The organism is Mycobacterium sp. SMC-11 (assembly GCF_046250095.1).
Classification (GTDB): Bacteria; Actinomycetota; Actinomycetes; order Mycobacteriales; family Mycobacteriaceae; genus Mycobacterium; species Mycobacterium heraklionense_A.
The window spans coordinates 3,033,676-3,090,131 of sequence record NZ_CP176430.1 but is presented as its reverse complement, the minus strand read 5'-3'; the positions used below and the strand labels follow the sequence as shown (position 1 = coordinate 3,090,131).

Sequence of the window (56,456 nt, the reverse complement as noted above, 5' to 3'; positions counted from 1 at the left end):
GATCGGCGAATCACCGGAGGTGCGGTAAAGCGTCTGCTTGATCGCCAGCACGCCCGGGTCGGCGGCCGCCTGTTCGATGAAACGTTGCACGCTGGTGGCGAAGGAGTCGTAGGGGTGATGTACCAGCACATCGCCTTCCCGCAGGGTGGCGAAAATGCTTTTGGGGGTTTCCCGTTCGGCGAACGCCGGGTGGGTGGCCGGGACGAAGGTGCGGTCCTTGAGGTCGGGCCGGTCCTGGCCGTAGACCTGCCACAGCGATGACAGGTCCAGTAGGCCGGGCACCTCGATGACGTCACCGGGGTCCACGTCGAGCTCCCGCAACAGCAGCTCCAGCATGTGCTCGGTCATGTCGTCGGCGACCTCGAGGCGCACCGGCGACCCGAAGCGGCGCCGCGCCAGCTCCCGCTCCAAGGCCTGCAACAGGTCTTCGTCGCGGTCCTCTTCGACCTCGAAATCGGCGTTACGCGTGATGCGGAACGCGTGATGCTCGACGATCTCCATGCCGGGAAACAGCACCGGCAAGAACGCCGCGATCAGTTCCTCCATCGGCAGGAACCGGACCTCGCCGCGGCCGTCGCCGCCGCTGGCACCGGCGTCGAGTTCGACGAAACGGTCGACGTTGTCGGGGACCTTGACCCGCGCGAAATGACTGCCGCCGTCCTCGGGACGCTTGACCGTCACGGCCAGGTTCAAGCTGAGCCCGCTGACAAAGGGGAACGGGTGTGCGGGGTCGACCGCCAGCGGTGTCAGTACCGGGAACACCTGCTCGTGGAAATACACCGACAGCTGGTCGCGCTCGGCTGGCAGGAGATCGGCCCACGTGACGACGTGGATGCCTTCGGCGGCAAGCGCCGGGCGGACGGAGTCGAGGAACACCCGCGCATGGCTGGTGGCGATCTGCTGGGTCCGTTCGCCGATGCGGCGCAGTTGTTCACGTGGGGTCAGGCCGTCGGCCGAGCGCACCGACAGGCCCATCTCATCGCGACGTTTGAGGCCGGCGACGCGGACCATATAGAACTCGTCGAGATTGGAGGCGAAGATCGCCAGGAACTTGGCCCGCTCCAACAGCGGCAGGGAGGTGTCGGCGGCCAGCGCCAGCACCCGCGCGTTGAAGTCCAGCCAGCTCAGTTCGCGGTTGAGGTAGCGGTCCGCGGGCAGTTCGTCGTCATCGCCGGCCGGAAGAGTCTCGGTGGCAGCGGGCGGGGCGGTCGGAGCGGCGTCGTGTGGACGCCAGTCAGTCGTGTCGGTTCGCGTCTCAGTGAGTTCGCTGCCCTCAATTTCGTCCACTCCGAAATCATTGCTCATCCCGCGTGCTGCTGCCACCGGACTTGGCATGTGCAAGCGCACGGGCCGTGGCGGTGCCGACGCCGAGCCGTCGCGCCACCGCCAGATCTTCCGGTGTGTCGATGTCACAGCGCAGACCGGGCCAGGCGCCGGTCAGTTCCAGTGCTCCGGATTGCCGGTGCCGCTTCGAGGAATCCCGGCCGAATCTGGGTTCCAGGGCGGTGCCGAACGCGAAGAGCGCCGCGGTCCCCATCCCGTGCCGGTCAGCGACGAAGCTGCGCTGGTGGGTCCGTGCCGCCGCGATCGCCTCGTCGAGTTCGTAGGATTGCAAAGCGGGCAAATCGCCTTGCAGCACAACGATGTTCGGCATGGATTCGGTAACCGAGGCTTCGGCTGCGGCGAGCGCGTTGTTCAGCGGGTCGGCGTGACCGTCCGGTGTCGGGTCCTCCAGCACCTCGGCCCCCAACTCGGCGGCGGCCGCAGCGGCAGCCTCATCGGGGGTGACCACCGTGATGTGTTCCAGTCCGCGGGCGGCCGACGCCGCGCTGATGGTGTCCACCAGCATGGCCAGCACCACGGCTTCGCGCAGCGGTGCGGGAAACGCCGGCGCCAGCCTGGTCTTGGCCACGCTGAGCCGCTTGACGGCAATGATCAGGCCGATGCCGGATACCTCAGCCGGTGTGGAGTTCACACATCACATCCTGCCAGCGCCGGGCCGGGCGTTCCGCGGGCTGGGTTCTAGCGGTGACCCGCTTCGCCCGGCTCCGCCGCGCTCGCGATCACCGCTGGGTTGGTGGCGGTGACCCGCTTCGCCCGGCTCCGCCGCGCTCGCGATCACCGCTAAGGTGAGGCGCCTATAGGGAGGTGGTGTGCGATGGGCGGCACCGAGGGAACGGTCGCGGTGATGGGCGCGGGCGCGTGGGGCACGGCTCTGGCCAAGGTGCTCGCCGACGCCGGCAGTGACGTCAGGCTCTGGGCGCGTCGGCCCGACATCGCCGCGCAGATCAACGAGACCCGGCGCAACCCCGACTATCTGCCGGGCTTCGAGATTCCCGACGCGGTGCGCGCCACCAGTGATCCGGCCGAGGCTCTGGACGGCTTGACCACCGTGGTGCTGGCCGTGCCGGCGCAGACGATGCGGGCCAATCTCCAAGCGTGGACGCCGCACCTGACCGACAGCGCCACGCTGGTCAGCGTCGCCAAGGGCATCGAGCTGGGCACGCTGATGCGGATGAGCCAGGTGGTCGCGGCGGTGACCGGGTTCGATCCCGGTCAGGTCGCGGTGGTGTCCGGTCCCAACCTGGCGGCGGAGATCGCCGCCGAACAGCCCGCGGCCACCGTGGTCGCCTGTACGGATTCCGGTCGTGCGGTGGCGCTGCAGCGCATGCTCAACACGGGCTACTTCCGGCCCTACACCAACTCCGACGTCGTCGGCACCGAGATCGGCGGCGCCTGCAAGAACGTCATCGCGCTGGCCTGCGGGATGGCGGCCGGAGTGGGGCTGGGCGAGAACACAGCGGCCGCGATCATCACCCGGGGCCTGGCCGAGATCATTCGACTGGGTGTCGCGCTGGGTGCCAAGGGCGCCACCCTGGCCGGCCTGGCCGGAGTGGGCGACCTGGTGGCCACCTGCACATCCCCGCATTCGCGAAACCGCACGTTCGGCGAACGGCTCGGCCGGGGCGAGGCGATGCCGCCGGTGCCCGGTTCGGCGGGGTTGTTGAGCACCTCCGACGGCCACGTCGTCGAAGGCGTGACGTCGTGTCAGTCGGTGCTGGCGCTGGCGTTGAGCTACGACGTGGAGATGCCGCTGACCGATGCCGTGCACCGGGTCTGCCACAAGGGCTCCTCGGTCAATGAGGCGGTGGCGTTGCTGCTGGGACGTCGCACCAAACCGGAGTAGGCCGCCCCCGGTTTATGGGGCGGTCCAGCTTCGCCTCTCCTCCGTCGAGGCTCGCTAACCGCCCGGTAGCCTCTGGCGTGTGAATTCCCACGAACGCACCCGCGTGGCCGTCGTCTTCGGTGGCCGCAGCAGCGAGCACGCCATCTCCTGCGTCTCGGCGGGCAGCATCCTGCGCAACCTGGATCCGCAACGCTTCGAGGTCGTCGCAGTAGGCATCACCCCGGAGGGGGCGTGGGTGCTCACCGACGGTAACCCCGACACGTTGGCGATCACCGACCGCCAACTACCCGCGGTCAGCACGGACTCCGGCGCCGAACTGGCGCTGGCGGCCGACCCGCAGCGAGCCGGACAGCTGGTCGCGTTCTCCGCCGCCGGGCCCGCGGAGGTGCTGGAGTCGGTCGACGTGGTGTTTCCGGTGCTGCACGGACCCTACGGCGAGGACGGCACCGTGCAGGGCCTGCTGGAGTTGGCCGGTGTGCCCTATGTCGGTGCCGGCGTACTGGCCAGTGCGGCGGGCATGGACAAGGAGTTCACCAAAAAGCTGCTGGCCGCCGACGGCCTGCCGATCGGCCCTTACGCGGTACTGCGGCCCGCCCAGGAGACGCTGTCGATCGACGATCGGGAGCGGCTGGGGCTGCCGCTGTTCGTCAAACCGGCGCGCGGCGGGTCCTCAATCGGGGTCAGCCGGGTGACGTCGTACGAGGAGCTTCCTGCGGCGATTGCCGAGGCGCGCCGGCACGACCCGAAGGTCATCGTCGAGGCCGCGATCGTCGGCCGGGAAATCGAATGCGGGGTGCTCGAATTCCCCGACGGCTCGCTGGGAGCCAGCACGGTGGGGGAGATCCGGGTGGCCGGCGTGGCCGACCGCGACGACTCGTTCTACGACTTCGCCACCAAATACCTCGACGACGCAGCCGAACTCGACGTGCCCGCCAAGATCGACGACGACGTCGCCGAAGCCGTGCAGCAGCTGGCGATTCGCGCGTTCGCCGCGCTGGACTGTCAGGGATTGGCCCGGGTGGACTTCTTCCTGACCGACGCCGGCCCGGTGATCAACGAGATCAACACCATGCCCGGGTTCACCACGATCTCGATGTACCCGCGGATGTGGTCGGCCAGCGGCGTGGACTACCCGACGCTGCTGGCGACGATGGTCGACACCGCCCTGGCTCGCGGCGTGGGCTTGCGCTGAGCTGCCTCGGGTAGCGCGCCGAGCGTGCACTCAGCGCGAAAAATCTGCCCGAATTTCGCGGTGGTTACACGCTCGGCGTGAGGATCAACGCGGCGGGCCCGGCCGGATCGGGACGGCAGCGACGGTGTCGGCGATCAGATCCGACACCTCCTGGATCGGCGTGGGGCCCGATCCCGGCGGCAGCGTCAACGCCAGGTAGACCTTCCGGTCCACCACGTACCAGGTGGCGCGGTCGCCTTCGCGGACTTCGAACCACTGCACGTGATTGACCACCTGGATGGGGGAGCCCACCACGAAGTCGGCCGGCCGGTCCAGCCCACAGCGCAGCACCACGGCCTCGCCGTCGTCGGCGGTCCAGGCCGCCGCGCCCTGCGGTGCGGGTGCGGCGAGCTCGGCACGCCGATAGGCGCCCAGCTGCGCCGGTAGCGCCTCAAGCAGGGCACGGCAGTCTTCGCTGTCGGCGTGCGGAGCAGGCACCGTCGCGACCGGGACCGGTCCGGCCGGCCGCTTGCCCGGGTGATGGAGCGCGGCGACCGTCAGCGCGGCGCCTACCGCGGCGACGGCGACCACCAGCGCGATGATCAGCGCGAGCCGCGGCGGTCCGTCCGCGTCGTTGTCCGTGGTCAAGGCCCGCCTACCGTTCTGATCACACCTACACTCCAGGCTGTGCGCGGTAACGAGCCCACGCTGGGTCAGCTTGGAGAGTTTCCCATGATCGACCGGCTGGTCGCCGGGCGACATCAGCCCGAGACCACCCAGCTGGGTCCCGGGGACGATGCGGCGGTGGTGCGCTGCGCCGACGGCCGAGTTGCGATATCCACCGACATGCTGGTCGAAGGCCGTCATTTCCGGCTGGATTGGTCAACCCCGCAGCAGGTCGGGCGCAAGGCGATCGCGCAGAACGCCGCCGACATCGAGGCGATGGGTGCGCGGCCGACCGCGTTCGTCGTCGGCTTCGGCGCCCCGGCGCACACCTTCGCCGCCGATGCCGCCGCCCTGGCCGACGGGATGTGGGCCGAGGCGGAGCGCCTGGGTGCCGGTGTGGTCGGCGGCGATCTGGTCCAGGCCGACCGCTGGGTGGTGTCGGTGACGGTGCTGGGGGATCTGGCCGGCCGGCCCGCGGTGCTGCGGTCGGGGGCCCGGCCCGGGGCGACCCTGGCGGTGGCCGGCGAGCTGGGCCGCTCGGCGGCCGGGCTGCGACTGTGGGGCGACGGCGTGGACTCAGCGGAATTCGCGGAGCTGCGGCGTCGTCACCTGGTCCCGGAGCCGCCGTACGGGCAGGGCGCGGCGGCCGCCGACGCCGGGGCGCAGGCGATGACCGATGTCTCCGACGGCCTGATCGCCGATCTGGGGCACCTGGCCGCCGCGTCGCAGGTGATATTGGAGGTGTCCACAGCGGCGCTGGCGGCCGATCATCAAGCCCTGGCGCCCGCGGCCGCCGCGGTCGGCGCCGACGCGTGGTCGTGGATTCTGGGCGGGGGAGAAGACCACGCCCTGGTCGCGGCGTTTCCCGGAGAGGTGCCGCCCGGTTGGCGGGCGATCGGGCAGGTGCTGGCGGGGCCGGCGCGCGTGCTGGTCGACGGAGCGGTGTGGGACGGGGAGGCGGGCTGGCAGTCGTTTGATTCCGACGCCCCATTACGTTGAGACACCATGACTGCTCGTCCACTTCCTGAACTTGTCGAAAGCGGTTGGGCCACTGCGCTGGCACCGGTGACCGATCACGTTGCCGCACTGGGGCAGTTCTTGCGCGAGGAGACGACTGCCGGTCACGGCTATCTGCCCGAAGGGCAGAACATCTTGCGTGCCTTCACGTTTCCGTTCGACAACGTCAGGGTCTTGATCGTCGGGCAGGACCCGTACCCAACACCCGGCCACGCGGTAGGCCTGAGCTTCTCCGTCGCGCCGGAGGTTCGGCCGCTGCCACGCAGTCTGGAGAACATCTTCACTGAGTACACCGCGGACCTGGGCTATCCCAAGCCTTCCAACGGCGATCTGTCCGCGTGGGCGCAGCGGGGTGTGCTGCTGCTCAACAGGGTGCTCACCGTGCGACCGGGCACCCCGGCGTCACACCGCGGCAAGGGCTGGGAGGCCGTCACCGAATGTGCGATCCGCGCGTTGGTGGCCCGCAGTCAGCCGATGGTGGCGATCCTGTGGGGGCGCGACGCGGGGACGCTCAAGCCGATGCTGTCCGATCGCTGCGTAGCGATCGAATCACCGCACCCGTCGCCACTGTCGGCGTCGCGCGGGTTCTTCGGATCGCGGCCGTTCAGCCGCGCCAACGAGTTGCTGGCGCAGATGGGAGCCGAGCCGATCGACTGGCGACTGGAGTAGCGCGGTTCAGCGGGTCGCGCACATCGCCGAGCAGGGGACGGACGTCCCTGTGCTCGGCGAGACGAGAGCGGAGTTAGCCGCGGGCGACCTTGCCGGCCTTGATGCACGAGGTGCAGGCGTTCAGGCGCTGCTTGTTGCCGCCGGGACGCGCGGCGTGCACAACCTGAATGTTCGGGTCCCACCGACGGCTGGTCCGACGGTGCGAGTGGGATACCGACTTACCGAAGCCGGGGCCCTTTCCGCAGATATCGCACACGGCAGCCATATGTGACACTCCTCAAAACGTCTGCTTGAGGGCCAACGACCTCAGCGGGTGGCCCGACAACCTGATCAGGATACCCGCCCGGCGGGGCAACCACCAAAACGCCCCATCGCGGCTGGACGGACGTGACCTGTGCTGTCGCCCGGAGTGATTAGGCTTGCGGCCACCGGAGGTGGCGGCAGGAAGGTGGGTGCAGGTGGGCAACCCCGATCGTCGGCTGGATGCGGCGACCTTGCGGGACTGGGCGCACACCGCCGTCGGTGACCTGATCACTCACACCGACGAGATCAACCAGCTCAACGTTTTCCCGGTCGCCGATTCCGATACCGGAACAAACATGCTGTTCACCATGCGTTCGGCCCTGGCCGAGGCCAACACCGAGGCCGCCTCGGGCGAGGTGGGCCGGGTCGCGGCGGCCCTGTCATCCGGGGCGCTGCATGGTGCGCGCGGCAACTCCGGGGTGATCCTGTCGCAGATCCTGCGCGGCCTGGCCGATGTGACCGCGGCCGACACCGGCGTCCGCGTCATCGACTCCGCCTTGCTCGGCGCCGGTCTGCGGCACGGGGTCGAGCTGGTGGTCACCTCGATGGGTGGCCGCGAGGTTCCGGGGACCATCGTGTCGGTGTTGCAGGCTGCCGCTGCGGCCGTCGAACGGTGCGCGGCCGGTGGAGCCGAGTTGGGTCCGGCGCTGGTGGCCGGCACCGACGCGGCTGCACAGGCACTGGAGGCGACCACGGAGCAGCTCGACGTGCTCGCCGAGGCCGGGGTGGTCGACGCGGGCGGCCGCGGCTTGTTGGTGCTGCTCGACGCGCTGCGATCGACGATCACCGGGCAGGCTCCCGTGCGGGCGGCCTACCAGCCCGCGCCGTGCCCGCGGCCGCCGGAGGCCGGAACCGAGGCTCCGGCGCCGCAGTTCGAGGTCATGTACCTGCTTGGCGAGTGCAGTTCCGAAGACACCGAAGCCCTGCGCGAGCGGCTGAACCAGCTCGGAGAATCTGTGGCCATCGCCACGTCGGGGGTGGTCGGCGGATATTCGGTGCACGTGCACACCGATGACGCCGGTGCCGCCGTCGAGGCGGGCCTGGCTTTCGGTCGGCCGCGACGTATCCAGATCTCTGCCCTGGCCGGTGCCGCCGGCCCGTCCCCGGGCAGCTGGGCTCGGGAGCGCGCGGTGCTGGCCGTGGTCGACGGCGACGGCGCCGGGGCGCTGTTCGACTCCGAAGGAGCCTGCGTACTGCGGCCCGACCCGCACAGTGCCGAGCCGGTCATGATGGTCACCGCCCAGCAGTTGCTGCGGGCGGTGGTCGACACCGGCGCAGCGCAGGTGATGCTGCTGCCCAACGGCTATGTCGCCGCCGAAGAACTGGTGGCGGGCTGTACCGCGGCCATCGGTTGGGGTATCGACGTGGTGCCGGTGCCGACCGGTTCGATGGTGCAGGGGTTGTCGGCGTTGGCGGTCCACGATCCGGGCCGTCCGGTGGTCGATGACGGCTACACCATGGCCCGAGCTGCCGGCAGCACCCGGCTCGGATCGGTGCGGGTCGCCACCGAACAGGCGCTGACCTGGGCCGGTTCCTGCCGACCCGGCGACGGCCTGGGTATCGCCGGTGACGAGGTGCTGATCGTGGCCCGCAATGTCGGCGCCGCGGCGATCGGCCTGATCGACCTGCTGCTGGCGGCCGGCGGTGAACTGGTAACGGTGTTGTTCGGGGCGGGCATTGATGGTTTAGAAGAAGATGTCCTGGACGTCTTGGCCCGGCACGTGCATGACCAGCACCCGGGAACCGAACTGGCGACCTACTTCACCGGGCATCGGGGGGACGCGCTGCTGATCGGGGTCGAGTAGCGATGGTCACCCTGGCCGATCGGCTGGACTTCATCGTCGGCTCTGATGCCGCCGACAAACTCGAGGAATGCTTCGGCATCCGCACCGTCGGAGACCTGTTGCGGCACTACCCGCGCAGCTACGTCGAAGGCACCGGGGTGCGCGGTGCGGCGGACAGCCGCCCGGAAGAAGGCGACCACATCACCATCGTCGACACCATCAGTTCAGCGGTGCTCAAAGACATGCAGCGGCGCAACGGAAAATACCTCGCTGTCACCGTCGGTAGCGGCCGCAACAAGGTCAGTGCGACGTTCTTCAACCCCAAAGGCCTGCGCTGGCGGTTGACCCCCGGCACCCGCGTGATGCTGTCCGGTGAGGTCAAGCTGTTTCGGGGTGCGATCCAGCTCACCCATCCGGACTTCCTGGTGCTCAAGGAAGCCGACGGCGGCGCCCACGATCGCAACTTCGGCAGCAGTTCGCTGCGCAACATCGCCGATGCATCGCAAAAGGTCAGCGGGCAGATCAACCAGGCGGACTTCGAGCGCAGCTGCTACCCGATCTACCCGGCGACCGCGAAACTGCAGAGCTGGGACATCTTCAACTGTGTGCGGCAGGTGCTCGACGTCCTCGATCCGGTTCCGGACCCGCTGCCGGCTGCAGTGCGCACCGAACGGGATCTGCTCGGCGAAGACGAAGCGCTGCGCGCAATCCATTTGTCGGAGAACGCCGCCGAACGCGACCGCGCCCGGGCTCGGCTGGCCGTTGACGAAGCGTTCGGTCTGCAGTGGGCGCTGGCGATGCGTCGAAATGGTGAATTGTCCGAATCCGGGCCACCGGCACCGCGCCGCGACAACGGGATGGTCGCAGAACTGTTGCGGCGGCTGCCGTTCGAGCTGACCACCGGACAACGCGAGGTGCTCGGCGTGCTCGAAGGCGAGCTGGCCGCCAGCCGTCCGATGAATCGGCTGCTGCAGGGCGAGGTCGGCTCGGGCAAGACGATCGTCGCGCTGCTGGCGATGCTGCAGCTGGTTGATGCCGGCTATCAGTGCGCCCTGTTGGCACCCACCGAAGTCCTTGCCGCCCAACATGCCCGGTCGATACGCGACATGCTCGGGGCGCTGGCGCTCGGCGGTCAGCTGGGCGAGGCTGACAATGCAACCGCAGTGGCGTTGCTCACCGGCTCGATGTCTGCGGCCGCCAAGAAGCAGGCTCGCGCCGAGATCGCCAGCGGGCAGGCCGGCATCGTCGTGGGCACGCATGCCCTGCTGGTCGACGCGGTCGAATTCCACAACCTGGGCATGGTGGTCGTCGACGAACAACATCGATTCGGCGTCGAGCAGCGAGATCGGTTGCGCGCCAAAGCTCCCGACGGCATCACGCCGCACCTGCTGGTGATGACCGCCACTCCGATTCCGCGCACGGTGGCGCTCACCGTTTACGGTGATCTGGAGACCTCCACGTTGCGCGAGCTGCCCCGCGGCCGCCAGCCGATCGCGAGCTCGGTGATCTTCGTCAAGGAGAAGCCGACCTGGCTGGATCGGGCCTGGACGCGGATCCGCGAGGAGGTGACGGCCGGACGGCAGGCCTACGTGGTGGCACCCCGCATCGACGAGACCGACGAGCCGAGCAAACCCGGTTCAGCCGATGAGGGCGGCCGAACGTCGGCCACCGCGGTGGGGTTGTTCGACCGGCTACGAGCCGGGCCGCTGTCGGGGTTGCGGCTGGGCTTGATGCACGGGCGGCTGACCGGGGACGAGAAGGACGCGGTGATGACGGCGTTCCGCAGCGGTGCGGTCGACGTGCTGGTCTGCACCACGGTCATCGAGGTCGGTGTCGACGTACCCAATGCCACCGTCATGCTGATCGCCGACGCCGACTGGTTCGGTATCAGCCAGCTGCACCAGCTTCGCGGCCGGATCGGCCGCGGCGCGCACGCCAGCCTCTGCCTGCTGGTCACCTCCAGCGGCGCTGGATCCAAGGCGGGTCAGCGCCTGAAGGCCGTCGCCGGCACCTTGGACGGCTTCGCCTTGGCCGATCTGGACCTGGCCGAGCGTGGTGAGGGAGATGTGTTGGGCCGCAACCAGTCCGGCTGGCGAGGCGGACTCAAGCTGCTGTCGCTGGCCGACCACGGCGAAGTGATCGAGGCGGCCCGCACGTACTGCATGCAGGCCTGGGAAGCCACCCCGGATGATCCCGGATTGGCCACGCTCGCCGCATATTTCGCCGACATCGACTACCTGGACAAATCATGACCAGTCGTAAAACCCTGCTGTGGCTGGCCGTGGCGGCCGTGCTGGCCGTAATCGTCGCCTATCAGACGGTATCCGCGGCGAGCAGGAGTAGCCGCGCCCTGGCAACGCAATCCGGGATGCCCACGGTGGCGGCCGGCGCCGACGTGCTGGCCGGAATCACGGTGGTTCCGGCCCGCGCCCACCGCCACGACTACCGGCGCTCGGTGTTCGGCGACGCCTGGGACGACGACAACGACGCACCGGGCGGGCACAACGGCTGCGACACCCGCAACGACATCCTCAACCGTGACCTCGTCGACATCACCCACGTGTCGACCAAACGCTGCGCCGAGGCGGTGGCCAGCGGCACCCTGCACGACCCGTACACGAACGCCACCGTCGCGTTCACCCGCGGCGCCAAGATCGGCGAGGCCGTGCAGATCGACCACATCGTGCCGCTGGCCTACGCCTGGGACATGGGCGCGTCGGCCTGGCCGTATCGGCAGCGATTGCGCTTCGCCAACGATCCGGCCAATCTGCTGGCGGTCGCGGGGCAGGGCAACCAGGACAAGGGCGATGCGGGTCCTGGGCAGTGGATGCCGCCGAATAAATCGTTCGCGTGCCAGTACGCCGTCGCCTACATTGCGGTTCTGCGGGGCTATGCGCTGCGCCTGGACCAGCCGTCAGCCGACGTGCTGCGTGAGGCAGCGGCCACCTGCCCGACCGGATAGGGGAGCCGATGACGATCGACCACTGGCGTACCACGCCGACGCTGCCCGGCGAGCATGTGCTGTTGCGGCCGACGGTGCTCGCCGACGTCGGCGGCCTGGCCCACGCCTTCGACACCGAGTGCACCCGCTACTTCCTCTACGGCCAGCACTCCGAGCCGCCCACCGAAGCCTCGGTGTCCGCGGCGCTGGCATCAGATCACCAGGTGCTGACTCAGGTGGAGGTCGGCACCGGCGAGATCGTCGGGACGACATCCCTCTATGACATGAGCGAGGTGGACCGCCGGGTGACGGTCGGCAGCACCTGGCTGGCACAGCGGGTCCGCGGGTCGGCGGTCAACTCCGAGTCGAAACTGCTGCTGCTCGACCACTGCTTCGGCGCCCTGGGTGCGGGCCGCGTGCAGTTCAACGTCGACAACCTCAACGAGCGCTCGCAGCGCGCGGTGGGGGCTATCGGCGCCACCCGGGAGGGTGAACTGCGCAACCATGCCCGGCGCCGCGACGGCTCTTTTCGCAACACGATCGTCTTCTCGGTGATCGAGCAGGAGTGGCCGGAACTGCGAGCCCGGCTGGTGGAGCGGATCAACCGCCGGGTGTTGGCGCGCTGAGGCGAGTGTGCGGATCGGCGGGGATCAGATACCGCTGTAGGTGAGCGGGTCTTCCCGCACCCGGGTGCCGTCGTTGAGGCCGCCCAGGCTCTCCATGTGCTCGTCGGCCAGCTCGAAGCCGAACACGTCGAGGTTGGCCGCGATGCGCTCGGGCTGAGCCGACCGGGGGATCACCACGTTGCCCAGTTGCAGGCTCCATCGGATCAGCACCTGTGCCGGGGTCTTGCCGTACTCGCCGGCGATAGCCGTCACGGTCGGGTGGTCAAGCAACCGGCCCACCGCCAGCGGGCTGTAGGCCTGGGTGATGATGCCGCGCTCGGCGTTGGCGGCACGCAGCTCAGCCTGGTTGAGCAGCGGGTGCAGTTCGATCTGGTTGACCGACGGCGTCTCGAACGCCAGGTCGATCACGTCGTCGAGGTGCTCCGCGGTGAAGTTGCACACCCCGATGGACCGGGCCAGTCCCAGCTCCCGGGTCTGGATGAGTCCGCCGAAGCTGTCGACGTACATGCCCAGCGAGGGAGCCGGCCAGTGGACCAGGTACAGGTCCACGTAGTCCATTCCGAGCCGCTCCAGGCTGGCCTTGCAGGCTTCGATGGCGGCGGTCAGTCCCTGGTCGGCGTTGGCCAGCTTGGTGGTGACGAACACCTCCTCGCGCGGGATTCCCGACGCGGCGATAGCCCGGCCCACCGCGGCCTCGTTGCCGTACACCTTGGCGGTGTCGATCAAGCGACAGCCCAGCTCGAGCGCCGTGGAGACCGCGCGCTCGGTCTCGGCTTCGGACAACTCGGCCACCCCGATGCCCAGCGTCGGCATCGTGCGGTCGTCGTTGAGGGTGACGGAGGGGATCGCAGTGCCCGACGTCATTTCACCTACCTGTGTAATCGAATGTTCGCGGATCGGGTCCCAATCGGGCGCCGTCGTCGAGCGAGGATATCTCGGCCATCTCCGACGTGCCGAGTTCGAAGTCGAAGACGTCGAAGTTGCCGACGATACGCTCCGGGTGCACCGATTTCGGAATCACAATATTACCCAGTTGGATATGCCACCGGATCAGCACCTGCGCCGGTGTCTTTCCGCACCGCCGCGCCACCTCGGTAACCACCGGATGAGCCAGCAGTGAACCCCGACCCAGCGGTGCCCAGGCTTCGGTGGCGATCCCGAGGCGGGCATGCGCCGCGCGCAGTTCGGGCTGGCTGAAGCGCGGGTGCAACTCGACCTGGTTGACGACGGGCACGATCCCCGTTCCGTCGATGAGCGTCTCGAGGTGCTCGGGCGCGAAATTGCTCACCCCGATCGACCGGATCCGGCCCTGATCCCGCAGGTGGGCCAACGCCCGGAAAGTCTCGACGAACTTGCCGGCTGCCGGCAGCGGCCAGTGGATCAGGTACAGGTCCAGAAAATCCAGGCCGAGGCGCTCCATGCTCGCCTCGAATGCTGTCAGCGTGGAGTCGTAGCCCTGGTCGGAGTTCCACACCTTGGTGACCACATAAACCTCGTCGCGCGCCATGCCGGATGCCGCGACGGCCCGGCCGACCTCCCGCTCGTTGCCGTACAGGGCCGCGGTGTCGATGTGGCGGTATCCGGCCGCAAGCGCGGTGCGCACCGCCTGCTCGGTCTCGGCGGGCGAAATCTTGTAAACCCCGAAACCGACGCTGGGGATGGAATTACCGTCGTTGAGCGTGACGCAGCGCAAGCTATCTTCAGCAGCCATGACACGAAGTCTGCCAGGCGGCCCCGGTTCCGGCCGGGGCGCGCGATGGACCGATCAGCTGCAGAGCACCCTGATGACGGTCGGTATGAAGGTGACGCCGATGCTGCCGATCGGGGTCCAGCGGATCATGACCGGCGGGCGCGCGGTGACCATCGACGGCAAGACCCTGGACCCCACCCTGCGGCTGACGCTGGCCGCGCAGCGCGCGATGGGCGTGAACGGCTTAGTCGTCGGCGACGACGCGGTCGCCTCCCGCGCCCAGTTGCGCGAGACGTCCGCCGGTCTGGGCGGCGGTGATATCCACGTCGACGTTCGCGACATCGTGTTGCCCGGCCCGGCCGGGGACATCGCCGCTCGGCACTACCGCCCGGTCGGTGGTGGCGCCAAGCCGTTGCTGGTCTTCTACCACGGGGGCGGGTTCGTGATCGGCGACCTGGACAGCCATGACGCGTTCTGCCGGCTGACCTGTCGAGACGGTGACATCGCGGTGCTGTCGGTCGACTACCGCTTGGCGCCCGAGCACCCCGCACCGGCCGCGCTCGACGATGCCCTGGCGGCGTTCCGCTGGGCTCATGACCAGGCCGCGGAGCTGGGTGGGATTGCCGGGCGGGTCGCGGTCGGTGGCGACAGCGCCGGCGGCAACCTGGCCGCCGGGGTCGCGCTGCGGGCACGCGATGAAGGGGGACCGGCACCCGTTCTGCAGTGGCTGATCTACCCGGTCACCGACTGCACCGCCCAGACCCGTTCACGCAGCCTCTACGGCGACGGTTTTCTGCTGACCAAGCACGACATCGACTGGTTCACCGACCAATACGTGGGCCGCTCACAGCTAGACCCGACCGACCCGCTGGTATCGCCGCTGCTGGCCGGCGACCTGTCCGGCCTGCCGCCGGCACTGGTGGCCGTCGCCGGATTCGACCCGCTGTACGACGAGGGTGAAGCGTTCGCGGCGGCACTGCGCCGGGCAGGGGTTGTGGTGGACCTGCGGCAGATGCCGTCGTTGACGCACGCTTTCATCAACCTGTTTCCGTTAGGGGGCGGCAGCGCGACCGCGACCAGTGAGTTGATCTCGGCGCTGCGCGCGCACCTCAGCCGCGGCTGAGGTCCGGGGCTCACGCCGGTACTCTGAACCGCAAACCGACCACCGAACACGAGGACCAACCGACTGTGGCCAGCAAACCCAAACGCCCCGGCGTCTCCGGCTTGAGGGCCGGCGACCAGAAGCGCAACCTCGCAATGCAGATCGGCCTCGTCGCCATCGTGGTGGTCTTTGCGGTGGGACTCATCGGCTACATCGTGGTGTCCAACGGTCACAAGAAGGGCGCCGGCGCCGGCGAGGCGATCCGGGTTACCTCGAGCAAGCTGGTCACCAAGGACGGGACCGACGAGCCCAAGGCCGTGCTGGCGTTCTACGAAGACTTCCTCTGCCCGGCCTGCGGCAACCTCGAGCGGGCGTTCGGCCCGACGGTGTCTCGGCTGATCGACAGCGGGGCGATCGCCGCGGACTACCACATGGTCGCGATCCTGGACCGGCCGCAGAACGACGACTACTCCTCACGAGCCGGAGCCGCGGCCTACTGCGTCGCCGACGAAAGCAACGACGCGTTCCGCCGGTTCCACACCGCGCTCTACACCGAGCAACTGCAACCGTCGGAGATCGGCACGGAGTTCCCCGACAACAAGCGCCTGATCGAGCTGGCCCGCCAAGCCGGCGCTGCCGGCGGTGTTCCGGCGTGCATCAACAGCGGCAAGTACCTCAAGATGGTCGGTGGTATGGCCGCCGCCGGGGGCATTCACGCCACGCCCACGTTGCGCATCAATGGCGAGGACTACCGCCCCTCGACTCCGGAAGCTCTGGTCTCCAAGATCCGCGAGATCGTCGGCGACGTGCCCGGTATGGCCGTGCCGGCTCAGGAGTCGTGACCATCACGGCTCCGGCGGTCGAAGCGCCCGCCCAGGCGGTGCCGGTCGCGGCATCGCGGGCCTGGGCGGTGCTGATCGGCGGGGTCATCGGACTGGCCGCGGCGGTCACGCTGACCGTCGAGAAGATCAAGCTGCTCACGGACACCGGATACGTGCCGTCGTGCAACCTCAATCCGGTGCTGTCCTGCGGATCGGTGATGGTCACCCCGCAGGCGTCCGTGTTGGGGTTCCCCAACCCGCTGATGGGGATCGTCGCCTTCACCGTGGTGGTCGTCACTGGCGTATTGGCAGTCGCGAAAGTGCCATTGCCGCAATGGTATTGGACCGGGTTGACGCTGGGTACACTGGCCGGCGCCGGCTTCGTGCACTGGCTGATCTTCCAGAGCCTGTACCGGATCGGCGCGCTGTGCCCGTATTGCATGGTGGTGTGGGCGGTGACGCTGTGCCTGCTGGTGATATTCGCAGCCGTAGCATCTGAGCACGGTGGTATACGCAAAAATTTGCAGCATTTGCACCGATGGCGTTGGACCATCGCTGCGTTATGGTTTATCGCGTTATTCCTGTTGATATTTATTCGGTTTCAGGATTACTGGATAACGCTGCTGTAGGGGTGGATTGTGATCTCCAAAGTGCTGGTGGCCAACCGCGGAGAGATCGCTGTCCGCGCGTTCCGGGCCGCCGTCGAGCTCGGTATCGGCACAGTGGCGGTCTACCCGTACGAGGACCGCAACTCGCTGCACCGGCTCAAGGCGGACGAGTCCTACCAGATCGGCGAAGAGGGTCATCCGGTACGCGCGTACCTGTCGGTCGATGAGATCGTCGGCACCGCAGTGCGATGCGGGGCCGACGCTGTCTACCCCGGCTACGGTTTCCTTTCGGAGAATCCTCAACTGGCGCAGGCCTGTGCGGATGCGGGGATCACCTTCGTCGGTCCCAGCGCGGCAGTGCTGGCGCTGGCCGGCAACAAGTCTCGCGCGGTGGCCGCCGCGCGGGAGGCGGGACTGCCGGTGCTGGCGTCGTCGGCGCCGTCGTCCTCGGTCACCGAACTGCTTGCCGTAGCCCAAGACATGACTTTTCCGCTGTTCGTCAAGGCGGTCGCCGGTGGCGGTGGGCGCGGGATGCGCCGGGTCACCGACATCGACGGGCTGGCCGATGCGGTCGAAGCGGCCAGTCGGGAAGCGGATTCGGCGTTCGGCGACCCGCACGTCTACCTCGAGCAGGCGGTACTGAACCCGCGCCACATCGAGGTGCAGATCCTGGCCGATAACCACGGCAACGTGATCCACCTCTACGAGCGTGACTGCAGCGTGCAGCGCCGGCATCAGAAAGTCGTCGAATTGGCGCCGGCGCCGAATCTCGACCCGGCTCTGCGCGAGAAGATCTGCGCGGATGCCGTGGCATTCGCGCGCCACATCGGCTACACCTGCGCGGGCACCGTGGAGTTCCTGGTCGACGAGCGCGGCCACCACGTGTTCATCGAGATGAACCCGCGCATCCAGGTGGAGCACACCGTCACCGAGGAGATCACCGACGTCGACCTGGTGTCCTCACAGCTGCGGATCGCCGCCGGTGAGTCGCTGGCGGACCTGGGCCTTTCGCAGGACTCGATCACGCTGCACGGGGCGGCGCTGCAATGCCGGATCACCACCGAAGACCCGGCCAACGGATTCCGGCCCGACACCGGACGGATCAGCGCCTACCGCAGCCCGGGCGGGGCGGGCATCCGGCTGGATGGCGGCACCAACCTCGGTGCGGAGATCAGCGCGCACTTCGATTCGATGCTGGTCAAGCTGACCTGTCGCGGTAAGGATTTTCCCACCGCGGTGAAGCGGGCGCGCCGGGCGATCGCGGAATTCCGCATCCGTGGGGTTGCCACCAACATCCCGTTCCTGCAGGCCGTGCTCGATGACCCGGACTTCTCCGCGGGGCGCATCACCACCTCGTTCATCGACGAGCGCCCGCAGCTGCTGACCGCGCGCTCGTCGGCCGACCGCGGCACCAAGATCTTGAACTACCTGGCGGATGTCACCGTCAACAGCCCGCACGGTACCCGGCCCTCGGCGGTGTACCCGCGCGACAAGCTGCCCGAGCTGGATCTGTCGGTGCCGCCGCCGGCGGGCTCCAAGCAACGGCTGGTCCAGCTGGGGCCGGAGGGCTTCGCCCGCTGGCTGCGGGAATCGCGGGCGGTCGGGGTCACCGACACCACGTTCCGGGACGCCCACCAGTCGCTGTTGGCCACCCGAGTGCGCACCAGTGGGTTGGTCAAGGTGGCGCCGTACGTGGCTCACACCATGCCACAACTGCTGTCGGTCGAGTGCTGGGGCGGCGCGACTTACGATGTGGCGCTGCGGTTTCTGAAGGAAGACCCCTGGGAGCGGTTGGCAGCGCTGCGCGAGGCGTTGCCCAACATCTGTCTGCAGATGCTGCTGCGCGGGCGCAACACGGTCGGGTATACCCCGTATCCGGAACTGGTGACTTCGGCGTTCGTCCAAGAGGCGACCGAGACCGGTATTGACATCTTCCGGATATTCGACGCGCTCAACAACGTCGACTCGATGCTTCCAGCCATTGACGCGGTGCGCGAAACCGGCAGTGCGGTAGCCGAAGTCGCCATGTGTTACACCGGCGATCTGAGCAGCCCGGGCGAAACGCTCTACACGCTGGACTACTACCTGCGGCTCGCCGAGCAGATCGTGAACGCCGGCGCGCACGTACTGGCGATCAAAGACATGGCGGGCCTGTTGCGTCCCGCCGCGGCAACCACATTGGTAAGCGCGCTGCGCAGCCGCTTCGACCTGCCCATCCACGTACACACCCACGACACCGCGGGCGGTCAGCTAGCCAGCTACGTCGCCGCCTGGCAAGCGGGGGCGGACGCCGTCGACGGCGCGGCGGCGCCCCTGGCGGGCACCACCAGCCAACCGGCGCTGAGCTCCATTATCGCCGCGGCGGCCCAGACCGACTACGACACCGGGATCTCGCTGGACGCGGTGGGCGATCTGGAGCCGTACTGGGAGGCGCTGCGAAAGGTGTACGCGCCGTTCGAATCCGGGCTGGCCGCACCGACCGGGCGGGTATACCGCCATGAGATTCCCGGTGGCCAGCTGTCCAACTTGCACCAGCAGGCCAAGGCGCTGGGGTTGGCGGACCGGTTCGAGGACGTCGAGAACAACTATGCCGCCGCGGATGCCGTACTCGGTCGGCTGATCAAGGTGACCCCGAGCTCGAAGGTGGTCGGCGATCTCGCGCTGGCCCTGGTCGGTGCCGGCGTGAGCGCCGACGAGTTCGCCGCTGACCCGTCTCGAGTAGACATCCCGGACTCGGTGATCGGCTTCCTGCGCGGCGAGCTGGGCGACCCGGCCGGTGGCTGGCCGGAGCCGTTGCGGACGAAGGCCCTGGAGGGGCGCGGCCCGGCACGGGAGATGCAGCAGCTCTCGGCCGATGACGAGGCGGTGTTGGCAAAGTCTGGACCGCAACGCCAGGCCCGCCTCAACCGCCTGCTGTTCCCGGGTCCCACAAAGGAATTCGAGTCGCATCGGGAACTCTACGGCGACATCTCGCGATTGTCGGCCAACCAGTTCTTCTACGGCCTGCGTCAGGGCGAGGAGCATCGGGTCAAGCTGGAGCGCGGGGTGGAGCTGCTGATCGGGCTCGAGGCCATCTCCGAGCCGGATGAACGCGGCATGCGAACCGTGATGTGCATCATCAACGGTCAACTGCGGCCGGTTGAGGTGCGTGATCGCAGCATCGCCAGCGAAGTGCCGGTTGCGGAAAAGGCCGACCGCACCAAGCCGGGCCATGTCGCCGCACCGTTTGCCGGTGTGGTCACCATCGGGGTGGCCGAGGGAGAGAAGGTAGCCGCCGGACAAACCCTGGCCACCATCGAGGCAATGAAGATGGAGGCGGCCATCACCGCGCCTGCCGACGGCACCGTCACGCGGGTGGCCGTTGCCGAGACCGCGCAGGTCGAAGGCGGAGACCTGCTGGTGGTGCTGAGCTGACGCGCATCGTCGGGGGCGAAGCCGGTGGGCGACGCCTCTCCGTGCCGCCGCGCGGCACCCGGCCAACCACAGATCGGGTGCGCGAGGCGCTGTTCAATGTGCTCGATTCCCGGATGGACCTGACCGGAATGTCGGTGTTGGACCTCTACGCGGGGTCGGGGGCGCTCGGCTTGGAGGCGTTGTCCCGCGGCGCTGCCTCGGCGCTGTTCGTCGAATCGGACCGCCGCGCCGCCGAGGTGTTGGCCGCCAATATTGCTGCACTGGGGCTGGCCGGTGCGGTGCTGCGCCGCGGCACGGTGGCCGCGGTGCTGGCCGGGGGGACCGAGACACCGGTGGATCTGGTGCTGGCCGATCCGCCCTACGAGGTCGATGCCGCCGCGATCGACGCGCTGCCGGGGTTGCTGACTGCTGGCGGTTGGGCGGGCCCGGGCACCGTTGTGGTGATCGAACGGGCCACCTCCAGCCCGGCGGTGGCGTGGCCGCAGGGCTGGGAAGCCTGGCCCTCGCGCCGTTACGGCGACACCCGACTGGAGCTGGCCGAACTGTCCGCGCCTGACGTGTAGCGTCAGCGCACATGAGTGGTGCGGTATGCCCCGGTTCCTTTGACCCGGTGACGTTGGGACATGTCGACATCCTGGAGCGCGCGGCCGCCCAGTTCGACGAAGTGGTGGCCGCGGTTCTGGTCAATCCGTCCAAGAAGGGCATGTTCACCCTGGACGAGCGCCTCGAGATGATCGCCGAAGCCACCGCGCATCTGCCCAATGTGCGCGCGGAGTCGGGTCAGGGCTTGGTAGTCGACTTCGTCCGGCAGCGGGGGCTGACGGCGATCGTCAAGGGTCTGCGCACCGGCACCGACTTCGAGTACGAGCTGCAGATGGCTCAGATGAACAAGCACATCGCCGGTGTCGACACGTTCTTCGTGGCGACCACACCGCGGTATTCGTTCGTGTCGTCGTCGCTGGCAAAGGAAGTGGCGTCGATGGGCGGTGATGTCTCGGACCTGTTGCCCGAGCCGGTGAACCGCAGATTGGCCGCCAAACTGGCCGCGCGCTGACCAGAGGCCGCTTACTGGGGCTGCCACCCCAAGCGGTGGTCGGTCGAGGCGCGCATCGCGGTGAAATCCCTGGTGCAGCCCAATATCCGTAGCGCCGCTTCGGCAATGGTCCACGGATAATCCGGCGGGCAGGAGCCGTCGTCGGAGCGGCGGTTGATCACCGTCTCCACCAATCGGAACGACAGGTCGTCGGCATCCGCGGGACCGTCATGTTCGGCGATCACCGCGCGCGAAAGCTCTTGATAGTGACTGCGCAACTCGGCACGGCGCTGGCGGAAGGCGGCGAAGCGCTCGAGGCGAAGCTCCGGAAGCAGATACAGCGTGCCCAGATTCCAGGCGCCGCCGCACAATTGCGCGGTATCGGCGACGACGAGCGCATGCAACCGGGGTGCGCTGGGCCCTCCCTCGGCCAGCAGCTCGGCGGCCAGCTGGACGGAGGGATCGACGGTGCCGGCCAGCAGGGCGTCGAGAATGTCGTCCTTGGCGGCGAAGTGGTGATACAGCGAGGCCTGCCGAATCCCGACGCTCTCGGCGATGCGCCGGGTCGAGGTGGCGGCGTAGCCGACGGTGGTGAACAGCTCCGCCGCGGCGTCGAGGATCTCGTCGCGCGCGCTGCTGCCCGGCCTGCTGGAAGCCACCAGCCGGGGACGTCCTCGTCGATCGGTCTGCACACCTTACTGCCTATCACGCGCTGAGGCCCGGCGCGCTAAAAACTGTCAGTTGATAGAAAATGTGCTAGCTTCCTGATCATGGACAACCTACGTACCGATTCCACCGACGGCGCACGCCTGCACGCGCGCGCTCAGGCGCAGCACGCGTCGATGCGCGTCCCGGCGGCCCCGGACGACGTCGACGCGGCGACGATGATCTGGGCCGAGTCGATTCCGGCGAACGGCTACGCCACCAAGGTGCTGGCCCGCGGCAGCCGGGTGCGGCTGGCCGATACCGAAGGCGGCGCGTGCGCGAATCTGTTGCTGTACCGCGCCGAAGCGCCCTGGGAACGGCTCAACGTCGCCGACACCATGAAGGTCCCGTGGCAGGCCTACCTCGGTGTCGGCCATCCGCTGCTGTCCGATCAGGGCCGCGTGCTGGCCACCGTCGTCGCCGATTCCTCGGGACACCACGACATGCTCTGCGGCCCGGACGCCACCGGCCGACAACTGCTGCTGTTGGGTGCGATCAAGCACGGCATGGGCATTCGAGACGTGGCACCGTCGGTGTCGCTGTTCCGCGGTGTACGCGTCGATCCGGTCAGCGGGGCACTGGAATTCACCGGATCCGCGGGACCCGGCGCGGCGATCGACCTGCTGATCCACCTTCCGGTGGTAGTGGTGGTCGCCAATGCCGCGCACCCGCTGGATCCCGACCCGCCCGCAACGGCATTGGACGTAGTTGCCTGGCGGGCCGGCGAACAGTTGGCCGACCCGATCAGCCAGGACCCGGAATACCTACGCGCGGTGCAGAACACCGAGGCGGCCTGGGCCGCCGGAACGGGGAAATGCTCATGACCAGCCCTTCTCAGCCCTCGCAGCTCATCTCCGACGAGGTGGTGGCGGCCCGGGCGCCCTGGTCGGCAGTGGTGCGCGCCGGAGACCTGCTGCAGATCATCGATCTGCACGGAAACCAGGCGGTGGACTGCCTGCTCTACGACGCCGCCGACCACACCCGCCGCTACAGCGCCCAGGCCACCGTCGCTGCTGCGCGCAACATCTTCTTGAGCACCGGTTCGGTGCTGCGCAGCGCCGACGGCACCGCCCTCATGACCGTCGTCGCCGACGACGTCGGCAATCACGACACCATCGCCGGAGCCTGCTCGCAGGAATCCAACACCCTGCGCTACGGGCACCACACCGCCCACCAGCACGCCTGCGTGGAAAACTTCCTCGCCGAGGGGGCCCGGTGGGGCCTGGGCAAACGCGACATCGTCTCCAACATCAACTGGTTCATGAACGTCCCCGTCGAAGCCGATGGCACGCTGGGCATCGTCGACGGTCTCTCGGCCCCGGGCAAGAGCCTGACCCTGCGCGCGGAGATCGACACCCTGGTACTGGTGTCGAACTGCCCGCAGATCAACAACCCGTGCAACGGTTTTGACCCGACGCCGGTGCGGATGGTGATCAGCCGAACATGATCGGCATCGAGGTGGTCTCGCCGGGCATGTTCACCACGGTGCAGGACTGGCCCGGGCGCGTCGGCTACTGGCATGTCGGGGTGCCGCCGTCCGGGCCGATGGACGACCTGTCGTTTCGGATCGGCAATCAGGTGCTGGGCAATCCCGAAGGCGCGGCCGGTCTGGAATGCACCAAAGCCGGACCCGCTCTGCGCTTTTCGGACCCAGCCTGGGTGTGCGTCACCGGTGCCGCGGTGCCGGTCAGGCTGGACGGTGCCTTAGTTCCACTGTGGCAGTCGGTTCGGATACCCGCCGGTGGTCTGCTCGATGTAGGTGTCATTGCAGGTCCGGGAATGCGCTGCTACGTCCTGATCGAGGGCGGCATCGCCGCGCCGGAATTCCTGGGCAGCGCAGCAACCTTCACTCAAGGTGTGTTCGGTGGCCACCACGGCCGGGCGCTGCGCGAATCCGATCGCCTCAGCGCCGTCGGCCGCGGCGGCGCCCCACCGACCCTCACCCGCGCCCCCAGCCAGATTCAGCCCAGCATCGGGCGGCACTGGGAGCTCGCGGTGACCGAAGGGCCGCATGCGGCGCCAGAGTTCATGACCCGCGCCGACATGACCATCCTGACCACCACCGACTACACCGTGCACTTCAACTCCGACCGCACCGGCGTGCGGCTCGTCGGGCCGAAACCACGATGGGCCCGCCCCGACGGCGGAGATGCCGGCCTACACCCGTCCAACATCCACGACACCGCGTACAGCATCGGTGCGCTGGATTTCACCGGTGACACCCCGATCCTGCTCGGTCCCGACGGGCCCAGCCTGGGTGGATTCGTCTGCCCGGTGACGGTGGTACGCGGCGATCGATGGAAGCTGGGCCAGCTGTCGCCCGGCGACACCGTGCGGCTGGTGCCGATCCGCGCCGACCACGCCCCACCGACGGCAGCGCTGGGTGTGCGACGCCGTGCGGCGTTGCCTGTCGTGCTCTCCCGCTCCGGCGACGGCGACGACGGAGTGCTGCAGCGCTACACCGGCCGCGACGGGACGGCCGTTACCCTGCGGCGCGCCGGTGACAGCGGAGTTCTGCTCGAATACGGGCCGATGACACTGGATTTGGCGTTGCGGGCGCGGGTACAGGTGCTCTACGACCAGCTCCGTGAACGGGGGCTGCCCGGCCTGGCCGAACTGACTCCCGGGGTGCGATCACTGCAGATCCAGTTCGACCCCGAGCAGTTCTCGTGCGCCGAGGTGATCGACGAAGTGGCCGCCATCGACGATGCGCTGCCGCCCTGCGATGAACTGGTCGTGCCGAGCCGAGCGGTGCGGCTGCCGCTCAGTTGGGACGACCCCGGCACCCACGAGGCCATTCGCCGCTACATGTACGGGGTGCGGCCCGACGCGCCGTGGTGCCCGTCCAATATCGAGTTCATCCGGCGTATCAACGGACTCGACGACATCACGCAGGTGTGCAACATCGTGTTCGACGCCCAGTACCTGGTGCTGGGCCTGGGCGACATCTACCTCGGCGCGCCGGTGGCCACCCCGCTGGATCCCAGACACCGGCTGGTGACCACCAAATACAACCCGGCCCGCACCTGGACCCCGGAGAACGCCGTCGGGATCGGCGGCGCCTACCTGTGCATCTACGGCATCGAGGGACCCGGCGGCTACCAGTTCGTCGGACGCACCACCCAGGTGTGGAACCACCGGCACGCCACCGCAGGCCTGTTCGATCCCGAAACCCCGTGGCTGCTGCGCTACTTCGACCGCATCAGCTTCTATCCGGTGCAGGCCGAGGAGCTCCTGGAGCTGCGTGCCGACATGGCGGCCGGGCGTGGTCGGGTGGCGATCACCGACGGTGAGTTCTCACTGCCGGCCTACCACCGATTCCTGGCCGACCACGCTGACAGCATCGCGGGATTCCGCGATCAACAGGTCGCCGCGTTCACCGCGGAGCGCAATGCGTGGCACGATGCCGGCGAAATCGCCAGTGTTTAGGCCAGTTTCAGGGAGTTGTCGCGACACAACACGAAGAAGTAAGGCCGGGACGAGCCCCGCAGATCCATCGCGCCGATCACCGCGTCGTCGGAGAGCCGGCGGAAGACATCGTTGACCGGTGCCTGGTCATAGACCATCGTGGCGCTGTCGACTCCGCGGTATCTGGTGGTGCGCAGCCGGGCCCGGGGCGAACGGGTCCGCAGCAGCGGCTGCAACGCGTTGATCTGCCCGAGGAATGAGCGGTTCTTCAGTGCCGGCAGCTTCGTGGCGAGTCCCAGAACACTGAACGCCAGCACCGGGTTGAACGCCCACAGCGCGGCCCCGTCGCGGGTGGGGAACAGCAGCGGATGGACCGTCTCGGCATCGACGAACTGCTTGCCCCACCAGCCGGTGGCCCCCAACAGCCCGTCGAGCGGGTGGCCGGTCGGCAGCTCGGAACCATGCCAGGTGCCGACCATGAAATCGGGGTCGACTGCCTCGGCGGCGTCGAAGATCTCACAGGCCTCGGCGGTGGTCGTCGGCACGTTCGAGAACAAGTCCTGGACAGCCATGCGCAACACCGTACTTGACAGATGTCAACTGCGGAGCCGCTTAGAGCACCACCGTCTCGTTGCCCACCCGGATCACCCGGTCCTGGCAGTGCCATTGCACCGCCCGCGACAGCACCGCCCGCTCCACGTCGGCGCCCAACCGCACCAGGTCGGTGACGCTGTGGGTGTGGTCCACCCGCACGACGTCCTGCTCGATGATCGGCCCCTCGTCGAGCACCTCGGTGACGTAGTGCGCGGTGGCGCCGATCAGTTTCACGCCGCGTTCCCGCGCCCGCTGATAGGGCGCCGCACCGATGAACGCCGGCAGGAAAGAATGGTGGATGTTGATCAGCGGACAACCCACCGCTTCGATGAAGTCGCCGGTGATGATCTGCATGTAGCGGGCCAGCACCACCAGATCCACGTTGCCGCAGAGCAACTGCAGCTGACGCTGTTCGGCCTCGGCGCGAATGTCGCGGGTGGCGGGGATGTGGAAGAACGGCACCCCGAACGGGCGTACCTGTTCGGCGAGCTCGGGGTGGTTGGAGATCACCATCGCCACGTTCATCTCCAGCTCGCCGCGGCGGTTGCGCCACAACAGGTCCAGCAGGCAATGGTCGGTCTTGGACGCCATGATCGCCACCCGCTTGGGCTTGGCGGCCTCGGTGAACCGGTAGTCCATCGAGAACCGCTGGGCCACCGTGGCGCCGAAGCGCTCCTGGAGCCCGTCGAGGGCCGCCGGCAAACCGGGCAGGTGAAAGATCGCCCGCTGCACAAAGGTCCCGTCTTCGGGAGCGGTCGAGTGCTGATCCAGCGAGATGATGTTCGCGCCGGCCTCGGCCAGGAAGGCGCTGACCGCGGCGATGATCCCGTGGCTGTCTCGGCAGCTCAGCAGCAGTCGGCCGATGTCGGTGGTCGCCTGGGCGCCGGACTGTTGCGGATAGCCCTGTTGAGCCTGCCCTGGTGTCGCGGTGCCCCCGTGGCCCCCAGAACCGTTCGTCATGGCCGCCCTTCGCCGATCTCCGACTTTCAACGGGTCAGGCTACCGGGGGAGCGAGTCAGAATCCGACACACCGGGCGACTAACACAGTCACACGCGTAACACAGGGCACACTAGTAACAACAACTATGCCTGGAGGGTGCTGCCGTGTACCGAGTGTTCGAAGCCCTTGACGAACTGGGCTCCATTGTCGAAGAGGCCCGTGGCGTGCCGATGACGGCAGGCTGCGTGGTACCCCGCGGTGACGTCCTGGAACTGATCGACGACATCCGTGACGCCATCCCCGGCGAGCTGGACGACGCCCAAGACGTTCTTGACGCCCGCGACTCGGTTCTCAACGAGGCCAAGGAGCACGCGGAATCGATGGTCAGCTCGGCCACCGCCGAAGCCGACTCGCTGGTCGCCCATGCGCGCGCGGAGGCCGATCGGTTGCTGGCCGACGCCAAGGGGCAGGCTGACCGGATGGTGGCCGAGGCCCGCGGACACAGCGAGCGGATGCTCGGCGAAGCCCGCGAGGAAGCGGCCCGGCTCAGCGCAACCGCCAAGCGCGAGTTCGAGACCGCCACCAGCCGCGCCCAGGCGGAATGCGACCGGCTGGTCGAGAACGGCAACGCCGCCTACGAGAAGGCCGTGCAGGAGGGCATCAAGGAGCAGCAGCGGCTGGTTTCGCAGAACGAGGTGGTGACCTCGGCCCGTGCCGAATCCACCCGGCTGATCGATTCGGCTCACGCCGAGGCCGACCGGATGCGCGGCGAATGCGACATCTACGTCGACGCCAAGCTGGCCGAATTCGAGGACTTCCTCAACGGCACGCTGCGTTCGATCAACCGTGGTCGGCACCAACTGCGTACCGCTGCGGGCACTCACGACTACGCGACTCGCTGACCCGAGAACGCCGAGTAACGCGCTGCGTAGAATCGCGGCATGGCGAGACACCCCGGCGCAGGTATGAAGGCAGCGCGACGACAGCTGCCCGCGCCGTTCGTGGTCAATGTCGCCCGATTGGGGCGGCGTCCGGGTGCGTTGATGCCGCTGCATGAACAGCGGATCAGCCCGACCCGCATCGGGTTGGATCTGGTGGCGATTCCGGCGGATGGCGCGGTCGATCTGGATCTGCGGGTGGAATCGGTCTCCGAGGGCGTTCTGGTCAGTGGCGTGGTCTCGGCGCGCACCGCGGGCGAATGCGCGCGTTGCCTGCAACCGCTGACCGGCGACATCGAGGTGGAGTTGACTGAGCTGTTCGCCTACCCCGACAGCACCACCGATGCCACTACCGAAGACGACGAGATGGGCCGTGTCGTCGACGACGCGGTGGACCTCGAGCAGGCCATTGTCGACGCGGTCGGTCTGGCCCTGCCGTTGTCCCCGTTGTGTGACCCGGACTGCCCGGGACTGTGCCCCGACTGCGGGGTGGTGCTGTCCACCGCCGAGCCCGGCCATCACCACGACCAGATCGATCCGCGCTGGGCGAAATTGGCGGGAATGCTGGAACCGCAGGGCGACGCCATGCCGAGCGACGACGGTGAGCGGTGAGCCGTCCCCGGCAAGCCGTGCTGGATGCCCTCGGCGTGGACCTGCCCGACGACCTGCTCACGCTGGCCGTCACGCATCGCAGTTACGCTTACGAGCACGGCGGCCTGCCCACCAATGAGCGCTTGGAGTTTCTGGGCGATGCCGTGCTGGGACTGACCATTACCGACGAGCTGTTCCACCGGCACCCGGACAGGCCCGAGGGAGATCTGGCCAAACTGCGCTCCAGCGTGGTCAACACCTCTGCCTTGGCCGATGTGGCGCGGGGCCTGACCGAGGATGGCCTGGGGGCTCATCTGTTGCTTGGCCGCGGCGAGGAAAACACTGGCGGCGCCGACAAATCCAGCATCCTGGCCGACGGGATGGAGTCTCTGCTGGGAGCGGTCTATCTCCAGCACGGCATCGACACCGCCCGGGAGGTGATCCTGCGCCTGTTCGGTCCACTGCTCGACACCGCGGCAACGCTGGGTGCCGGATTGGACTGGAAGACCAGCCTGCAGGAACTGACGGCCGCCCGCGGTCTGGGTGTGCCGTCCTATCAGGTCACCTCCACCGGACCCGACCATGACCGCGAGTTCACCGCGACCGCCGTCATATCGGACGCCGCGTACGGCACCGGCGTCGGCCGGACCAAGAAAGAAGCCGAGCAGAAGGCCGCGGCCGCGGCGTGGCAGGCGTTGGACGCCCCAGACGCCCCGGGTGCGGTGAACGACGCACCGCAGGCCTGAGCATGCCCGAACTTCCCGAGGTCGAGGTGGTTCGGCGTGGTCTGAACGAGCACCTGGTCGGGCGCACGATCACCGCGGTGCGGGTGCACCATCCGCGGGCGGTGCGCCGCCACGACGCCGGCCCCGCCGATTTGACCGGCCGGCTGCTGGGCTCCCGAATCACTGGTACCGATCGGCGGGGTAAATACCTGTGGCTGCTGCTGAGTGGGGCCGCGGCCGACGAGGCCCTGGTGGTGCACTTGGGCATGAGCGGTCAGATGCTGCTGGGGGAGCTGCCCGACACCAGGCACCTGCGGATTGCCGCCGTGGTCGACGACGGGACGAAGGTCAGCTTCGTCGACCAGCGCACCTTCGGCGGGTGGCAGCTCACCGATCTGGTCCCCGTGGACGGCAGTGTGCTGCCGGTGCCGGTCGCCCATCTCGCCCGCGACCCACTGGACCCGCGCTTTGATGCCGAGTCGGTGGTCGAAGTGCTGCGGCGCAAGCACTCCGAGATCAAACGCCAACTCCTCGACCAGACGGTGGTGTCGGGTATCGGCAACATCTACGCCGACGAAGCGCTGTGGCGGGCCGGGATTCGCGGCACCCGAACGGCCGATCGGCTGTCGCGGCCGCGGCTGCGGGCCCTGCTGGCTGCCGCGGCCGAGGTGATGAACGACGCACTGGCCGCCGGGGGCACCTCGTTCGACTCGCTCTACGTCAACGTCAACGGTGAATCCGGTTACTTCAGTAGGTCACTGGACGCCTACGGCCGTGAAGACGAGCCGTGCCGGCGTTGCGGGACGCCGATCCGCCGGGCGAAGTTCATGAACCGGTCGTCGTACTACTGCCCGAATTGCCAACGCTGACGCGGGGAATCGGATCGGGGTCACTCGAAGATGTCGCGGTGCACCCTGCCCGGCGGCAGATTCGGGTCGACGAACCACTCCCGGCCGAACATCAGGCCGGCTACTTGTGGGGGAAGCCGCGTCAGCACCGCGAACAGACGTGCCGCGGCGGCACTGGCGCCGATCTGTGAACGATGCGCGGCGAAGGCATCTCGCTTCTGCTGGGCAAACCGAAACACGTTGATCCGGTGGGTGATGCTCGATGCCGGTGCGTAGGCGGTGCGTACCACCTCACGCCCGTAAGGGGCCGGCAGGTGCAGTAAACGCGCGCCATGCTCGACCCGGGTCAGCATCTCCCGGGGCATTGTCGCCTCGAGCACGCGGGGCGTCGCGGCGATCTGTGCGGCCCGCTTACCGACATGATGAACTCGCACGTGATCACGGTGGCCGTAGCCGCCGTTGGGCTGGTAGCTCAGGAGCAGATCCGCGTCCTCATCACGCAGGATGGTGGCCAGTCGCTGTGCCGCCTCCTCGAGGTCAGCGCGGGCGAACCTGACCCGCCCCGGCGGATCGGGATAGAACTCGGCCCCGAAGCCGCTGTCGGCGTAGCCCAGGCATTCGACCCGGTGGGCGCGGAGGGCCGTTGCGCTGGCGTGCAATTCGACCAGCCGATCGCCGTCACTGTCATTGACGCGTCCATCGGTTGCCACCACCACGACGACACGATGCCCCTCGGCGGCCGCCCGCGCCAGAGTTCCCCCGGTCAGAATCGCCTCGTCATCGGGGTGGGCGTGGAACGCGACCACCGTCGCCATAAAAGCCCAGTATGCCCGTGGTGATCGGCCGTGTCAGCGCCGCAGCTGCGCGGCGCGCCGTCGAACATCCTCGCCGGCCTTGGGCAGCGATCCGCAATCGAACGGCGGCTGTGGGTCGTACTCGATAAGCAACTGAATGGCGCAGGCCGTGTCGGTGTCCGCCAGCAGCTCAACTAGACGCAGCGCCATGTCGATGCCGCTGGAGACCCCCGCCGAAGTGATCATCCGCTGCGACAGGTGTTCGACCACCCGTTGTTCCACGTAGCGGGCGCCCAAGTGTTCTAGCAGCTCGACGGCGCTCCAATGGGTGGTCGCGGTCAGCCCGTCCAAGAGCCCCGCAGCGGCTAGCAGCAGCGAGCCGGTACACACCGAGGCGGTGAACCGCGTGTGGGTGTGGACGGTGCGCACCCAGTCGAGCAACTCCGCGTCGTCGAGCAATGTTCGTGTCCCGACGCCGCCGGGGACGACGAGGACATCCGGGGCGGTCAGTTCGTCGAATCGGACATCGCAGAGGAGTCCGAGCATCCCGTTGTCGGCGCGCACCTCACCGCGGCGGTGGCCGACGAAAATCACCTCGACGTCCGGGATACGCTGCAGCACCTCGTATGGCCCGATGGCGTCCAAGGCGGTGAACCGCGGGAAGAGCGGGATCGCTACTTGCACGGATGTCCCCTCAGCTTTCCGGCGAATGGTGTTGCGGGGCAAGCCCGACAATAGTCCTCCGGCGCCGAACGCGCAGATACCATCACCTCAACCGCGCATGGGATCGAGCAGAATCAGCAGCCGAACGAGTTCGGCCTGGCGATGGATGCCGGTCTTGTCGAAAATGTGCCGGAGGTGAGTCTTCACGGTGGTCAGTGACACCGACAGCTCCTGGGCGATCGGAGTCAACCCCTCGCCTCGCATCACCAAGAGCGCGACCTGTGCCTCGGCCTTCGTCAGCCCGTACAGGCGTCGCAGCAATATCGCCGGTGGTTCCGGCTGTCGTTCGGGGTCGACGATGATCACCATGGCCCGTCCATGGTGCTGCGCCGCAAAAGAATTCGCTTCGACCGGCAGAACGTGAATGATGTACGGACGTCGCCCCGAGGGGCGTGCGCACAGGAATGATCCGCCCCAGATGTCCTGATTGTCGGACTTGGACAGTCGGGCGATACTGTGCCCCAACTCGGTGTCGGCGTGCGACGACTCCGCTGTGATACAGCCTCTTTCGATTCGCAAGCCGTCGTCGGTGGCCAGAATTCGTTCGGCGGCACCATTGGCGTAGACGAACCGCCGTCCTTCGACGATGACGATTCCGTGGTTGACGGCCTCGCTGGCCGCCGCGAGATCACCATTGCGGCGATCCAGTTCCTCGAGGCGGTCCTGGATGCGCAACGCTTGCTGCAGGTGCGGAACGAGACGGTCCATCAATGCAAGATGTTCGGGACTGTCGAACCGCTCCGATTGCCTCACATTCGCGATGGCCAGGCTCGTCATCGCCGTTCCGGAAGTGAGCCGGACGAATAGTCCGTCGTGTAGCCCGTTCGGGCGAGCCCAGTCGGTCTGAAATTCACAATTCTGAAAGGGCCACATGAGTTCAGCGCCGGTCCGAACCACGCCCTCCGGTCCGTTCTCCACGGCGTAGAGGACGTGATCCAGCCGTTCGTAATGCGCTGCGTAGGCCTGAGCCGCTGACATCGGCATCTGCGCGTGCATGATCGTGCGCGAGACACTGTCGGAGAGCACCAACGATGCGGTATGCGCCGTGAAGGCGTCGGCGATGGCGGCCATGGCGGAATCCCATTCCTCGGGCACCAGAACCGCGGAGTAAATACGAGAGATCAGTTGTGAGAATTCATCGGTGGCGCTCATCGCCGGCCCTGAATCCACTTATAGGCCTGAACATTCGGCTCGCCCCCCGTGCAAAAAGATGCGAAGACACCTGTCTTCTCGTCGCAAAAGTTTACGCGGATCTCGTCCATTGGGATGAGGCATTTTTGTGGCGTCGGTGCTTGCCTTAAGGGGCCCTGCCGGTCGTTAACCCCCGAACCGCCTCAGCCGTGAGGAAGTGACGGTCATGTCGCAACTGTGTTCCGGCTCGGAAGCGTGAAAGCAGGCCGGGCACAAGAGGATACCTACCGAAAGGACCCGAGGAGATGTCTGAGCAGAACATCACGCTGGTGCGAAACGGCTACCAGGCGTTCGCCTCCGGCGACACCGAATCCCTGATGGCTCTCTTCGATGACGACATCGAATGGGTGCAGCCCGGTGACAGTGCGATCGGCGGAACCTACCGCGGCAAAGCGGAGCTGATGGAATTCCTGATGCAGTTGGGGCAGAAGTCACCGACGATCACGCCGAAGAGCTTCCTGGCCGACGGTGAGACCGTCGTCGTACTCAGCGAGGCGGCTATCGGAGGCGAACGCGGGCACAGCGCCGAGGTGTACACCGTGCGCAACGGCAAGACAGTGCGGGTGCAGGTGTACGGCGACACGGCCATGATGGAGCGTCAGTACGGCAGAAAGCCTGCCGCGGCGGTAGCCGACTGACCCAGCGGCCTAGCTGCGCACGCCAAGCGCATGTTCGGTGCCGTCACGGCTGGGGCTGCCAAGATGTCCCCATGACGGAATTATGGGTGGAACGCACGGGGACCCGGCGCTACACCGGACGCAGTTCGCGGGGCGCGCAGGTGCTGATCGGCAGCGAGGACTTTCCCGGGGTCTTCACCCCCGGGGAGCTGCTGAAGATCGCGCTGGCCGCGTGCAGCGGAATGTCCAGTGACGCCCCGCTGGCCCGCCGGCTCGGCGACGACTACCAGGCCACCATCGAGGTCTCCGGCCCCGCCGATCGGGAACAGGAGCGCTATCCGCTGCTGGAAGAGGTCCTGAAGCTGGACCTGTCGGGGCTGGATGACGCGGACAAACAGCGGCTTCTGACCGTCGTACACCGCGCCGTCGACCAGGTCTGCACGGTGGGCCGCACACTGAAGTCCGGCACTGAGGTGCGCTTCGAGATCGACTCCGGTGACCGGTCCTGACGTCCGCCTGTCCGCCTGGGTGCACGGGCACGTCCAGGGGGTGGGATTTCGGTGGTGGACGCGTTCGCGGGCACTGGAGCTGGGCCTGACGGGCTACGCCGCCAACCGCCCAGGTGGCCGCGTGCACGTCATCGCCCAGGGGCCCCGGGCGAACTGCCAGCGCCTGCTGGAGCTGCTGCAGGGTGGGTCCACGCCGGGCCGGGTCGACACCGTCGTCGCCGACTGGACGGACGTCGGAGACCCGATCGACGGATTCGCCGAACGCTAGCCCGGTAGTCTCACCTCCCGTGCATCTCAAGAGTTTGACGCTGAAGGGCTTCAAGTCCTTCGCCGCGCCGACGACTCTGCGCTTCGAGCCGGGCATCACCGCCGTGGTCGGACCGAATGGTTCGGGCAAATCCAACGTGGTCGATGCACTGGCCTGGGTGATGGGGGAGCACAGCGCCAAGACCCTGCGCGGCGGGAAGATGGAAGACGTCATCTTCGCCGGCACGTCCTCGCGCGCCCCTCTCGGTCGCGCCGAGGTCACCGTCACCATCGACAACTCCGACAATGCCCTGCCGATCGAGTACGCCGAGGTCTCGATCACCCGGCGGATGTTCCGCGACGGAGCCAGCGAGTATGAGATCAACGGCGCCAGCTGCCGGTTGATGGACGTCCAGGAGCTGCTCAGCGACTCCGGCATCGGTCGTGAGATGCACGTCATCGTCGGCCAGGGCCGGCTGGCGCAGATCCTGGAGTCACGGCCCGAGGACCGCCGGGCCTTCATCGAAGAGGCCGCCGGGGTGCTCAAGCACCGCAAGCGCAAAGAGAAGGCGGTCCGCAAACTGGACGCGATGGCGGCCAACCTGGCCCGCCTGACCGACCTGACCACCGAACTGCGCCGCCAGCTCAAACCACTGGGCCGTCAGGCCGAAGTCGCCCGGCGAGCGGCCACCATCCAAGCCGACCTGCGCGACGCCAAACTGCGGCTGACCGCCGACGACCTGGTTTCGCGGCAAGCCGAGTTCGCCGGAACCACCGACGCCGAGGCGACCCTGCGCCGTGAACACGACCAGATCACCGAGCGTCTGGCGCTGGCTGCCGACGAACTGACCGCCCACGAGTCCGCGGTCGCCAGCTTGACCCAGCGCGCCGAGGGCGCCCAGCAGACCTGGTTCTCGCTGTCCGCGCTGGCCGAGCGGGTCAGCGCCACGGTTCGCATCGCCAGCGAACGCGCACACCATCTCGACGACGAGCCGATCACCACCGCCGGCGTCGACCCGGACGCGCTGGAAGCCGAAGCTGAGCAGGTGGCCGCGGCCGAGCAACAACTGCTGGCGGAACTGGCCGAGGCCGGCATCCGGCTGGAGGCGGCCCGAGCCGAGCTGGCCGAACGGGAGCGCCGCAGCGCCGAGGCGGAGAAGGCGCATCTGGCCGCGGTCCGTGCCGAAGCCGACCGGCGCGAGGGCCTGGCCCGGTTGACTGGTCAGGTCGAGACGATTCGGGCGCGGGTCGAGTCGATCGACACGCACGTCGGGCAGCTGTCGACGCGGATCGAGGAAGCCGCCGGGCGGGCCCAGGCCGCGCAGGCGGAGTTCGAGACGGTTCAGGGCCGGGTCTCCGAGCTCGATCAGGGCGAAGTCGGTCTGGACGAGCACCACGAGCGGACTGTGGCTACCTTGCAGGCGGCAGATGAGCGCGTCGCCGAACTGCAGGCCGCCGAGCGCGCCGCCGAGCGCCAGGTCGCTTCGCTGCACGCTCGTATCGAGGCGTTGTCGATGGGGCTGGAACGCCGCGACGGCGCCGCCTGGCTCGCAGCGAACCACAGTGACTCCGGGCTGTTCGGGTCGATCGCAAAGCTGGTCAAGGTGCGCTCGGGGTATGAGGCGGCGCTGGCCGCGGTGCTCGGTTCCGCAGCCGACGCGCTGGCCGCGGAGAACGCCGGCGCGGCCCGCTCGGCGCTGCACGCGCTCAAGTCCGCCGACGGGGGCCGGGCCGCGATTGTGCTGGGCGACTGGCCGCTGCCCGTCTCCGAACAGCGCGCGGCGCTGCCGGACGGAGCGCTGTGGGCAGTGGAGCTGATCGAGGCCCCCGAGAAGTTGCGCGGCGCGATGACGGCCATGCTGTCGGCGGTGGTGGTGGTCGACGACCTGCCCAAGGCGCTGGACCTGGTGGTGGCGCGCCCCGGGGTGCGCGCGGTGACGTTAGATGGTGACCTGGTCGGTGCGGGCTGGGTCAGCGGTGGATCGGATCGCAAGCCGTCCACCCTGGAGATCAACAGCGAGATCGACAGGGCCCGCTCCGAACTGGCCGCCGCCGAGACACAGGCCGGCGAACTCGGCGCCGCCCTCGCCGGAGCGCTCGCCGAGCAGTCCGCGCGCCGGGACGCCACCGAGCAGGCACTGGCCGCGCTCAACGAGTCCGATGCCGCCATTGCCGCGACCCACGAGCAGCTGGGCCGCCTAGGGCAAGAGGCGCGCGCCGCAGAGACCGAGTGGCGCCGGCGGCTGCGTGAGCGTGAAGAGCTCGAGGCCGGCCGGGCGCAGACCGTCACCGAGTTGGGCGATCTGGAAGCCCGGCTGCGCAACGCCGAAGAGGATCAGCCGACCGCCGCCGTCGAACCGGTGGATCGCCAGCAGATCGCGGCCGCAGCGGAGGCGGCGCGCAGCGTCGAGGTGGAGGCCAGGCTGGCGGTGCGTACCGCCGAGGAGCGCGCCAATGCGGTACGCGGCAAGGCGGACTCGCTGCGCCGGGCGGCCGCGGCCGAACGGGAGGCGCGGGTACGCGCCGAGCAGGCCCGCGCCGCACGCGCACGCGCGGCGACGACGGCGGCCGCGGTGGCCGATGCCGGCAGCGCGCTGGCCGAGCGCCTGCAACATGTGGTGATCGCGGCGGCACGGATCCGTGACGGGCTGGCCGGTGAACGTCAGCAGCGCGCTGCCGCGTTGGTCGCCGTCCGGGACGAGGTGAACTCCCTGAGCACCCGGCTCACCGCGCTCACCGAATCACTGCACCGCGATGAAGTGGCCAAGGCGCAGGCCGCGTTGCGCATCGAACAACTCGAGCAGACCGTGCTCGAACAGTTCGGCATGAGCTCGGCAGACCTGATCGCCGAGTACGGCCCGGACGTCGCGCTGCCACCGACCGAACTGGAGATGGCCGAGTACGAGCAGGCCCGGGACCGCGGCGAACTGGTGATGGCTCCCGCACCGATGCCCTTCGACCGCGCCACCCAGGAGCGTCGGGCCAAACGCGCCGAACGCGAGCTGGCCGAACTGGGTCGGGTCAACCCGTTGGCACTCGAGGAGTTCGCGGCGCTCGAGGAGCGCTACAACTTCCTGTCGACGCAGCTCGAGGACGTCAAGGCGGCCCGTAAAGACCTCCTCGACGTGGTCTCTGAGGTCGACGCGCGCATCCTGCAGGTCTTCACCGACGCCTACGCGGACGTGGAGCGCGAGTTCACCGAGGTGTTCGCGGCGCTGTTCCCCGGCGGTGAAGGCCGCCTGCTGCTGACCGACCCGAGTGACATGCTGACCACCGGCGTCGACGTCGAAGCCCGCCCGCCCGGCAAGAAGGTCAAGCGGCTGTCGCTGCTGTCCGGCGGGGAGAAGTCACTGACGGCGATCGCCATGCTGGTCGCGATCTTCCGGGCCCGCCCGTCGCCGTTCTACATCATGGACGAGGTCGAGGCCGCGCTCGACGACACCAACCTGCGCCGGTTGCTGGCGCTGTTCGAGATGCTGCGGGCCCGCTCGCAGCTCATCGTCATCACCCACCAGAAGCCGACGATGGAAGTCGCTGACGCGCTGTACGGGGTGACGATGCAGGGCGACGGGATCACTGCGGTGATCTCCCAACGCATCCGGGGTGAAGAGCTCGTTTCCAGCCCGGCGTGAACCCGGCGGTTCAGCGAGGCTCGACGCAGGAGAGGCGAAGCTGGGACCGCCGCCTTGATCCGGCACTGGCCCGGCGTTGAATCCCGCCTAAGTCCCTGCTGCCACAATGACGGTCGTGTCGTCTCAAACTCTCGTGATCGCCGCGGCGGTCGTTGTCGCGCTAATCCTGGTCGGTGCCCTGGTCTGGGGCCTGGTGCGGCATCGGCGAGGCCGTATCAGCCTGTCTGCGCCGCAACGCGAGAGTCTGGACCGCTCCGGCGGCTACACCGCCTCTTCGGGTATCACCTTCAGTCGGACCGACACCGCGGAGCCGCATGAGCCCGGGACCCCCGTCGTCGGCGACGACGCAACCCTTCCGCGTGACGCGCCCCGGCGCACCATCACCGACATAGAGCTGCCCGAAGCGCCGCCCGAAGTCCCTTCCGAGCCCCAGGCACCGCCGGCGCCAGAGGCCGTCGAGCCGGGCATCGAGCCGGTCGAAGGCCGGATGGAGCGGCTGCGCGGTCGGTTGGCCAAGTCGCAGAACGCGTTGGGCCGCGGCATGCTCGGACTGCTGGGCGGCGGAGACCTCGACGACGACTCCTGGCAGGACGTCGAGGACACCCTGCTGGTGGCCGACCTGGGCCCGGTGGTCACCGAATCGGTGGTGAATCAGTTGCGCGGACGGCTGGCCGGCGGTCAGGTGCGCACCGAGGCTGAGGCTCGCGCGGTGCTGCGCGACGTGCTCATCGGCGAGCTGCAGCCCGGTCTAGAGCGTTCCATTCGGGCCCTGCCGCACGACGATCACCCGTCGGTGCTGCTGGTGGTCGGCGTCAACGGCACCGGCAAGACCACCACTGTCGGCAAACTGGCCCGGGTGCTGGTGGCTGACGGCCGCCGCGTGGTGCTGGGCGCGGCCGACACGTTCCGGGCCGCCGCCGCCGACCAGCTGCAGACCTGGGCGGCGCGGGTGGGCGCCGAAGTGGTGCGCGGCGCCGAGGGCGCCGATCCCGCCTCGGTGGCGTTCGACGCCGTCGACAAGGGCGTAGCCGACGGTGTCGACGTCGTGGTCATCGACACCGCGGGACGGCTGCACACCAAGACCGGTCTGATGGATGAGCTCGGCAAGGTCAAGCGGGTGGTGGAGCGCCGTGCCGCCGTTGATGAGGTGCTGCTGGTCCTCGACGCCACCATCGGGCAGAACGGCCTGGCCCAAGCCCGGGTGTTCGCCGACGTCGTCGACATCACCGGGGTGGTGCTGACCAAGCTGGATGGAACCGCCAAAGGCGGGATCGTGTTCCGGGTGCAGCAGGAGCTGGGGGTGCCGGTCAAGCTGGTGGGGTTGGGGGAGGGACCCGACGATCTGGCCCCGTTCGAGCCGGGCGCCTTCGTCGACGCGCTGCTCGGCTGAGCGCTCCGGCTCGACTGTGACCGTCTTGTGACCTCGGGTCGGCCATAAGGTAATTTTTGCCTGTGATCCCCTCAGCGTTTGGCGCGGTCGCGCGCTGTCTAACCCCCCTCCTTGCCGTAGCGGCCCTGGCCGGCGCGGCCCCCGCCCAGGCCGACGGCGACAACCCGCTGGGCGGCATGCCCTTCTACGTCGATCCCATTTCCAAGGCGATGCACGCCTCCAACGCGCAGCCGGACAGCGCTGAGCTGGCTCGGGTGGCCAACACCCCGCAGGCGTACTGGCTGGACCAGGCGTTCGGAGTGGGATCGGTCGGCTCGACGGTGGCCCGGCACACCGGCGCGGCCGCAGCGGCCGGTGCTATGCCGGTGCTGGTGCTCTACGCGATCCCGCACCGTGACTGCGGCAGCTACGCCGCGGGCGGATTCTCCTCGGGCGCGTCCTATCGCGCCTGGATCGACAGCGTCGCCGACGGGATCGGCGGCAACCCGGCCGCAATCGTCCTCGAGCCCGACGCGCTCGCGATGGCCGACTGCCTCTCCGGCGACCAACGTCAGGAGCGCTTCGACCTGATCAGCTACGCCGTCGATACGTTGGGCCGCAACCCGGCCACGGCGGTCTACGTCGACGCCGGGCACTCGCGTTGGGTCAGCGCCGGGGAGATGGCCAACCGGCTCAACCAGGCCGGCGTCGGGCGTGCGCGAGGCTTCGCCCTGAACAGCACGAACTACTTCACGACCGAAGAGGAAATCGGCTACGGCGAAGAGATCTCGGGCATGACCGGCGGCGCGCACTACGTAATCGACACGTCGCGCAACGGCGCCGGTCCCGCGGAGGGCGACCCCTACGGCTGGTGCAACCCCAGCGGGCGGGCCCTGGGCACGCCGCCGACCGCCAACACCGCCGGCCAGCACGCCGACGCTTATCTGTGGGTCAAGCGGGTCGGGGAGTCCGATGGCAGCTGCGGCTCGGGCGAACCCGCTGCGGGGCACTTCGTCAGCGAGTACGCCATCAACCTGGCACGCAACGCGGGCTGATCGGGTAGGCCTAGCGTTTGGTCGCGATGTAGTAGTAGTTCGACGGATCCTCGTCGATCTCGGCGCACTCCACGTCGGTGAAACCGGCGTCGGCCAGCATCGATATCGCGAGTTGGCGGCCCCACATGGTGCCCAGGCCGGCACCGTTGAGGGCCAACGACACGGGCATGCAGTGCATCAGGGAGACCGTGTAGCGGTAGGTGTTCATGGGAACGCCGATGTTGTCTTCCAGGCTGCTTGACGACTTCGAATCCGCCATCAAGAAGACGCCCCCCGGCCGCAGGGACCGATAGATGTTCTCCAAAACGCGCGCCGGCTGTGCCTGATCGTGAATGGCGTCGAATGCGGTGACAAGGTCGTAGGCCGACGCTCGGTCGAACGTCGTCAGATCGTGGCTCTCGAAGGTGGCGTTCGCCAGTCCCCGCTGCGCCGCCTCGCGAGTCGCTCGTTCGATGCCCTCGGACGAGAAGTCAATGCCGGTGAACCGGCTGTTGTGGAACGCCTGGGCCATCACGTTGACGGCGTGGCCACTGCCGCAGCCGAAGTCGGCCACCTCCGCACCGTCGTGGAGTCGTTGCGGCAAGCCCTCGACGAGGGGCAAGACGACATCGACTAGCGCCGAGTCGAAGACTTCGCCGCTTCGCTCCGCCATCACCGCGTGGAAGCGGGGATAGTCGCTGTAGGGAAGCCCGCCGCCACGCTGGAAGCAGCCCAGCACCTTCTGCTCGACCTCGCCCATCAGCGCGATGTACTGCGCGACGCGCGCCAGGTTGGCGGCCCCGGCGGCACGGGTCAGCACCGCGGCATGGTGCTGCGGCAGTCGATATGTCTTGTTGGCGGGGTCGTAGTCCACCACGCCGGCCACGGTCGTGCCCCCCAACCACTCGCGAACGTAGCGCTCGTTGAGGCCGGTGCGGTCGGCGATCTCGGTGCTGGTTGCCGGTTCCGGCAGGGTGGCCAGGGCATCGAACAGGCCGCTTTGATGTCCGAGGCTCAGTAGCAGCGCGAGGCTGGCGGCGTCCAGCGCCTCGGTGACGCGCTCAGCGAATGCCGATACTTGCGCAATCGATTTCGTCGCCTGATGCTCGTTCGCTGGTGTTGTCACGACACTCCTTGAATTCTCTGCGTCAGATGTCGGCAACTAGGATACTAGCGGTATCCTAGAGGTTTCCCGCCGATCAGGAGGTGCCCATGGGCGATGTGACGGTCAACGCCGCGCAACGTGCTCACGCCCTGATTCGTGCGGGCATCCTCAGCGGTGAGTTCCCCGCCGGGGCGATGCTCAGCGAGTCAACGCTGGCGGCATCGATGTCGATGAGCCGTACCCCGGTGCGCGCGGCGCTGGGGCGTCTGCAAGATGAAGGGCTGGTGCGGATCTACCCCAAGCGCGGTGCGCTGGTGCGTGAATTGACCGTCGATGAGATCCGCGAGTCCGACCAGGTGCGGCATGCCTTCGAATGCGCCGGGGTGCAACTGGGCAACCCTGAGGCTCGCCAGCTTCTGAGTGCGCGTCTGCAGGAAAACCTCGACGGGCAGGCGCAGGCGCTACACCGGCGCGACTATCCCGGCTTTGCCGCGCTGGCTATGCAGTTTCATCGCGCATTTGTGGAACTCGCCGACAACGCCACGATGCTGGCGTTCTACGACCGACTGCAAGATCGACAGCACCTCGCGATCGCGCGCAACTCGACGGTCCGCGGGCAGCCAGACCTGGTGCTGGCCGAACATCGGAGTCTGCTCAAGGATGCCGAGGCCGGCGATTGGATGGCCTTCTCGACCCGGCTTCGCGAACACCAGTCCCACGGCAACGACTTCGAATAGTCGCCCGACGCGGGGTTACAGTGGCGGCATCGGCCGGAAGGGAGTATTCCCATGATTGAGCTACTGCCGGACATGCCGCAGGGAGTGACCGGAATTCGTGTGTCGGGGCGCCTTCGCGGTGACGAACTCCGGGAGATCAAGCCGTCGCTGCATGAGCTTCTGCAGGGCGGCGATGTTCGCATCGTCGAGGTCATCGACTCCGACTATGAGGGCTTTGGGCCGGGTGGGCTGGCCGAGGACATCAAGCTCGGCCTGGGCGCCGTACTGCCGCATCACTCGGCGTTCAAACGCATCGCGGTGGTGTCGGACAAGGAATGGGTTGCCCATGTGCTGCATGCGCTCGAATGGATGATTCCCGGCGAGCTTGCGGTGTTCGGACTCGATGACGTCGAGCGTGCCAAGGAGTGGGCCGCCGGCTGACCGGCCCGAGGGTCAGTCAGGTCCCGCCGCGCGGGTCGACGAGTTGGGGCAACCGGTATTCGCTTGGAAATTGGTTCGCGCGCAGGCGTCGGGCTCTAGGCTGCGCTCCATGATCAAAGACCGTGCCGCACTGGTCGCGGGCTGTATCCGGTTGGCGTCGGGTATCTCGTTTCTGGTCGATCCGCTTCGGGCGAATCGGTTGTGGGGGGAGTCGGACGATCCTGGGCCTTCCGCGCGCCTGCTGCTGCGTTCGATGGGGTACCGCGACGCCCTGATCGGCGGGCTGCTCGTGAACGGGGCGTTGCGCGGTCGCGACACGCGCGGCTGGTTCCTAGCGTCAGGTGGTGCCGACGCGGCCGACCTGCTGGGCGGGCTCAGCGTGCACGCCGATCTCAAGCGTGGACAGCAGATCGTCGGTCTCGGTGGAGCGGTCGTCGGCATCGGGGTGGGGCTCTGGGGAGCCACGCGACGGCGCGCTACGGCAGGCACCTAGACGTTGAGATTGCGCCCAGGGTGGTGCATCTCGCGGTATCCGCGACCCTGGGCGCAATCTCAACCTTGGATACGACTACTACTTCGGTGGCATCCGGATGCCACCGTCCACGCGGACGACTTCGGCATTCATGTAGGAGTTGGTAAGCAGCTCCACCACCATCGAAGCCAGCTCTTCGGGCTTGCCGAGCCGGTGCGGGAACAGCACGGACTCACCGAGCTTGGCCTTGAAGGCCTCCGAGGCCTCACCCTCGCCGTAGATCGGGGTGTCGATGAGGCCGGGGGCCACGGTGTTGACGCGGATGCCCGCCGCCGACAGGTCGCGGGCGACCGGCAGGGTCAGGCCCACCACGCCGCCCTTGGACGACGAGTAGGCGGCCTGGCCGATCTGGCCGTCGAAGGCGGCAACGCTGGTCATGTTCACGATTGCGCCGCGCTCGCCGGTGTCGGTGAACTCATTGCGGCTCATCGCGGTGGCCGCGATCCGGATGCAGTCGAAGGTGCCGATCAGGTTGATCGCCAGCACCTTGCGGTAGGCATCCAGGTTGTGCGCCGAGTCGAACTCGCCGTCCTTTCCGATGGTGCGCTGGGCCCAGCCGATACCGGCCGAGTTCACCAGTGCCCGCAGCGGGCCCAGGTCGGTCGCGGTGTTGACCGCGTCGATGATCTGCTCGGTGCTGGTCACGTCGACGGACACGAACACGCCGCCGATCTCGTGTGCCAGCGCTTCACCCTTGTCCGCCTGCAGGTCGGCGACGACCACCCGTGCGCCCCGGTCGGCCAACTGGCGGGCAGTAGCCGCGCCGATTCCTGATGCGCCACCGGTGACGATCGCGCTTGCTCCATTAATATCCACGAAGGGCACTTTACTTGGACGGTGTTCCGCTCCGCGATTCGGGGAAGCTGAAAGGCCGATTTTTTATCACGCCCCAATAACGACAGTTATGTCAATCTGGCTGGTTTTCCGCACAACTACTGACTAAAACTGTTGCGGGTGATCTAATTTCGGGTGGGGTTCCGCGTTCTGCGGTGCGTTGAAGGGCGTTTCAAGGGGTTTCCATGGCTGGTGTCGTCGCGATGACCGGTCCGCAGGGGGGGCGTTCGCTCCGCCGTGGTCGCGTAGTTCTCGCTGTCGTAAGCGTTCTCGTCGTCTTCGCGGGTATGGCGGGGCTTACCGCGGCGCCGTTGTCTGCCCGGTCATCGGCCACCGTGTCAGAAGACGTCGCGCTGGCCGCGGGTGACATCGCGTTCGTCATGGGGGGCAGCGGTATTCCGTTGCCTTCGCAGGGTTACGTCAACGCCGCCGACCTGCTGTACCTGCAGTCGCACGGCTTCACAGGGACTGCCCAGTCTCTGTTCACCCCCCAGCTGTACTTTCCGGGCAACATCTCGATGGTCCAGGGCGCCCAGATCCTGGCTGAGGCAATCAACAAGGAGATCGCCACCGGGGAGGTGAACGCCGACAACCCGGTGTATGTGTTCGGCTACTCGCAGAGTTCGGCAATGTCGTCGATGACGATGGAACAACTCGAGCACCAGGGTGTCGCGCCCGAGGATGTTCATTTCGTGCTCGTCGGGAATTCCGCGAACCCGAACGGCGGGCTGCTCCAGCTGCTGAACTTCTGGGGCGGGGACCTTACTTTCTGGAACGGGATGACCCTCGGGCATCCGACGCCGGACTACTTCACCACCGACGTCTATACGATGGAATATGACGGGTACGCCGACTTTCCCCGTTATCCGCTGAACCTGATATCTTCGCTTAATGCCGTCGTCGGCATGTTCTTGCTTCATGACGGATATTTCGGTGTCAGTGCTGACGACATCGCCAACGCAATTCAGTTGGAAACCACCGGGGACGGTCTCACCAATTATTATGTGATCCCCTCTGACTCGCTGCCGCTTCTGGATCTGCTACGGGTAAATCCCGTCTGGGGTAACCCGCTGGCCGACCTTTTGGAACCGAGCATGCGCATCCTGGTGAACCTTGGCTACGGCAGCTTGACCGAGGGCTGGAACCAGGGGCCTGCCAACGAGCTCACGACCTTCAGTTTCGACCTGTTGCCGAGCAACATCAGCTGGGCCGAGGTCAACACCGCTCTGAGTGCCGCCTGGTCGGAAGGTGTCCAGGCAGCATTTCGTGACCTGCAGGACCCAGCGAACTACGTGTGGGGTTCGTTTATGGAGCAGGAACCCTTCTCGACGCTGTGGAACGCAGCTCAGCGCGTCTTTTTCGATATCCAGAACCCCACCCCGCTATTCGGTGGCCTGTTCGGTGGTTCGGCGATGGCGACCGACACAGCGGACTCGCCGGATTTCCTGAACTCAATCGGGTCCCTAGTTGACGGGAATCCCGATCTGTCCTGGATCGGTGAATTCCTCGGCCTCGACACGATTTCCGCCGCCTAAGTCAGCTTTGGCCCGTCAACACGGGTTAGTCGTAGAAAGGTCAATCGCAATGAATCGTCGTCTTCGCCGTAGTGCCGGGCACCGGGGTCGTAGCGCACGGATGAGTCGTGTGATGGGCGGTGCGGCGGCGGCGCTGACGCTCGCCCTGGCGCCGATGGTGACCCCGCCGTCTGCCCAGGCGGATTTCGACTTCTTCGACCCCGGAAGCTGGTTCGACACGGCCGACATCAGCCCGGCCGGCGTCGATCTCGCCGACATCGGCATCGCCAGCTTCGACCCGGGTGAGCTGGGTGGCGCCGCCTTCGACCCGTTGGCACCGGCTGACTGGGCTCAGCTGTATCAGGACGGCTTCTACCTCCCGATCCACGACGCCCTGGAAAGCTTCCTGCACAACGCCGGAAACCAGCTGCTGATCGACCTGATCAACACGCCCGTGGTGTTGATGTTCGGCCGGGACCTGATCGGCGACGGCATCGATGGCTTCAAGGGTGTCAACAATTCGTTGTTCGGCTGGCTCGGTCTGGGAGACCTCGGCGACGGCGGGTTCCTGTTCGGCGACGGTGGCGACGGTGCGGCCGGCGTAGCCGGAGTCAACGGCGGCGTGGGCGGTGACGGCGGCGACGCCGGATTGTTCGGCAACGGTGGCGCGGGCGGTCAGGGCGCTGCTGCCTACCTCGGCGCCGGTGGCGTGGTGATCGAGGCCGGCGCGGGCGGCCAGGGCGGTACCGGCGGAATGTGGTTCGGCGACGGTGGTGTCGGCGGCCAGGGCGGCACGGGCTTCCACGACACCTTCGACGGCACGTCGTTGGTGACGCACGCGGGGGGTACTGGCGGTGCAGGTGGCGACTCCCTGGCCGGTTGGGGCTTCGGCGGAACCGGTGGGCGCGGTGGCTCCGGCTGGGCCGGCGTCAACGGCCCCGATGTGACCGCGTTGAACGGCGGTGCCGGTGGTAGCGGCGGCATGGGCGGTAACGCCGGGTGGCTCTTGGGTTTTAGCGGCAACGGCGGCGCCGGCGGCGTCGGCGGGGTGGGGGCGGCCGGCGGCGTCGGCACCGCCAGCCAGCCCAACGGTGGTAACGGCGGTGATGGCGGCGACGGCGGGCGAGGCGGTGCTGCCGGCACCGGCGTCGGGTGGATCGGCGCCGTCGGGCAGGCCGGTGACGACGGCGACGGTGGCGCCGGTGGTGCGGGCGGCGTAGGCCTGACCAACCCGTTCGGTACCGGGGGCCACGGTGGCAACGGCGGCGCGGGCGGGGCCGGCGGCGTCGGGACGACCGGCGGGAACGGCGGTGCCGGGGGAGTCGGTGGTGCCGGTGGCAGCGGCCGGGTCGGCGCTAACGGCGGTGACGGTGGAAACGGCGGCGCCGCAGCCGATCAGACCGGTAGTTCCGGTGGCCGCGGCGGTAACGGTGGCGCGGGCGGCAACGGTTCCTTGGGTGTCGGTGGCGACGGCGGCGACGGCGGCAACGGTGGTTCAACCGGAGGTATTGCCGGTGGCGCGGGCAAGCCCGGCGAGTCCAACGTCGACGGCACCGGGGGCGCCGGGGGCGCCGGGGGCGCGCCCGGCACCCGTCCCTAGCCCAGGCGGGTAGCCGGGCCGCGAAGATCCAGTCACGGCGCGATTTTCTGCGCCCGAAGGCGCAGTCAGGCCCCTTCCTGCCCTTTTCCTGGCTCACCGCTGTGAGCAGCTGGTCACACATCTGCAACGGAGCGGCGCATCCGCTGAAACAACTGTTGCGCATGGTTATGACCAGCCTGGTTCATTTGGCAACCGGTCGCGGTGGAGGAGGTTTGGTGCATGGATCAATTCCCGGCGATGGGGGTGCCCGACACCGGCGACACGGCATGGATGCTGACCAGCGCCGCCCTGGTGCTCTTGATGACACCCGGTCTGGCGTTCTTCTACGGCGGCATGGTTCGTGTCAAAAGTGTCTTGAACATGATCATGATGAGCATCAGTGCCATGGGCGTGGTGACCGTGCTCTGGGTGCTTTACGGCTTCTCGCTCGCGTTCGGTGATGACGTCGGCAACGTCGCGGGAAACCCCACGGATTATTGGGGATTGAAGGGCCTCATCGGGGTCAACGCAGTCGCTGCCGATCCGGCCAGCGGTACGCCTGCGGTCGAGATTCCGTTGGTCGGCACGGTCCCGGCGACCGTTTTCGTCGGATTCCAGATGATGTTCGCGATCATCACGGTCGCGTTGATCTCCGGAGCGGTGGCCGATCGGATGAAGTTCGGCAGTTGGCTGTTGTTCTCGGCCCTCTGGGTGAGTGTCGTGTATTTCCCGGTTGCCCACTGGGTCTTCGCCTTTGACGACAGCACCGCCTCCCATGGCGGCTGGATCGCCAACAAGCTTCATGCGATCGACTTTGCGGGTGGTACCGCGGTCCACATCAACGCGGGTATGGCCGCTCTGGTGTTGGCGATCATCCTTGGCAAGCGCCGAGGATGGCCGGCTCTTCCAATGCGGCCGCACAATCTGCCGTTGGTGATGCTTGGGGCGGGCTTGTTGTGGTTCGGGTGGTATGGATTCAACGCCGGGTCGGCGGTGAGCGCCAACGGCGTTGCCGGCTCGACCTTTATCACCACGACGGTCGCGACAGCCGCCGCGATGCTGGGCTGGCTGCTGGCCGAGCGGATCCGCGACGGCCACGCCACCTCATTGGGTGCAGCGTCGGGCATCGTGGCCGGGCTGGTCGCGATCACGCCGGCGTGTGCCTCAGTCGATGTGGTTGGTGCGTTGGTCGTCGGTGCGGTGGCCGGCGTCGCGTGCGCGCTGGCAGTGGGTCTGAAATACCGTTTCGGCTTTGATGATTCGCTTGATGTTGTCGGGGTGCATCTGGTCGGAGGCCTCGTCGGAACTCTACTGGTGGGTCTGGTCGCGGCACCGACTACAGCGGCCATCGACGGTGTGTCCGACGTGTCGCCCGGCTTGTTCTACGGCGGCGGCTTCGATCAGCTGTGGCGCCAGCTCATCGGCGCGTCCAGCGTTGCGGTGTATTCGGCGGTCGGAACGGCGATCTTGGCCTTGATCCTCAAATACACCATCGGACTGCGGTTGGACGCCGAGGATGAAGCCTCGGGCATCGACGAGGCCGAGCACCTCCAAAGCGGTTACGACCTCGTGAGTACCGGTAGTGCTGTTCTTGCTTACTCGGCTGAAGACAGGAGTGAAGATGAAGCTGATCACCGCGATCGTGAAGCCGTTTACGTTGGAGGACATCAAGACTGGCTTGGAAGAGGCCGGGGTGCTGGGGATGACGGTCAGTGATGTCCAGGGATACGGGCGGCAGAAGGGCCACACCGAGGTCTACCGGGGTGCCGAGTATTCGATCGATTTCGTTCCCAAGGTGCGGATCGAGGTGCTGGTCGACGACTTCGCGGTCGACAAGATCGTCGATGTCATCGTGCGGGCGGCCCATACCGGCAAGATCGGCGACGGCAAGGTATGGGTCAGCGCGGTGGAGTCCGTGGTCCGGGTGCGCACGGGCGAACGTGGCCCCGACGCGGTATGAGTCTGTAGCGCGATCCGAGCCGATGTAGACGGCCATGAACCGCAGGGGGGCGAGGTGCGAGGCAGCCGACTTGGCGGCTGCTCGAGCCGCATTGCGGTGTGCGACGTCCGCGCAATGCGATTCGGTCGCGCTGCGGACAATGTGGCGCCAGGTGCACGAGTCGTGGCTGGTTGCCAAGGCGGCCGAGATCGGGGTTGTGCCCGGCAGCGGCTTTGCCGTGGTGGCAACCGGTTCGCTGGGCCGCCGTGAGTTGCTTCCGCACTCCGATCTGGACCTTTTGCTGTTGCACGACGACATGACTCCGGACGCGGTGGGGCGAACGGCCGAGCTGCTTTGGTATCCGTTGTGGGACGCCAATGTTCGTCTCGACCACAGCGTGCGCACGATTCCGCAGGCGCTGCAGGTCGCCACGTGCGATATCCTCGCCGCCCTGGCCATGCTGGACGCACGTCACATCGCCGGCGATGAACGGTTGTCAGCAGGCCTGATCGCCGGCATCCGACAGCAATGGCGCCACGGCATCCGCACCCGCTATGGCGAACTCATCGACGTGACACACGCCCGGTGGCAGCGCAGTGGGGCCATAGCCGGCAGCACCGAACCCGATCTGAAATGTGGCCGCGGCGGCCTGCGCGATGTTCAACTGCTCGATGCGCTGACGGTGGCACATGATTCCGGCCGCTCGACCTTGCGTCGGCCCTATGGGTGCAGGGGTGCGTTGCGCGTTGCCTACCGCACGGTGCTGGACGTCCGCACTGAACTGCACCGAGCCTGCGGGCGCGGCCATGATCTGCTGTCGGCCCAGTACGCCGACGAAATCGGCGCCGCCTTGGGGCTGGGCGACCGGTACGACTTGGCGGCCAGCCTGCTTGATGCCGCGCATACAATCAGCCGGCACGTCGATGCCGAATTCGACACACTGGCGTGTCGCGAGAAGTTTGCTGTGCGGGCATAACATCCCCGAGAAGGAAAATCTTTGCGCTGGTGTTGCCCGGTGTGGCTTAGTCGCGTCTCGCGCTAAGTTTCGCTTTGTATCGAGCGCCCACATCTCTGTCAGTCGACAGAAATTTTCTGTGCTGAATAATTATGGCGCCGACTGATTAAGGGGAATTCGGCCGGGGGAATTCAACGGCGATTATCGATGTCGACCCCGTAGCAGGCTTCGTTCACCGTTGCCGCCATCACCGCTGGCCAGAGCGCTGCAGAGACTCAGACGGATGCCAGGAAGATTCAGATGTATGCCAGGAACGAGAAGTACGTTGCGTGAAGGGGGTGAAACACGGACGAAACATAGGGATTGCGATGAGACGCTTCGGCAGGATGACGGCCGCATTGTTGAGTACAGCAGGCGCAGCCTTGGTAGTCGGGTTCACCGGAGTCGGAGCGGCCGGTATCGCGCAGGCAGCGCCTGTCCCTGTGAGTGGTTTGGCCCCCTTGCCGGGTGTGACCTCCGTCAGCCCGCAGGCCTGCATCATCGGCCTCAACTGCGGCTGCATCCGGGGCCGCACCTGCCCCGGGGATCGGCGGAGGCAGGTGGTGCGCCCTCCTGAGGCGCGGCTCGACGGGGTTCCCGCCATCACCAGCGACCAAGAGGGCGCACCCGGCCTCACACCAGCACCTGTTTTGGCATCACCGTAGGCCGGAAGCCGTAACGAGGGCCGCCGGAACCGAGGCCGCCGCGTCCGCCAGCGCCCATCGGAGCCATTCCGGCCGGCACGGCGTGCATGCCTGCAGTCTCTTCGGCGGCAACCGTCCAGCCCGAACCCGTCGATGCGGCGAGTTGAGTGCCTGCCGCGGCCGACCAGCCCGCCGGGACCGACATCCCGCCCATCGTGGATGCTTGTCCCAGGCCCGCCAAGACCGGCGTTCCGGCAGCAGCCACCGCGCCGACTGGTTGTGTCATACCCGCCAAGACCCCAGAACCCAGTCCGGCCGCGAGGCCGTCGACGCCGGTGACATCGGATGCCAGGCTGGCCGGTCCTGCCAGGGCCAGTGTGTGCCCCAGCGATACCGCCGTCGGAATGGCGGTGGCGGTGAACCAGGCTGCGGTGTTCACGCCGCCGTTGATGGCATTGGCGAACAACGGTGTTCCCAGCAAGAGGTCGATCGCGTTCACCAGTGTCGGGTCCGATGCCCCGGTCAGCGGTGCTATCAGCGACTGCAGGGCGCCCTGTAGCGAGGCGAGGCCTTGAGTCAGCTCCTGCTGGAGCCCACCAGTAGCACTGCCGGCGGTGGCGACCGCCGCGCCGACCGGGTTGGTGGTCTGAGGCGCGGGAGTCATCGGCGTGAGCGCTGCAGCGCTGGACGACGCGGTGCTGTAGCCGAACATGGCCAGGGTGTCCTGAGCCCACATCTCCATGTAATGGGCTTCGGTAGCCAGGATCGCCGGGGTGTTCACCCCCAGGAAGTTCGACGCGACGAGGGCCGCCAGCTGGGCCCGGTTGGCGGCGATGATCGCGGGAGACACCACAGCCGCGCGGGCAGCCTCGAATGCTCCTGCCGAGGCCATCGCTTGCGAACTGGCCTGGTAGGCGGCCGTCGAGGTGGTGTTCAACCACGTGAGATACGGCGTGACGGCACTGGTCATTGCCGCTGAGGCCGGACCCGTCCACTCTTCGCCGGCCAGCTCGGAAATCACCAACTGGGCCGATGTGGCCGACGCCTCCAGCTCGGCGGCCAGGCTGCCCCATGCCGAGGCGGCCGACACTAGCGGTCCGGAACCGGCTCCGCTGTACATCCACGCGGACACGATCTCCGGGGGTAGTGCTCCGAAATCGAACGACATATCTGCATTCCCCTTCTCGTTGGTGGGGCGGGTTGCTAAACGGCAGTCGGCTTGGGCATGACGGTGCGCTTGACCCCGTAGCGCGGTGCGCCGAACTTCCCGACGCCACGATCTCCGGCGCCGGCTGCGGCCATTGCTGCCGGCACGGCCGCCATGGCGGGCATGGAGTGCGGGGTGGCCATGCTGGCCGCAGCCGCCAAACGGGCTGGGGCGGCGGTCGCGGCCGCCACGGGCTCGGTCCCCCAGCTGGGCGGCGCGGACAAGGTGCCGACCGTGGTGGCCTGTGCCATCCCGGCTGCCACCGGCATCGCGCCGACGCCGGCCATTGCCGCGGGCGCTTCGTAGCCCACGAGGCCGGCCGCACCTTCGGCGGCAATCTCTTCGGGGAAGTCAAGAAGGCCACCACCGGCCAGGCCAAGCACGGCCGAGCCGGCCGAGGCCCAGTTGCCCATGCCGATGTTGGCGATGTTGGCCAGGTTGCCCGACAGTACGGAGCCGCTGCCGCTGGATGGCACACCGAGGATGTTGGTCAGGAACCACTGCAGACCGGAGTCCATCGACGAGGCCGCCTGGTTGGTCGCCTCGGCCGTGCCATAGGCCCCGGCGTTCTGCCCGAGGACCTGCACCAGCTGCTGGTGAACGGCTGCCGCCTGCTCGCTGATCGACTGGTAGAGGTTCCCGTAGGTCGCGAACACCGCGGCCTGCAGGGCAGAGACCGGGTCGGTGCCGGCCGGCGCGATGACCGTGGTCGGGATGGCCGCCGCACCGCTTTCGGCGGAGAGCGCCTCGCCGATACCTGCGAGTTGACCCGCGGCATGCGTCATTGATTCGGGGAGTGTTTTCACAAACGACATGCATCCTCCTCGCAGGAAGCCGGACCAGACTGTGATGGTCCGACGGGGCGGTCATCGATGCTGTGAAGCGTCGCAGAGATCGGCAAGGTTGAGCCGATCGTTAACATTTTCTTTGCGGCCGGGCGGGAATCTTTAACAGAAATTGGCTCGCTGTGAACGGTCTGAAACGGTTCTTTAATTGGCGTGAATTGCCGGATTAACTGTGCAATTTATCTAACATCGCGGTTACAATTAGCGCGCCACGGAAATCATTTGCCGAGCCGGCCAGGTGTCGTCCGGGTTCGCCCGCTGTCGCCTTCGCCTGCCCGCCCGCGACGTGACCAGATATAGGCTGGCGGCGTGTTTGAATCCCTCTCCGACCGGTTGACCGGGGCCCTGCAGGGGCTGCGCAGCAAGGGCCGTCTCACCGACGCCGATATCGACGCCACCGCCCGCGAGATCCGGCTGGCCTTGCTGGAAGCCGACGTGTCGTTGCCCGTGGTGCGCGCGTTCATCGGCCGGATCAAGGACCGTGCCAAGGGCGCCGAGGTCTCCGGTGCGCTCAACCCGGCTCAGCAGGTCGTCAAGATCGTCAATGAGGAGCTCATCGGCATCCTCGGCGGAGAGACCCGGCAGCTGGCGTTCGCCAAGAGCCCGCCGACGGTCATCATGCTGGCCGGTCTGCAGGGTGCGGGCAAGACCACGCTCGCCGGCAAGCTGGCCACCTGGCTGCGCGGCCAGGGGCACACTCCGCTGCTGGTGGCCTGCGATCTGCAACGCCCCGGTGCTGTCAACCAGCTGCAGGTGGTCGGGGAGCGCGCCGGGGTCACGGTGTTCGCCCCGCACCCGGGGACCTCGGTCGCCGGTGACACCGGCACGCCAGGTGACCCGGTCGCCGTGGCCGCGGCCGGTTTGGCCGAAGCCAAGGCCAAGCACTTCGACGTCGTCGTCGTCGACACCGCCGGGCGCCTGGGCATCGACGAGGAGATGATGGCCCAGGCCGCCGCCATCCGCGATGCGGTGCAGCCCGATGAGGTGTTGTTCGTCCTGGACGCCATGATCGGCCAGGACGCGGTCACCACCGCCGATGCGTTCCGCGAAGGCGTGGGCTTCACCGGGGTCGTTCTCACCAAGCTCGACGGCGACGCTCGTGGTGGTGCGGCATTGTCGGTGCGGGAAGTCACCGGCGCGCCCATCCTGTTCGCGTCCACCGGCGAGAAGTTGGAAGACTTCGACGTCTTTCACCCCGACCGGATGGCCAGCCGCATCCTGGGCATGGGCGACGTGCTCAGCCTCATCGAACAGGCCGAGCAGGTCTTCGACGCCCGTAAGGCCGAAGAAGCAGCAGCCAAGATCGGCTCCGGCGAGCTCACGCTGGAGGATTTCCTCGAGCAGATGCTGGCCATCCGCAAGATGGGTCCGATCGGCAACCTGCTGGGCATGCTGCCCGGAGCCGGCCAGATGAAGGACGCGCTGGCCGCCGTCGACGACAGCCAGCTGGACCGCCTGCAGGCCATCATTCGCGGCATGACGCCGGCCGAGCGGGCGGACCCGAAGATCATCAACGCCTCCCGGCGGCTGCGCATCGCCAACGGTTCGGGGGTCAGCGTCTCGGAGGTCAACCAGCTCGTCGACCGGTTCTTCGAGGCGCGCAAGATGATGTCGTCGATGATGGGCGGCCTGGGCCTGCCGGGGCTGGGTCGTAAGAGCTCCAACCGCAAGGCGAAGGGCAAGAAGGGCGGCAAGAAGCGGGGCCCGACTCCACCTAAAGTGCGGGGTCTTTTCGGGCCCGGTGGGCCCGCTGGCATGCCCGCCGGTTTCCCCGACCTGTCGCAGATGCCCGAAGGCCTCAACGAGCTGCCGCCCGGGCTGGCCGACTTCGACCTGTCCAAGCTGAACTTCCCGGGCCAGAAGTAATTTGGCGCTCCACGTTTCCGGCCGCGGGCTGCCCGACGAACAGCCCGTCGAGTACTGGATCGTCGACGGAACCATCTACCTCGAGCCGGTCGACGGCGCGCAGACCGTCTTCTCCGACGGCTGGATCATCCCGGGCCTGGTCGACGCGCACTGTCACGTCGGGATCGGGCCCGGCGGTCCGGTCGACGTCGACGAGGCGCTGCGCCAGGCTGAGACCGAACGTCGTGCCGGGGTCCTGCTGATCCGTGACGCGGGTTCACCGGTCGACACCCGCGCATTCGACGACCGTGCCGACCTGCCGCGCATCATCCGCGCCGGGCAGCATCTCGCCCGGACCAAGCGCTACATCCCCGGGCTGGGCATCAACGTCGACGACGAGGCGCAACTGCCGGAAGCCGTTGCTGCCCAAGCGGTTCGCGGCGACGGCTGGGTGAAGCTGGTGGGGGACTGGATTGACCGGGGTGTCGGCGACCTTGCGCCGCTGTGGTCCGACGACGTGTTGAAGTCGGCCATCGACGCAGCGCACGCCAACGGCGCGCGGGTCACCGCGCACGTCTTCGGCGAGGACGCACTGCCCGGCCTGATCAACGCCGGTATCGACTGCATCGAGCACGGCACCGGCATCACCGACGACATCATCGAGCTGATGCTGGCCAACGGCACGGCCCTGGTGCCCACGCTGATCAACATCGACAACTTCCCGGGTATCGCCGAATCGGCGGCCAAGTACCCGACCTACGCCGCGCACATGCGCGCGCTGCACGCCACCTGTCGATCGCGGATCGGTGCGGCGCGGGAAGCCGGCGTGCCGATCTACGCCGGCACCGACGCCGGTGGCATGGTGGCCCACGGCCGCATCGCCGACGAAGTCGACGCCCTGTCCGGGATTGGCCTCAGCCGTACCGAAGCGCTGGGCGCGGCCTGCTGGGATGCCCGGCGCTGGTTGGGGGCACCGGTGCTGGAGCAGGGCGCGCCGGCCGACCTGGTCTGTTTCGCCGACGATCCGCGACGCGGCCCCGAGGTGCTCGGGCGTCCCGACCTGGTGATGCTGCGCGGCCGGGTGTACTAGCGGTCAGCGCCGAACGTTGGGTCTACAGGCTGCCGACGCTCGACATCGGGGACTGCGCGAAACCCCAGTCCAGTAGGGCGGCCGCCTGGTCCCAATAGGTCGGCCCGCCCTCATGGATGAGCCCGTACATCATCGCGACCACCAGCCGCCGGCCGTCGCGGGCCGCTCCACCGACATAGGTCTTGCGGGCGGCGTCGGTGAAGCCGGTCTTGCCGCCGAACGCCCCCGGGTAGCGGGCCAACAGCTCGTTCATGTTCACGATCGGACGCTCCCCGGCATCGGTGGGGAACGTCGCCGCGGGCTGCGCGGTGATCTCGGCGAACACCGGGTTGGCCATCGCCGCCCGGAAGATGGCCGCCAGGTCGTGCGGGGTGCTCGCGCCCGGACCGCCGGGGCCGTCCAACCCTGACGGTGTACTGGCGTGAGTATCGGTCGCCCCGACCGCAGCGGCCTTGGCGTTCATCTTCGCCACCGCCGCCTCAGGCCCACCGAGCATGTCTGCCAGTGCGTTGGCGGCATCGTTGCCCGAAACCAGCAGCAGGCCTTCCAGCAGCTGCCGGGCCGTGTAGCTGTGGTCGGCTTTGACCCCGACACAGTTGCACTCCACGTGGGTGTCGGCCGGGGTGGCCACCACGGTGTCGTCGAGATTCAGCTCGTCGAGCACCACCAGGGCCAGCAGAACTTTGATCGTGCTGGCCGGCGGAGTGGCGGCGTAGCCGTTCTGCTCGGCGAGCACCTGCCCGGAATCCAGGTCGGCGATCAGCCAGTTCGGGGCCGGGCCGACCGGTACCGGCGCCGAGCCGAGAGGCTGCGCAGCGTCGGCGTGGGCAGTCACGGCGGGAGAGGCGAACACGGTTGCGAGAGCCGCGATTGCGGCCAAGATTTTCCGCATGGCGGCCTACCTTACCGCTGTGGTGTTCAATCGAGGAATGCTGAGCCAACAAGAAATTTCGGACCGTTGGGAGATCCAGCAGTTGCTGGTCGACTACTCGACCGCGATCGACACCCGCAACTTCGATGGTCTGGACGCGGTGTTCACCCCCGATGCCTACATCGACTACCGCGCCTTGGGTGGTATCGACGGGCGCTTCCCGGAAGTCAAGGCTTGGCTGGCCGAGGTGCTGCCCAATTTCGCCAACTACTCCCACATGCTGGGCTTACCGGCGATCCGCGTCGACGGCGACAGCGCCACCGCGCGCACCTTCTGCTTCAACCCGATGGTGTTCAGCGGGGAAAAGCCCGCCACCATGTTGTTGGGCCTGTGGTATGACGACG

The 56,456-nt window shown here is 67.8% G+C and carries 55 protein-coding genes (2 of these 55 only partly in view); 38 read left to right on the top strand and 17 right to left on the bottom strand.

Features of this window, described 5'->3' with window-relative positions; all coding sequences use genetic code 11:
• Together ACKY0X_RS14610 and cofC are read right to left on the bottom strand one after the other, a co-directional pair.
• Positions 1-1,305 carry the 5' portion of an RNA degradosome polyphosphate kinase gene (locus ACKY0X_RS14610; RefSeq protein ID WP_409426617.1) on the bottom strand. The gene continues 903 nt to the left of window position 1, outside the view, so only the first 1,305 of its 2,208 coding nucleotides appear in the window; its start codon is at positions 1,303-1,305; its stop codon lies beyond the left edge, outside the window.
• Positions 1,295-1,975, bottom strand: a complete 681-nt coding sequence (gene cofC / locus ACKY0X_RS14605; protein WP_409426616.1) for a 2-phospho-L-lactate guanylyltransferase — start codon at positions 1,973-1,975, stop codon at positions 1,295-1,297. Before cofC ends, ACKY0X_RS14610 begins: the two co-directional genes overlap by 11 nt.
• Positions 1,976-2,158: 183 nt before the next feature.
• Between cofC and ACKY0X_RS14600 the strand changes: the two genes are divergently transcribed.
• Both ACKY0X_RS14600 and ACKY0X_RS14595 read left to right on the top strand, forming a co-directional pair.
• Positions 2,159-3,187 (top strand): NAD(P)H-dependent glycerol-3-phosphate dehydrogenase, encoded by a 1,029-nt coding sequence (locus tag ACKY0X_RS14600; protein WP_409426615.1) that lies wholly within the window; start codon positions 2,159-2,161, stop codon positions 3,185-3,187.
• Positions 3,188-3,266: 79 nt separating this feature from the next.
• Positions 3,267-4,379 (top strand): D-alanine--D-alanine ligase family protein, encoded by a 1,113-nt coding sequence (locus ACKY0X_RS14595; RefSeq protein WP_409426614.1) that lies wholly within the window; start codon positions 3,267-3,269, stop codon positions 4,377-4,379.
• A gap of 84 nt (positions 4,380-4,463) precedes the next feature.
• Here ACKY0X_RS14595 and ACKY0X_RS14590 read toward each other — a convergent pair whose 3' ends face one another.
• A complete protein-coding gene (locus ACKY0X_RS14590) occupies positions 4,464-5,006 on the bottom strand; it encodes a DUF3515 domain-containing protein (protein ID WP_409426613.1) in 543 nt (180 codons plus the stop codon).
• Between the two features lie 39 nt (positions 5,007-5,045).
• Between ACKY0X_RS14590 and ACKY0X_RS14585 the strand changes: the two genes are divergently transcribed.
• Together ACKY0X_RS14585 and ACKY0X_RS14580 are read left to right on the top strand one after the other, a co-directional pair.
• Positions 5,046-6,023, top strand: a complete 978-nt coding sequence (locus ACKY0X_RS14585; protein WP_409426612.1) for a thiamine-phosphate kinase — start codon at positions 5,046-5,048, stop codon at positions 6,021-6,023.
• Positions 6,024-6,029: 6 nt separating this feature from the next.
• The gene (locus ACKY0X_RS14580; RefSeq protein ID WP_409426611.1) at positions 6,030-6,710 is read left to right on the top strand and encodes a uracil-DNA glycosylase; all 681 of its coding nucleotides are present in this window, start codon (positions 6,030-6,032) and stop codon (positions 6,708-6,710) included.
• Positions 6,711-6,783: 73 nt separating this feature from the next.
• On the opposite strand, the gene rpmB is transcribed toward ACKY0X_RS14580, so the two are convergent.
• Complete coding sequence (gene rpmB / locus ACKY0X_RS14575) at positions 6,784-6,975, bottom strand: 50S ribosomal protein L28 (protein ID WP_013829608.1); 192 nt, start codon at positions 6,973-6,975, stop codon at positions 6,784-6,786.
• A gap of 193 nt (positions 6,976-7,168) precedes the next feature.
• Between rpmB and ACKY0X_RS14570 the strand changes: the two genes are divergently transcribed.
• From ACKY0X_RS14570 to ACKY0X_RS14555, 4 genes are read left to right on the top strand one after another with little or no spacing between them, the layout of a single operon-like run.
• Entirely contained in the window at positions 7,169-8,818 is a 1,650-nt protein-coding gene (locus tag ACKY0X_RS14570) for a DAK2 domain-containing protein (RefSeq protein WP_409426610.1), read from the top strand.
• A gap of 2 nt (positions 8,819-8,820) precedes the next feature.
• On the top strand, positions 8,821-11,049 hold the full coding sequence (gene recG / locus ACKY0X_RS14565) for an ATP-dependent DNA helicase RecG (RefSeq protein WP_409426609.1): 2,229 nt from the start codon (positions 8,821-8,823) through the stop codon (positions 11,047-11,049).
• A complete protein-coding gene (locus ACKY0X_RS14560; protein WP_409426608.1) occupies positions 11,046-11,759 on the top strand; it encodes an HNH endonuclease family protein in 714 nt (237 codons plus the stop codon). Before recG ends, ACKY0X_RS14560 begins: the two co-directional genes overlap by 4 nt.
• Before the next feature lie 8 nt (positions 11,760-11,767).
• The gene (locus tag ACKY0X_RS14555; protein ID WP_409426607.1) at positions 11,768-12,364 is read left to right on the top strand and encodes a GNAT family N-acetyltransferase; all 597 of its coding nucleotides are present in this window, start codon (positions 11,768-11,770) and stop codon (positions 12,362-12,364) included.
• Positions 12,365-12,388: 24 nt separating this feature from the next.
• Here ACKY0X_RS14555 and ACKY0X_RS14550 read toward each other — a convergent pair whose 3' ends face one another.
• Positions 12,389-13,228 carry an aldo/keto reductase gene (locus tag ACKY0X_RS14550; protein WP_065040084.1) on the bottom strand — a complete coding sequence of 280 codons (840 nt, stop codon included), beginning with the start codon at positions 13,226-13,228 and terminating at the stop codon, positions 12,389-12,391.
• A gap of 1 nt (position 13,229) precedes the next feature.
• Positions 13,230-14,075, bottom strand: a complete 846-nt coding sequence (locus ACKY0X_RS14545) for an aldo/keto reductase (RefSeq protein WP_409426606.1) — start codon at positions 14,073-14,075, stop codon at positions 13,230-13,232.
• On the opposite strand from ACKY0X_RS14545, the gene ACKY0X_RS14540 reads away from it, so the two are divergent.
• The 6 genes from ACKY0X_RS14540 (at position 14,074) to coaD (ending at position 21,053) form a co-directional block, all read left to right on the top strand.
• Positions 14,074-15,177 (top strand): alpha/beta hydrolase, encoded by a 1,104-nt coding sequence (locus ACKY0X_RS14540; RefSeq protein ID WP_409426605.1) that lies wholly within the window; start codon positions 14,074-14,076, stop codon positions 15,175-15,177. The two genes, ACKY0X_RS14545 and ACKY0X_RS14540, sit on opposite strands and share 2 nt — an antisense overlap.
• A gap of 65 nt (positions 15,178-15,242) precedes the next feature.
• Positions 15,243-15,998, top strand: a complete 756-nt coding sequence (locus tag ACKY0X_RS14535) for a DsbA family protein (RefSeq protein ID WP_409426604.1) — start codon at positions 15,243-15,245, stop codon at positions 15,996-15,998.
• Positions 15,999-16,000: 2 nt separating this feature from the next.
• A complete protein-coding gene (locus ACKY0X_RS14530) occupies positions 16,001-16,606 on the top strand; it encodes a vitamin K epoxide reductase family protein (protein WP_409429643.1) in 606 nt (201 codons plus the stop codon).
• 9 nt (positions 16,607-16,615) lie between these two features.
• Positions 16,616-19,999 carry a pyruvate carboxylase gene (locus tag ACKY0X_RS14525; RefSeq protein ID WP_409426603.1) on the top strand — a complete coding sequence of 1,128 codons (3,384 nt, stop codon included), beginning with the start codon at positions 16,616-16,618 and terminating at the stop codon, positions 19,997-19,999.
• Complete coding sequence (rsmD, locus tag ACKY0X_RS14520) at positions 19,996-20,562, top strand: 16S rRNA (guanine(966)-N(2))-methyltransferase RsmD (RefSeq protein ID WP_409429642.1); 567 nt, start codon at positions 19,996-19,998, stop codon at positions 20,560-20,562. Before ACKY0X_RS14525 ends, rsmD begins: the two co-directional genes overlap by 4 nt.
• Before the next feature lie 11 nt (positions 20,563-20,573).
• Positions 20,574-21,053, top strand: coding sequence for a pantetheine-phosphate adenylyltransferase (gene coaD, locus ACKY0X_RS14515; protein WP_065040090.1), 480 nt, complete (start codon positions 20,574-20,576; stop codon positions 21,051-21,053).
• An 11-nt stretch (positions 21,054-21,064) separates the two neighbouring features.
• On the opposite strand, the gene ACKY0X_RS14510 is transcribed toward coaD, so the two are convergent.
• Positions 21,065-21,691 carry a TetR/AcrR family transcriptional regulator gene (locus ACKY0X_RS14510; protein WP_409426602.1) on the bottom strand — a complete coding sequence of 209 codons (627 nt, stop codon included), beginning with the start codon at positions 21,689-21,691 and terminating at the stop codon, positions 21,065-21,067.
• A 111-nt stretch (positions 21,692-21,802) separates the two neighbouring features.
• Here ACKY0X_RS14510 and ACKY0X_RS14505 point away from each other — a divergent pair, with 111 nt between their 5' ends.
• From ACKY0X_RS14505 to ACKY0X_RS14495, 3 genes are read left to right on the top strand one after another with little or no spacing between them, the layout of a single operon-like run.
• Positions 21,803-22,561: a DUF1989 domain-containing protein gene (locus tag ACKY0X_RS14505; RefSeq protein ID WP_409426601.1), complete on the top strand. Its 759-nt coding sequence runs from the start codon at positions 21,803-21,805 to the stop codon at positions 22,559-22,561.
• Positions 22,558-23,184, top strand: a complete 627-nt coding sequence (locus tag ACKY0X_RS14500; protein ID WP_409426600.1) for an urea amidolyase associated protein UAAP2 — start codon at positions 22,558-22,560, stop codon at positions 23,182-23,184. The genes ACKY0X_RS14505 and ACKY0X_RS14500 overlap by 4 nt, the downstream gene beginning before the upstream one ends.
• Entirely contained in the window at positions 23,181-25,166 is a 1,986-nt protein-coding gene (locus tag ACKY0X_RS14495; protein ID WP_409426599.1) for a 5-oxoprolinase/urea amidolyase family protein, read from the top strand. Before ACKY0X_RS14500 ends, ACKY0X_RS14495 begins: the two co-directional genes overlap by 4 nt.
• Here ACKY0X_RS14495 and ACKY0X_RS14490 read toward each other — a convergent pair.
• Together ACKY0X_RS14490 and purU are read right to left on the bottom strand one after the other, a co-directional pair.
• Positions 25,163-25,717, bottom strand: coding sequence for a DUF4334 domain-containing protein (locus tag ACKY0X_RS14490; RefSeq protein WP_409426598.1), 555 nt, complete (start codon positions 25,715-25,717; stop codon positions 25,163-25,165). The genes ACKY0X_RS14495 and ACKY0X_RS14490 overlap by 4 nt on opposite strands.
• Before the next feature lie 40 nt (positions 25,718-25,757).
• Positions 25,758-26,699 (bottom strand): formyltetrahydrofolate deformylase, encoded by a 942-nt coding sequence (gene purU, locus ACKY0X_RS14485; RefSeq protein WP_409426597.1) that lies wholly within the window; start codon positions 26,697-26,699, stop codon positions 25,758-25,760.
• Between the two features lie 144 nt (positions 26,700-26,843).
• On the opposite strand from purU, the gene sepIVA reads away from it, so the two are divergent.
• Genes sepIVA through mutM form a run of 4 tightly spaced genes read left to right on the top strand, consistent with a single transcriptional unit; the run spans position 26,844 to position 29,802 of the window.
• Positions 26,844-27,581, top strand: a complete 738-nt coding sequence (gene sepIVA / locus ACKY0X_RS14480) for a cell division protein SepIVA (protein ID WP_046284800.1) — start codon at positions 26,844-26,846, stop codon at positions 27,579-27,581.
• A gap of 39 nt (positions 27,582-27,620) precedes the next feature.
• Positions 27,621-28,229: a YceD family protein gene (locus ACKY0X_RS14475; RefSeq protein ID WP_409426596.1), complete on the top strand. Its 609-nt coding sequence runs from the start codon at positions 27,621-27,623 to the stop codon at positions 28,227-28,229.
• Entirely contained in the window at positions 28,226-28,954 is a 729-nt protein-coding gene (gene rnc / locus ACKY0X_RS14470) for a ribonuclease III (RefSeq protein ID WP_409426595.1), read from the top strand. Before ACKY0X_RS14475 ends, rnc begins: the two co-directional genes overlap by 4 nt.
• Positions 28,955-28,956: 2 nt before the next feature.
• Entirely contained in the window at positions 28,957-29,802 is an 846-nt protein-coding gene (mutM, locus tag ACKY0X_RS14465) for a bifunctional DNA-formamidopyrimidine glycosylase/DNA-(apurinic or apyrimidinic site) lyase (protein ID WP_409426594.1), read from the top strand.
• Positions 29,803-29,822: 20 nt separating this feature from the next.
• Here mutM and ACKY0X_RS14460 read toward each other — a convergent pair whose 3' ends face one another.
• The 3 genes from ACKY0X_RS14460 to ACKY0X_RS14450 form a co-directional block, all read right to left on the bottom strand.
• Positions 29,823-30,596, bottom strand: coding sequence for a PIG-L deacetylase family protein (locus ACKY0X_RS14460; protein ID WP_409426593.1), 774 nt, complete (start codon positions 30,594-30,596; stop codon positions 29,823-29,825).
• A 33-nt stretch (positions 30,597-30,629) separates the two neighbouring features.
• Positions 30,630-31,259: a DJ-1/PfpI family protein gene (locus ACKY0X_RS14455; protein ID WP_409426592.1), complete on the bottom strand. Its 630-nt coding sequence runs from the start codon at positions 31,257-31,259 to the stop codon at positions 30,630-30,632.
• A gap of 87 nt (positions 31,260-31,346) precedes the next feature.
• Positions 31,347-32,450: a helix-turn-helix transcriptional regulator gene (locus ACKY0X_RS14450; protein WP_409426591.1), complete on the bottom strand. Its 1,104-nt coding sequence runs from the start codon at positions 32,448-32,450 to the stop codon at positions 31,347-31,349.
• A gap of 284 nt (positions 32,451-32,734) precedes the next feature.
• Here ACKY0X_RS14450 and ACKY0X_RS14445 point away from each other — a divergent pair, with 284 nt between their 5' ends.
• The 6 genes from ACKY0X_RS14445 to ACKY0X_RS14420 all read left to right on the top strand — a co-directional run bounded on the left by ACKY0X_RS14445 (position 32,735) and on the right by ACKY0X_RS14420 (position 39,917).
• Positions 32,735-33,127 (top strand): nuclear transport factor 2 family protein, encoded by a 393-nt coding sequence (locus ACKY0X_RS14445; protein WP_409426590.1) that lies wholly within the window; start codon positions 32,735-32,737, stop codon positions 33,125-33,127.
• Positions 33,128-33,198: 71 nt separating this feature from the next.
• Positions 33,199-33,615: an OsmC family protein gene (locus ACKY0X_RS14440; protein ID WP_409426589.1), complete on the top strand. Its 417-nt coding sequence runs from the start codon at positions 33,199-33,201 to the stop codon at positions 33,613-33,615.
• Positions 33,602-33,883: an acylphosphatase gene (locus ACKY0X_RS14435; protein WP_409426588.1), complete on the top strand. Its 282-nt coding sequence runs from the start codon at positions 33,602-33,604 to the stop codon at positions 33,881-33,883. The genes ACKY0X_RS14440 and ACKY0X_RS14435 overlap by 14 nt, the downstream gene beginning before the upstream one ends.
• A 19-nt stretch (positions 33,884-33,902) precedes the next feature.
• Positions 33,903-37,493 (top strand): chromosome segregation protein SMC, encoded by a 3,591-nt coding sequence (gene smc, locus ACKY0X_RS14430; RefSeq protein ID WP_409426587.1) that lies wholly within the window; start codon positions 33,903-33,905, stop codon positions 37,491-37,493.
• Positions 37,494-37,608: 115 nt separating this feature from the next.
• Entirely contained in the window at positions 37,609-38,883 is a 1,275-nt protein-coding gene (gene ftsY / locus ACKY0X_RS14425; protein WP_409426586.1) for a signal recognition particle-docking protein FtsY, read from the top strand.
• A gap of 62 nt (positions 38,884-38,945) precedes the next feature.
• On the top strand, positions 38,946-39,917 hold the full coding sequence (locus ACKY0X_RS14420; protein WP_409426585.1) for a glycoside hydrolase family 6 protein: 972 nt from the start codon (positions 38,946-38,948) through the stop codon (positions 39,915-39,917).
• Between the two features lie 10 nt (positions 39,918-39,927).
• Here ACKY0X_RS14420 and ACKY0X_RS14415 read toward each other — a convergent pair whose 3' ends face one another.
• Positions 39,928-41,022, bottom strand: coding sequence for a methyltransferase domain-containing protein (locus ACKY0X_RS14415; RefSeq protein ID WP_409426584.1), 1,095 nt, complete (start codon positions 41,020-41,022; stop codon positions 39,928-39,930).
• A gap of 86 nt (positions 41,023-41,108) precedes the next feature.
• On the opposite strand from ACKY0X_RS14415, the gene ACKY0X_RS14410 reads away from it, so the two are divergent.
• The 3 genes from ACKY0X_RS14410 (at position 41,109) to ACKY0X_RS14400 (ending at position 42,651) form a co-directional block, all read left to right on the top strand.
• Complete coding sequence (locus ACKY0X_RS14410) at positions 41,109-41,738, top strand: GntR family transcriptional regulator (RefSeq protein WP_409426583.1); 630 nt, start codon at positions 41,109-41,111, stop codon at positions 41,736-41,738.
• A gap of 51 nt (positions 41,739-41,789) precedes the next feature.
• Complete coding sequence (locus ACKY0X_RS14405; protein WP_409426582.1) at positions 41,790-42,158, top strand: STAS/SEC14 domain-containing protein; 369 nt, start codon at positions 41,790-41,792, stop codon at positions 42,156-42,158.
• A gap of 109 nt (positions 42,159-42,267) precedes the next feature.
• Positions 42,268-42,651, top strand: a complete 384-nt coding sequence (locus ACKY0X_RS14400; protein WP_409426581.1) for a DUF4267 domain-containing protein — start codon at positions 42,268-42,270, stop codon at positions 42,649-42,651.
• A 78-nt stretch (positions 42,652-42,729) separates the two neighbouring features.
• Here the strand turns inward: ACKY0X_RS14400 and ACKY0X_RS14395 are convergent, their stop codons facing one another.
• Positions 42,730-43,506: an SDR family NAD(P)-dependent oxidoreductase gene (locus ACKY0X_RS14395; RefSeq protein ID WP_409426580.1), complete on the bottom strand. Its 777-nt coding sequence runs from the start codon at positions 43,504-43,506 to the stop codon at positions 42,730-42,732.
• Between the two features lie 203 nt (positions 43,507-43,709).
• On the opposite strand from ACKY0X_RS14395, the gene ACKY0X_RS14390 reads away from it, so the two are divergent.
• From ACKY0X_RS14390 to ACKY0X_RS14370, 5 genes are all read left to right on the top strand, one after another.
• On the top strand, positions 43,710-45,059 hold the full coding sequence (locus ACKY0X_RS14390; protein ID WP_409426579.1) for a PE-PPE domain-containing protein: 1,350 nt from the start codon (positions 43,710-43,712) through the stop codon (positions 45,057-45,059).
• Between the two features lie 100 nt (positions 45,060-45,159).
• Positions 45,160-46,638: a hypothetical protein gene (locus ACKY0X_RS14385; RefSeq protein ID WP_409426578.1), complete on the top strand. Its 1,479-nt coding sequence runs from the start codon at positions 45,160-45,162 to the stop codon at positions 46,636-46,638.
• Positions 46,639-46,857: 219 nt separating this feature from the next.
• Positions 46,858-48,333, top strand: coding sequence for an ammonium transporter (locus tag ACKY0X_RS14380; protein WP_409426577.1), 1,476 nt, complete (start codon positions 46,858-46,860; stop codon positions 48,331-48,333).
• Positions 48,239-48,577 carry a P-II family nitrogen regulator gene (locus tag ACKY0X_RS14375; protein ID WP_409426576.1) on the top strand — a complete coding sequence of 113 codons (339 nt, stop codon included), beginning with the start codon at positions 48,239-48,241 and terminating at the stop codon, positions 48,575-48,577. The genes ACKY0X_RS14380 and ACKY0X_RS14375 overlap by 95 nt, the downstream gene beginning before the upstream one ends.
• Before the next feature lie 34 nt (positions 48,578-48,611).
• Entirely contained in the window at positions 48,612-49,532 is a 921-nt protein-coding gene (locus ACKY0X_RS14370; RefSeq protein ID WP_409426575.1) for a DUF294 nucleotidyltransferase-like domain-containing protein, read from the top strand.
• Positions 49,533-50,183: 651 nt separating this feature from the next.
• Here ACKY0X_RS14370 and ACKY0X_RS14365 read toward each other — a convergent pair.
• Both ACKY0X_RS14365 and ACKY0X_RS14360 read right to left on the bottom strand, forming a co-directional pair.
• The gene (locus ACKY0X_RS14365; RefSeq protein ID WP_409426574.1) at positions 50,184-51,362 is read right to left on the bottom strand and encodes a PPE family protein; all 1,179 of its coding nucleotides are present in this window, start codon (positions 51,360-51,362) and stop codon (positions 50,184-50,186) included.
• Between the two features lie 35 nt (positions 51,363-51,397).
• Complete coding sequence (locus ACKY0X_RS14360; RefSeq protein WP_409426573.1) at positions 51,398-52,216, bottom strand: PE family protein; 819 nt, start codon at positions 52,214-52,216, stop codon at positions 51,398-51,400.
• Between the two features lie 339 nt (positions 52,217-52,555).
• Here ACKY0X_RS14360 and ffh point away from each other — a divergent pair, with 339 nt between their 5' ends.
• Positions 52,556-54,112: a signal recognition particle protein gene (gene ffh / locus ACKY0X_RS14355; RefSeq protein ID WP_409426572.1), complete on the top strand. Its 1,557-nt coding sequence runs from the start codon at positions 52,556-52,558 to the stop codon at positions 54,110-54,112.
• Between the two features lies 1 nt (position 54,113).
• Positions 54,114-55,181 (top strand): amidohydrolase family protein, encoded by a 1,068-nt coding sequence (locus ACKY0X_RS14350; protein ID WP_409426571.1) that lies wholly within the window; start codon positions 54,114-54,116, stop codon positions 55,179-55,181.
• A 22-nt stretch (positions 55,182-55,203) separates the two neighbouring features.
• Here ACKY0X_RS14350 and ACKY0X_RS14345 read toward each other — a convergent pair whose 3' ends face one another.
• Positions 55,204-56,073 carry a D-alanyl-D-alanine carboxypeptidase family protein gene (locus ACKY0X_RS14345; RefSeq protein WP_409426570.1) on the bottom strand — a complete coding sequence of 290 codons (870 nt, stop codon included), beginning with the start codon at positions 56,071-56,073 and terminating at the stop codon, positions 55,204-55,206.
• Positions 56,074-56,110: 37 nt separating this feature from the next.
• Between ACKY0X_RS14345 and ACKY0X_RS14340 the strand changes: the two genes are divergently transcribed.
• A protein-coding gene (locus ACKY0X_RS14340; protein WP_409429641.1) for a nuclear transport factor 2 family protein crosses the window boundary here: on the top strand, positions 56,111-56,456 show its 5' portion. Its footprint extends 74 nt past the window's final position; only the first 346 of its 420 coding nucleotides appear in the window; it begins with the start codon at positions 56,111-56,113; the stop codon falls past the right edge of the window.

What these genes read in the sequence shown, in the direction of transcription:
- purU (WP_409426597.1), bottom strand. Translation starts at nt 26,699, where the DNA reads ATGACGAACGGTTCTGGGGGCCACGGGGGCACCGCGACACCAGGGCAG.
- ACKY0X_RS14475 (WP_409426596.1), top strand. Translation starts at nt 27,621, where the DNA reads ATGGCGAGACACCCCGGCGCAGGTATGAAGGCAGCGCGACGACAGCTG.
- ACKY0X_RS14460 (WP_409426593.1), bottom strand. Translation starts at nt 30,596, where the DNA reads ATGGCGACGGTGGTCGCGTTCCACGCCCACCCCGATGACGAGGCGATT.
- ACKY0X_RS14580 (WP_409426611.1), top strand. Translation starts at nt 6,030, where the DNA reads ATGACTGCTCGTCCACTTCCTGAACTTGTCGAAAGCGGTTGGGCCACT.
- ACKY0X_RS14445 (WP_409426590.1), top strand. Translation starts at nt 32,735, where the DNA reads ATGTCTGAGCAGAACATCACGCTGGTGCGAAACGGCTACCAGGCGTTC.
- ACKY0X_RS14500 (WP_409426600.1), top strand. Translation starts at nt 22,558, where the DNA reads ATGACCAGCCCTTCTCAGCCCTCGCAGCTCATCTCCGACGAGGTGGTG.
- ACKY0X_RS14440 (WP_409426589.1), top strand. Translation starts at nt 33,199, where the DNA reads ATGACGGAATTATGGGTGGAACGCACGGGGACCCGGCGCTACACCGGA.
- ACKY0X_RS14380 (WP_409426577.1), top strand. Translation starts at nt 46,858, where the DNA reads ATGGATCAATTCCCGGCGATGGGGGTGCCCGACACCGGCGACACGGCA.
- ACKY0X_RS14490 (WP_409426598.1), bottom strand. Translation starts at nt 25,717, where the DNA reads ATGGCTGTCCAGGACTTGTTCTCGAACGTGCCGACGACCACCGCCGAG.
- ACKY0X_RS14410 (WP_409426583.1), top strand. Translation starts at nt 41,109, where the DNA reads ATGGGCGATGTGACGGTCAACGCCGCGCAACGTGCTCACGCCCTGATT.
- ACKY0X_RS14370 (WP_409426575.1), top strand. Translation starts at nt 48,612, where the DNA reads ATGAACCGCAGGGGGGCGAGGTGCGAGGCAGCCGACTTGGCGGCTGCT.
- ACKY0X_RS14540 (WP_409426605.1), top strand. Translation starts at nt 14,074, where the DNA reads ATGACACGAAGTCTGCCAGGCGGCCCCGGTTCCGGCCGGGGCGCGCGA.
- ACKY0X_RS14545 (WP_409426606.1), bottom strand. Translation starts at nt 14,075, where the DNA reads ATGGCTGCTGAAGATAGCTTGCGCTGCGTCACGCTCAACGACGGTAAT.
- recG (WP_409426609.1), top strand. Translation starts at nt 8,821, where the DNA reads ATGGTCACCCTGGCCGATCGGCTGGACTTCATCGTCGGCTCTGATGCC.
- coaD (WP_065040090.1), top strand. Translation starts at nt 20,574, where the DNA reads ATGAGTGGTGCGGTATGCCCCGGTTCCTTTGACCCGGTGACGTTGGGA.
- ACKY0X_RS14390 (WP_409426579.1), top strand. Translation starts at nt 43,710, where the DNA reads ATGGCTGGTGTCGTCGCGATGACCGGTCCGCAGGGGGGGCGTTCGCTC.
- ACKY0X_RS14365 (WP_409426574.1), bottom strand. Translation starts at nt 51,362, where the DNA reads ATGTCGTTCGATTTCGGAGCACTACCCCCGGAGATCGTGTCCGCGTGG.
- ACKY0X_RS14345 (WP_409426570.1), bottom strand. Translation starts at nt 56,073, where the DNA reads ATGCGGAAAATCTTGGCCGCAATCGCGGCTCTCGCAACCGTGTTCGCC.
- ACKY0X_RS14555 (WP_409426607.1), top strand. Translation starts at nt 11,768, where the DNA reads ATGACGATCGACCACTGGCGTACCACGCCGACGCTGCCCGGCGAGCAT.
- ACKY0X_RS14600 (WP_409426615.1), top strand. Translation starts at nt 2,159, where the DNA reads ATGGGCGGCACCGAGGGAACGGTCGCGGTGATGGGCGCGGGCGCGTGG.
- ACKY0X_RS14450 (WP_409426591.1), bottom strand. Translation starts at nt 32,450, where the DNA reads ATGAGCGCCACCGATGAATTCTCACAACTGATCTCTCGTATTTACTCC.
- ACKY0X_RS14505 (WP_409426601.1), top strand. Translation starts at nt 21,803, where the DNA reads ATGGACAACCTACGTACCGATTCCACCGACGGCGCACGCCTGCACGCG.
- ACKY0X_RS14550 (WP_065040084.1), bottom strand. Translation starts at nt 13,228, where the DNA reads ATGACGTCGGGCACTGCGATCCCCTCCGTCACCCTCAACGACGACCGC.
- mutM (WP_409426594.1), top strand. Translation starts at nt 28,957, where the DNA reads ATGCCCGAACTTCCCGAGGTCGAGGTGGTTCGGCGTGGTCTGAACGAG.
- rpmB (WP_013829608.1), bottom strand. Translation starts at nt 6,975, where the DNA reads ATGGCTGCCGTGTGCGATATCTGCGGAAAGGGCCCCGGCTTCGGTAAG.
- ACKY0X_RS14375 (WP_409426576.1), top strand. Translation starts at nt 48,239, where the DNA reads ATGAAGCTGATCACCGCGATCGTGAAGCCGTTTACGTTGGAGGACATC.
- ACKY0X_RS14495 (WP_409426599.1), top strand. Translation starts at nt 23,181, where the DNA reads ATGATCGGCATCGAGGTGGTCTCGCCGGGCATGTTCACCACGGTGCAG.
- ACKY0X_RS14560 (WP_409426608.1), top strand. Translation starts at nt 11,046, where the DNA reads ATGACCAGTCGTAAAACCCTGCTGTGGCTGGCCGTGGCGGCCGTGCTG.
- ACKY0X_RS14385 (WP_409426578.1), top strand. Translation starts at nt 45,160, where the DNA reads ATGAGTCGTGTGATGGGCGGTGCGGCGGCGGCGCTGACGCTCGCCCTG.
- ACKY0X_RS14400 (WP_409426581.1), top strand. Translation starts at nt 42,268, where the DNA reads ATGATCAAAGACCGTGCCGCACTGGTCGCGGGCTGTATCCGGTTGGCG.
- ACKY0X_RS14405 (WP_409426582.1), top strand. Translation starts at nt 41,790, where the DNA reads ATGATTGAGCTACTGCCGGACATGCCGCAGGGAGTGACCGGAATTCGT.
- ACKY0X_RS14360 (WP_409426573.1), bottom strand. Translation starts at nt 52,216, where the DNA reads ATGTCGTTTGTGAAAACACTCCCCGAATCAATGACGCATGCCGCGGGT.